Origin of the sequence: Lentibacillus salinarum (genome assembly GCF_042679865.1) — a bacterium.
In the GTDB taxonomy this organism is placed as follows: Bacteria; Bacillota; Bacilli; order Bacillales; family Amphibacillaceae; genus Lentibacillus; species Lentibacillus salinarum.
On the sequence record NZ_JBHTNH010000004.1, the window covers coordinates 1 to 45,817 of the forward strand.

The 45,817-nt window shown below is 43.7% G+C and carries 43 protein-coding genes, 8 tRNA genes, 1 rRNA gene and 3 pseudogenes; 45 read left to right on the plus strand and 10 right to left on the minus strand.

Features of this window, described 5'->3' with window-relative positions:
• The first annotated feature begins 225 nt into the window (after positions 1 to 225).
• The 4 genes and pseudogenes from rrf (at position 226) to ACFQ4A_RS04415 (ending at position 1,630) form a co-directional block, all read left to right on the plus strand.
• Positions 226 to 341 (plus strand): 5S ribosomal RNA (gene rrf / locus ACFQ4A_RS04400).
• Positions 342 to 510: 169 nt separating this feature from the next.
• Positions 511 to 585: transfer RNA gene (locus tag ACFQ4A_RS04405), tRNA-Asn, on the plus strand.
• Positions 586 to 592: 7 nt separating this feature from the next.
• Positions 593 to 665 (plus strand) — tRNA-Thr (locus tag ACFQ4A_RS04410).
• Between the two features lie 562 nt (positions 666 to 1,227).
• A pseudogene (locus tag ACFQ4A_RS04415) lies at positions 1,228 to 1,630 on the plus strand (carboxymuconolactone decarboxylase family protein).
• Positions 1,631 to 1,699: 69 nt separating this feature from the next.
• On the opposite strand, the gene ACFQ4A_RS04420 reads toward ACFQ4A_RS04415, so the two are convergent.
• Positions 1,700 to 3,787 (minus strand): catalase, encoded by a 2,088-nt coding sequence (locus ACFQ4A_RS04420; protein ID WP_382397990.1) that lies wholly within the window; start codon positions 3,785 to 3,787, stop codon positions 1,700 to 1,702.
• Between the two features lie 447 nt (positions 3,788 to 4,234).
• Between ACFQ4A_RS04420 and ACFQ4A_RS04425 the strand changes: the two genes are divergently transcribed.
• From ACFQ4A_RS04425 to ACFQ4A_RS04445, 5 genes and pseudogenes are all read left to right on the plus strand, one after another.
• Positions 4,235 to 4,390, plus strand: a complete 156-nt coding sequence (locus ACFQ4A_RS04425) for a carbon storage regulator (protein WP_382397992.1) — start codon at positions 4,235 to 4,237, stop codon at positions 4,388 to 4,390.
• Between the two features lie 82 nt (positions 4,391 to 4,472).
• Positions 4,473 to 4,679, plus strand: a pseudogene (locus ACFQ4A_RS04430) (flagellin N-terminal helical domain-containing protein); the annotation flags it as partial.
• Between the two features lie 253 nt (positions 4,680 to 4,932).
• Positions 4,933 to 5,679, plus strand: a pseudogene (locus tag ACFQ4A_RS04435) (flagellin N-terminal helical domain-containing protein); the annotation flags it as partial.
• 377 nt (positions 5,680 to 6,056) lie between these two features.
• Entirely contained in the window at positions 6,057 to 6,158 is a 102-nt protein-coding gene (locus ACFQ4A_RS04440) for a flagellin (RefSeq protein ID WP_379553676.1), read from the plus strand.
• A 216-nt stretch (positions 6,159 to 6,374) separates the two neighbouring features.
• Positions 6,375 to 7,967 (plus strand): hypothetical protein, encoded by a 1,593-nt coding sequence (locus ACFQ4A_RS04445; protein WP_382397994.1) that lies wholly within the window; start codon positions 6,375 to 6,377, stop codon positions 7,965 to 7,967.
• Between the two features lie 312 nt (positions 7,968 to 8,279).
• Here the strand turns inward: ACFQ4A_RS04445 and ACFQ4A_RS04450 are convergent, their stop codons facing one another.
• Positions 8,280 to 10,730, minus strand: a complete 2,451-nt coding sequence (locus ACFQ4A_RS04450; protein ID WP_382397996.1) for a YheC/YheD family protein — start codon at positions 10,728 to 10,730, stop codon at positions 8,280 to 8,282.
• Positions 10,731 to 10,912: 182 nt separating this feature from the next.
• On the opposite strand from ACFQ4A_RS04450, the gene ACFQ4A_RS04455 reads away from it, so the two are divergent.
• The 4 genes from ACFQ4A_RS04455 to ACFQ4A_RS04470 all read left to right on the plus strand — a co-directional run bounded on the left by ACFQ4A_RS04455 (position 10,913) and on the right by ACFQ4A_RS04470 (position 13,073).
• The gene (locus ACFQ4A_RS04455) at positions 10,913 to 12,115 is read left to right on the plus strand and encodes an Rpn family recombination-promoting nuclease/putative transposase (protein ID WP_382397998.1); all 1,203 of its coding nucleotides are present in this window, start codon (positions 10,913 to 10,915) and stop codon (positions 12,113 to 12,115) included.
• Between the two features lie 197 nt (positions 12,116 to 12,312).
• The gene (locus ACFQ4A_RS04460) at positions 12,313 to 12,477 is read left to right on the plus strand and encodes a Uma2 family endonuclease (RefSeq protein WP_382398000.1); all 165 of its coding nucleotides are present in this window, start codon (positions 12,313 to 12,315) and stop codon (positions 12,475 to 12,477) included.
• Positions 12,478 to 12,658: 181 nt separating this feature from the next.
• Positions 12,659 to 12,862, plus strand: coding sequence for a Uma2 family endonuclease (locus ACFQ4A_RS04465; protein ID WP_382398002.1), 204 nt, complete (start codon positions 12,659 to 12,661; stop codon positions 12,860 to 12,862).
• Positions 12,863 to 12,905: 43 nt separating this feature from the next.
• Positions 12,906 to 13,073, plus strand: coding sequence for a hypothetical protein (locus ACFQ4A_RS04470; RefSeq protein ID WP_382398004.1), 168 nt, complete (start codon positions 12,906 to 12,908; stop codon positions 13,071 to 13,073).
• Here the strand turns inward: ACFQ4A_RS04470 and ACFQ4A_RS04475 are convergent.
• Positions 13,070 to 13,798, minus strand: coding sequence for a YwaF family protein (locus ACFQ4A_RS04475; RefSeq protein WP_382398006.1), 729 nt, complete (start codon positions 13,796 to 13,798; stop codon positions 13,070 to 13,072). The two genes, ACFQ4A_RS04470 and ACFQ4A_RS04475, sit on opposite strands and share 4 nt — an antisense overlap.
• 183 nt (positions 13,799 to 13,981) lie before the next feature.
• Here ACFQ4A_RS04475 and ACFQ4A_RS04480 point away from each other — a divergent pair.
• The 11 genes from ACFQ4A_RS04480 to rocF all read left to right on the plus strand — a co-directional run bounded on the left by ACFQ4A_RS04480 (position 13,982) and on the right by rocF (position 20,847).
• Positions 13,982 to 14,056 (plus strand) — tRNA-Glu (locus ACFQ4A_RS04480).
• Positions 14,057 to 14,058: 2 nt separating this feature from the next.
• A tRNA-Val gene (locus tag ACFQ4A_RS04485) sits at positions 14,059 to 14,134 on the plus strand.
• A gap of 371 nt (positions 14,135 to 14,505) precedes the next feature.
• A tRNA-Thr gene (locus ACFQ4A_RS04490) sits at positions 14,506 to 14,581 on the plus strand.
• A gap of 48 nt (positions 14,582 to 14,629) precedes the next feature.
• Positions 14,630 to 14,714: transfer RNA gene (locus ACFQ4A_RS04495), tRNA-Tyr, on the plus strand.
• A gap of 13 nt (positions 14,715 to 14,727) precedes the next feature.
• Positions 14,728 to 14,799 (plus strand) — tRNA-Gln (locus ACFQ4A_RS04500).
• Between the two features lie 241 nt (positions 14,800 to 15,040).
• A tRNA-Lys gene (locus ACFQ4A_RS04505) sits at positions 15,041 to 15,113 on the plus strand.
• A 187-nt stretch (positions 15,114 to 15,300) separates the two neighbouring features.
• Entirely contained in the window at positions 15,301 to 16,590 is a 1,290-nt protein-coding gene (locus tag ACFQ4A_RS04510) for a hydroxymethylglutaryl-CoA reductase, degradative (RefSeq protein WP_382398008.1), read from the plus strand.
• Complete coding sequence (mvk, locus tag ACFQ4A_RS04515; RefSeq protein WP_382398010.1) at positions 16,587 to 17,552, plus strand: mevalonate kinase; 966 nt, start codon at positions 16,587 to 16,589, stop codon at positions 17,550 to 17,552. Before ACFQ4A_RS04510 ends, mvk begins: the two co-directional genes overlap by 4 nt.
• A gap of 94 nt (positions 17,553 to 17,646) precedes the next feature.
• Complete coding sequence (mvaD, locus tag ACFQ4A_RS04520; RefSeq protein WP_382398012.1) at positions 17,647 to 18,624, plus strand: diphosphomevalonate decarboxylase; 978 nt, start codon at positions 17,647 to 17,649, stop codon at positions 18,622 to 18,624.
• 12 nt (positions 18,625 to 18,636) lie between these two features.
• A complete protein-coding gene (locus ACFQ4A_RS04525) occupies positions 18,637 to 19,734 on the plus strand; it encodes a phosphomevalonate kinase (RefSeq protein ID WP_382398014.1) in 1,098 nt (365 codons plus the stop codon).
• 210 nt (positions 19,735 to 19,944) lie between these two features.
• Complete coding sequence (gene rocF, locus ACFQ4A_RS04530; RefSeq protein WP_382398016.1) at positions 19,945 to 20,847, plus strand: arginase; 903 nt, start codon at positions 19,945 to 19,947, stop codon at positions 20,845 to 20,847.
• 247 nt (positions 20,848 to 21,094) lie between these two features.
• Here the strand turns inward: rocF and ACFQ4A_RS04535 are convergent, their stop codons facing one another.
• Positions 21,095 to 21,244, minus strand: a complete 150-nt coding sequence (locus tag ACFQ4A_RS04535) for an aspartyl-phosphate phosphatase Spo0E family protein (RefSeq protein ID WP_382398017.1) — start codon at positions 21,242 to 21,244, stop codon at positions 21,095 to 21,097.
• Positions 21,245 to 21,401: 157 nt separating this feature from the next.
• Here ACFQ4A_RS04535 and sigW point away from each other — a divergent pair, with 157 nt between their 5' ends.
• The 9 genes from sigW (at position 21,402) to ACFQ4A_RS04580 (ending at position 30,527) form a co-directional block, all read left to right on the plus strand.
• Complete coding sequence (gene sigW / locus ACFQ4A_RS04540) at positions 21,402 to 21,965, plus strand: RNA polymerase sigma factor SigW (protein ID WP_382398019.1); 564 nt, start codon at positions 21,402 to 21,404, stop codon at positions 21,963 to 21,965.
• Between the two features lie 14 nt (positions 21,966 to 21,979).
• Complete coding sequence (locus ACFQ4A_RS04545) at positions 21,980 to 22,627, plus strand: zf-HC2 domain-containing protein (RefSeq protein ID WP_382398021.1); 648 nt, start codon at positions 21,980 to 21,982, stop codon at positions 22,625 to 22,627.
• Positions 22,628 to 22,779: 152 nt separating this feature from the next.
• The gene (gene cdaA, locus ACFQ4A_RS04550) at positions 22,780 to 23,595 is read left to right on the plus strand and encodes a diadenylate cyclase CdaA (protein WP_382398023.1); all 816 of its coding nucleotides are present in this window, start codon (positions 22,780 to 22,782) and stop codon (positions 23,593 to 23,595) included.
• Positions 23,595 to 24,824 carry a CdaR family protein gene (locus ACFQ4A_RS04555; protein WP_382398025.1) on the plus strand — a complete coding sequence of 410 codons (1,230 nt, stop codon included), beginning with the start codon at positions 23,595 to 23,597 and terminating at the stop codon, positions 24,822 to 24,824. Before cdaA ends, ACFQ4A_RS04555 begins: the two co-directional genes overlap by 1 nt.
• A gap of 174 nt (positions 24,825 to 24,998) precedes the next feature.
• Positions 24,999 to 26,345: a phosphoglucosamine mutase gene (gene glmM / locus ACFQ4A_RS04560; protein WP_382398027.1), complete on the plus strand. Its 1,347-nt coding sequence runs from the start codon at positions 24,999 to 25,001 to the stop codon at positions 26,343 to 26,345.
• A gap of 303 nt (positions 26,346 to 26,648) precedes the next feature.
• Complete coding sequence (locus ACFQ4A_RS04565) at positions 26,649 to 27,344, plus strand: response regulator transcription factor (protein ID WP_382398029.1); 696 nt, start codon at positions 26,649 to 26,651, stop codon at positions 27,342 to 27,344.
• On the plus strand, positions 27,344 to 28,723 hold the full coding sequence (locus tag ACFQ4A_RS04570) for a sensor histidine kinase (protein WP_382398031.1): 1,380 nt from the start codon (positions 27,344 to 27,346) through the stop codon (positions 28,721 to 28,723). Before ACFQ4A_RS04565 ends, ACFQ4A_RS04570 begins: the two co-directional genes overlap by 1 nt.
• Before the next feature lie 74 nt (positions 28,724 to 28,797).
• Positions 28,798 to 29,847 (plus strand): ABC transporter permease, encoded by a 1,050-nt coding sequence (locus ACFQ4A_RS04575; protein WP_382398033.1) that lies wholly within the window; start codon positions 28,798 to 28,800, stop codon positions 29,845 to 29,847.
• 2 nt (positions 29,848 to 29,849) lie between these two features.
• Positions 29,850 to 30,527 carry an ABC transporter ATP-binding protein gene (locus ACFQ4A_RS04580; RefSeq protein ID WP_382398035.1) on the plus strand — a complete coding sequence of 226 codons (678 nt, stop codon included), beginning with the start codon at positions 29,850 to 29,852 and terminating at the stop codon, positions 30,525 to 30,527.
• Between the two features lie 201 nt (positions 30,528 to 30,728).
• Here ACFQ4A_RS04580 and ACFQ4A_RS04585 read toward each other — a convergent pair whose 3' ends face one another.
• A complete protein-coding gene (locus ACFQ4A_RS04585; protein WP_382398037.1) occupies positions 30,729 to 31,289 on the minus strand; it encodes a tetratricopeptide repeat protein in 561 nt (186 codons plus the stop codon).
• Positions 31,290 to 31,439: 150 nt separating this feature from the next.
• Here ACFQ4A_RS04585 and ACFQ4A_RS04590 point away from each other — a divergent pair, with 150 nt between their 5' ends.
• The 3 genes from ACFQ4A_RS04590 (at position 31,440) to ACFQ4A_RS04600 (ending at position 32,114) form a co-directional block, all read left to right on the plus strand.
• The gene (locus tag ACFQ4A_RS04590) at positions 31,440 to 31,676 is read left to right on the plus strand and encodes a ribbon-helix-helix domain-containing protein (RefSeq protein WP_382398039.1); all 237 of its coding nucleotides are present in this window, start codon (positions 31,440 to 31,442) and stop codon (positions 31,674 to 31,676) included.
• Positions 31,677 to 31,694: 18 nt separating this feature from the next.
• A complete protein-coding gene (locus tag ACFQ4A_RS04595; protein WP_382398044.1) occupies positions 31,695 to 31,859 on the plus strand; it encodes a hypothetical protein in 165 nt (54 codons plus the stop codon).
• Between the two features lie 69 nt (positions 31,860 to 31,928).
• Positions 31,929 to 32,114, plus strand: coding sequence for a hypothetical protein (locus ACFQ4A_RS04600; RefSeq protein ID WP_382398046.1), 186 nt, complete (start codon positions 31,929 to 31,931; stop codon positions 32,112 to 32,114).
• Positions 32,115 to 32,183: 69 nt separating this feature from the next.
• Here ACFQ4A_RS04600 and ACFQ4A_RS04605 read toward each other — a convergent pair whose 3' ends face one another.
• Both ACFQ4A_RS04605 and ACFQ4A_RS04610 read right to left on the minus strand, forming a co-directional pair.
• Positions 32,184 to 32,579 carry a type II toxin-antitoxin system death-on-curing family toxin gene (locus ACFQ4A_RS04605; protein ID WP_382398048.1) on the minus strand — a complete coding sequence of 132 codons (396 nt, stop codon included), beginning with the start codon at positions 32,577 to 32,579 and terminating at the stop codon, positions 32,184 to 32,186.
• Positions 32,579 to 32,839 carry an AbrB/MazE/SpoVT family DNA-binding domain-containing protein gene (locus ACFQ4A_RS04610; protein WP_382398050.1) on the minus strand — a complete coding sequence of 87 codons (261 nt, stop codon included), beginning with the start codon at positions 32,837 to 32,839 and terminating at the stop codon, positions 32,579 to 32,581. The genes ACFQ4A_RS04605 and ACFQ4A_RS04610 overlap by 1 nt, the downstream gene beginning before the upstream one ends.
• Positions 32,840 to 33,450: 611 nt before the next feature.
• Between ACFQ4A_RS04610 and glmS the strand changes: the two genes are divergently transcribed.
• Positions 33,451 to 35,253: a glutamine--fructose-6-phosphate transaminase (isomerizing) gene (gene glmS, locus ACFQ4A_RS04615; RefSeq protein WP_382398052.1), complete on the plus strand. Its 1,803-nt coding sequence runs from the start codon at positions 33,451 to 33,453 to the stop codon at positions 35,251 to 35,253.
• A gap of 1,378 nt (positions 35,254 to 36,631) precedes the next feature.
• Positions 36,632 to 38,602 (plus strand): LTA synthase family protein, encoded by a 1,971-nt coding sequence (locus tag ACFQ4A_RS04620; protein ID WP_382398075.1) that lies wholly within the window; start codon positions 36,632 to 36,634, stop codon positions 38,600 to 38,602.
• Between the two features lie 266 nt (positions 38,603 to 38,868).
• Here the strand turns inward: ACFQ4A_RS04620 and ACFQ4A_RS04625 are convergent, their stop codons facing one another.
• Both ACFQ4A_RS04625 and ACFQ4A_RS04630 read right to left on the minus strand, forming a co-directional pair.
• The gene (locus tag ACFQ4A_RS04625; protein WP_382398054.1) at positions 38,869 to 39,225 is read right to left on the minus strand and encodes a DnaJ family domain-containing protein; all 357 of its coding nucleotides are present in this window, start codon (positions 39,223 to 39,225) and stop codon (positions 38,869 to 38,871) included.
• Positions 39,226 to 39,346: 121 nt separating this feature from the next.
• Positions 39,347 to 39,556: a hypothetical protein gene (locus tag ACFQ4A_RS04630; protein WP_382398056.1), complete on the minus strand. Its 210-nt coding sequence runs from the start codon at positions 39,554 to 39,556 to the stop codon at positions 39,347 to 39,349.
• Between the two features lie 104 nt (positions 39,557 to 39,660).
• On the opposite strand from ACFQ4A_RS04630, the gene ACFQ4A_RS04635 reads away from it, so the two are divergent.
• From ACFQ4A_RS04635 to ACFQ4A_RS04650, 4 genes are all read left to right on the plus strand, one after another.
• Positions 39,661 to 39,984, plus strand: a complete 324-nt coding sequence (locus ACFQ4A_RS04635) for a PadR family transcriptional regulator (protein WP_382398058.1) — start codon at positions 39,661 to 39,663, stop codon at positions 39,982 to 39,984.
• Positions 39,981 to 40,856, plus strand: a complete 876-nt coding sequence (locus ACFQ4A_RS04640) for a permease prefix domain 1-containing protein (protein ID WP_382398060.1) — start codon at positions 39,981 to 39,983, stop codon at positions 40,854 to 40,856. The genes ACFQ4A_RS04635 and ACFQ4A_RS04640 overlap by 4 nt, the downstream gene beginning before the upstream one ends.
• Before the next feature lie 3 nt (positions 40,857 to 40,859).
• Entirely contained in the window at positions 40,860 to 41,897 is a 1,038-nt protein-coding gene (locus ACFQ4A_RS04645; protein ID WP_382398062.1) for a TolB family protein, read from the plus strand.
• A gap of 340 nt (positions 41,898 to 42,237) precedes the next feature.
• Positions 42,238 to 42,801 carry an NADPH-dependent FMN reductase gene (locus ACFQ4A_RS04650; RefSeq protein WP_382398064.1) on the plus strand — a complete coding sequence of 188 codons (564 nt, stop codon included), beginning with the start codon at positions 42,238 to 42,240 and terminating at the stop codon, positions 42,799 to 42,801.
• Between the two features lie 81 nt (positions 42,802 to 42,882).
• Here the strand turns inward: ACFQ4A_RS04650 and ACFQ4A_RS04655 are convergent, their stop codons facing one another.
• Complete coding sequence (locus ACFQ4A_RS04655; protein WP_382398066.1) at positions 42,883 to 43,248, minus strand: carboxymuconolactone decarboxylase family protein; 366 nt, start codon at positions 43,246 to 43,248, stop codon at positions 42,883 to 42,885.
• Positions 43,249 to 43,480: 232 nt separating this feature from the next.
• On the opposite strand from ACFQ4A_RS04655, the gene ACFQ4A_RS04660 reads away from it, so the two are divergent.
• From ACFQ4A_RS04660 to ACFQ4A_RS04670, 3 genes are all read left to right on the plus strand, one after another.
• Positions 43,481 to 44,062 carry an NADPH-dependent FMN reductase gene (locus tag ACFQ4A_RS04660; RefSeq protein WP_382398068.1) on the plus strand — a complete coding sequence of 194 codons (582 nt, stop codon included), beginning with the start codon at positions 43,481 to 43,483 and terminating at the stop codon, positions 44,060 to 44,062.
• Between the two features lie 85 nt (positions 44,063 to 44,147).
• Positions 44,148 to 45,548 (plus strand): IS91 family transposase, encoded by a 1,401-nt coding sequence (locus tag ACFQ4A_RS04665; RefSeq protein ID WP_449280304.1) that lies wholly within the window; start codon positions 44,148 to 44,150, stop codon positions 45,546 to 45,548.
• A complete protein-coding gene (locus tag ACFQ4A_RS04670; protein WP_382398072.1) occupies positions 45,523 to 45,774 on the plus strand; it encodes a hypothetical protein in 252 nt (83 codons plus the stop codon). Before ACFQ4A_RS04665 ends, ACFQ4A_RS04670 begins: the two co-directional genes overlap by 26 nt.
• Positions 45,775 to 45,817 lie beyond the last annotated feature (43 nt).

The following is a 45,817-nucleotide window of genomic DNA, read 5'->3' on the forward strand; positions in this document are numbered from 1 at the left end:
TGAGGTGGATAGGTCCGGGGTGGAAGCGTGGCGACACGTGAAGCTGACGGATACTAATCGATCGAGGACTTAACTAAATGATATGGCGTTGAATGAAGCTCTTATTTAGTTTTCAGGGTACAAATTACAAAACCCTTGCATTTTGCGTCAAAAACGCTTATAATAATCCTTGTCCTTAAACATAACAGGCTCTGTGATGAACAGAGCACCATTAGATTTAAACGGTCTGGTAGCAATAGCGGAGAGGACACACCTGTTCCCATGCCGAACACAGCAGTTAAGCTCTCCAGCGCCGATGGTAGTTGGGGTTTAACCCCTGCGAGAGTAGGACGCCGCCAGGCTTTTCCTATACTTTTTTATATAAATTATTCCACAGTAGCTGGCTGCAAGCAACATTGAATATGCTACTATGTGCAGGCCTGCGAGGCGTGCTGCATCACCGAAGCAACTTGCAACAAGACGAGCACAACTATCGTGGTTATAATACCTTGAAAAAACACTTCACATTATTCCACAGTAGCTCAGTGGTAGAGCAATCGGCTGTTAACCGATCGGTCGCAGGTTCGAATCCTGCCTGTGGAGCCATTTTTATGCTTCCATAGCTCAGTCGGTAGAGCGCTTCCATGGTAAGGAAGAGGTCGCCGGTTCGAGTCCGGCTGGAAGCTCTGCATTCAAACGCCTGTCCCCCAAGGGATGAGGCGTTTTTTAGTAACCCCCCTCTACATTTCGCAATTGCATCAGTCCTTGCGAAATGCCTCATGTGTTGGCAATATAATCCCTTATTTGCTTTTCACTCTAAGTTCTAAAACTTTTTCTTTATAATCTCCTCCAAATTCAATAAAAGGGAAAATACAATTCGTCAATTCCGCTTGCCATGGTGATGGCGAAAATTTTCCAGACCAATGTGGAACATCTCTTTATTCTCGAGGAAAAGGATTATAAGGCATGACTATAAAGGGGTTTCAAGACGATGGGTAAAGATTATGCACCGCTGACTTATTTTTATCATTGGTATTTTGTTTTTGCTAATGAGTAGCTTCATGGATGGCTGTCCACTATAAAGGGCGAGCCACAAATTTGACGCGCCTTGTTTAAGCAGTTTATTACATTGGTAAAAATAAAAGTGCCATACTAAAGGTGTAAGCTAAAATAAGTTGGAGGGATCGTGATGGGAGCTCGTTTAGATTATTATAAGATTGCACCGGATCACCGGATGCTGCAAAGATTATGGTGGACTTCGAAAAATATATAAAATCCATTGACCTGGAACCAACTTTGCTGGAACTCGTCAAGACACGAGCATCACAAATAAACGGATGTGCTTTTTGACATGCATACGAAAGATGCACGGGCAAATGGTCAAACGGAACAGCGCTTATACGGATTGAATGCGTGGCGGGAAACGGATTATTATACAGCGAAGGAACGTGCCGCTCTAGCATTAACGGAAGCGGTCACGCAAATTTCAACCAACCATGTATCCGACGAACTATATAATCACGTCAGCACTTATTTTAACGAAACGGATTTTGTTGATCTGGTTTATGCCATCAACACGATTAACAGCTGGAACCGCATTGCCATCACCATGCGTGCCGTGCCGGGAGAATACCAGCCAACAAGTCGATAGTAAGACCGCCCGTCCATTTATATAAAAAACAGGGAAATAAGCGCTCTTATCCCCCTGCACCATTTTTCGTTATGTTCTGTCCCAAAAACGCTGCTGTGCGATGGCAGCGATAAAGTCATTTCCGAAGTCAGGACAATTTGCCGCAAAGACAACGCCGGCTAGGTTGTTATGCGGTGTCGTTTGAATAAACGGCTGCCCGGTTGTTGCGACACCAATTGGCTTGTAGTGTTTATAGGCCATGTTCACGAAATCCATAATATTTTGCGCAAATTTAGCTTCATTGTCTGCCTTTCCACCAACGACATAAAGCGCATCATACAGGACCGGATAGGTTGTTTTAAATGTCTCATTGACTTCAATTGTCGTACCATCCGACCCGGTAACCATCCCCAGCTTCTCACTGATGATATCCATAAACACGCCACATTGCTGCAAGGTGTCCAGCGTATATCTGACCTCCTCACCGTTAAAACCATTATCAATTAAGACACCAACTTTTTGTGTCGCGGCATAATGCGGTGTATTGGCCTGGCTGATGGCCGGGGAGCTCTTTGTGATGGGAACATGGGAGCCTTCTGGACGTTCAACACCAATATTATCAGCAATCACACAGGCCATCTCTCGATCAACATTTGCCCAAAATTCCACATTTTGCTGCCTAACCGATTTACTTTTGACAGAGCCAAGGTGGTAATTAAATGTGTCTATAAGGTCTTCTTTTTCAACATGTGATAAGCTGTTCCAGAAAAGTCTCGCCTGCGAAAAGTAATCATAGAACGATTCACTTGGGCGTTCCCTTGTCTTGTGACCTTCTACTTTCTCGGGATAATGGGCGTATCCACCTTCTTCAGGAGGGGTTTCGGCTGGTGTATTACCGGCCAATGTGTTGTTATGATAGTCTACGGAGTCAACGTCGATGCGATATTTTGAATAGCTGTCCCGATAGTTATAGTTCGTTTCTGAAATAGGTTTGTTAACAGGTATCTCATTAATATTTCCTGTACCAAGACGATGGTAATCGGTATCTCTGTAAGCAAACGCCCTTCCTTGCAAAACAGGGTCATTTGTGAAGTCAATTCCCGGGATGACCGTTGCCGGGTCAAATGATGACTGTTCTTCCTCGGCGAAGAAGTTATCAACTAACCGGTTCAATGTCAATTTACCAATAATTTCAACAGGAACTTCTTCTTCTGGCCACAGCTTCGTATCATCTAAAATATCAAATTCAAATTTAAACTCATCTTCTTCAGCAATTAATTGGACACCCAATTCATACTCAGGATAGGCACCGCATTTGACCGCTTCAATGATATCATGGCGATGGAAGTCCGGGTCGACGCCGCCGATAATATTCGCTTCATCAAGCAGCAACGAATGAACGCCAAGTTTAGGCACCCATTTAAATCGGACATAGGTCGATTGGCCATGTTCATTAATAAACCGGAATGTATTGATTGGCCATCCCGCCATCATGCGCCAGCTTCTTGGCCGTCCCCGCATGGACATCAGCCACATCACCATATGGGCTGATTCCGGATTGCTGATAACATAGTCCCAAAAAGCATCGTGCGCAACAGTCGCTTGCGGTACATCCGTATTTGGGTTCGGCTTAACGGCATGTGTCACATCCATAAATTTCATCGCATCGGCAAGAATGAAGACAGGAAATTGGAGTGCCAGATTATCATAGTTTCCATCCTGTGTATAAAACTTTGTTGCAAAACCGCGTATATCGACGGCTGTATCTTTGGATCCCTTACTTCCGATAAAGTTGGAAAATCGCGTAAACACAGGTGTTTTGGAGCCAGGTCTTTGCAGAAAATCGGCTTTTGTGACATGGCGCATTGATTTATACAACTCAAAGTCTCCATATAACCCGAAACCCCTGGCATGAACGACTTTTTCCGGTATACGTTCCCGGCTGAAGCGAGACTGTTTTCTGTAAAAGTGAAAGTCTTGAAATAATAACGGACCGCGTCTTCCTGCTTTTAAGCTCCACCGATCATTGGATACTTTATACCCGGCATCATCCGTCATTTTCTCGCCTGGGCCAGTGTTTTTTTCATAGTATTGTTCAAGCTGTTCCTGCTTTTCGTCCTTGTGGGGCTTATGATGATGGTACCCTCTTGATGACTTGTTGTTTTCGTGTTCGTCCATGGTATCACCCATCCTTATCGTTAGAAATTTAGCTCCAGTTACATACCTATTCGTCATATGTGGGATTATGCCAATTTTTGCAGGGTGTTGGTAAAATTTTTAACTGGCATGAATATCTGCAAAAAATTTCTGTCCAAACGATTTAAACATTTCATTAACCTGCCGATATAAGAAGTGAGATCATCATGGAGGATGATTAGCCATGGCGTTAACGCTCAGAAGAAAACCGGGAGAAAACGTGTTTATCCCGCATGTAACTGGCAGTAAAACCCTCACTTCAAGACGATGAGGCAAAACCAAAGAGGTTAAGTGAGGGATAAAACTGCCAGTAAATGCCCGACTCTGTTCAACTAACAATCAGTGGGGGATAGATGAACGCAGACTAAAAACACCACGTCATTTGGTAACGTCTGCATGACCCACATCCTGTAGGCAAAATACCACTGATTGAAGTTTCACTTTATCACGGATGAACACGGCAGGAAAATTGAAGTCGAAGTGATCAAAGCTGAGGGAAACGGCAACAATGCCCTCAAGCTTCGCATCACCGCTCCACAGGCATTCAACATTGCCCGTGGCGAGATTTACGGTAATAACTCCTGATATTCAGGGGCTATTATAAAACTAGCATTTCACAAGGACAGGTCTTGCTAGTCAAAACAAAAAACACGGAGGTAGATGGATTATGCAAATTAATCACAACATTGCGGCGTTGAACACAAACCGCCAACTGTCGATGAACAACAGCGCGACAGAAAACTCGTTGGAGAAGCTGTCGTCAGGTCTTCGAATTAACAAAGCTGGAGATGACGCTGCGGGACTGGCCATCTCGGAAAAAATGCGCGGGCAGATTCGCGGTTTGGAACAAGCTCAAAGCAATGCACAAGACGGTAGACTTGAAATGCCGCTCTAGGTAGCAATACTTAGAAGAAAACTCCGTGAATTCGGTGGAACCCCAAACCAGCTTTTTCGGTAGCGGATGGTGGGCAATACCGAGCCAAGCCTAATGAATTGGTTAAAAGTAGTTAGGAAGGTGTAACGATCAGGTGGTGAGGAACCAGACCAATAACCCACCCACGAGCGCGGAGCATCCCAAGCGGATGAAGATATGATCTGAACTTTATGGAAACATAAAGAGGTAATGGATTAAATACCATTACGATAACATATTGATTTCTTTAATCCAGACTGCAGAAGGTGCTATGAACGAATCACATGCAATTCTTCAACGTATGCGTGAACTGGCTGTTCAAAGTTCTAACGATACGAATACAGATGATGATCGGGCAGAATTGCAGAAAGAAGTTGATCAGTTAGCTAACGCACTAAATGATATTTCTGAGGATACTGAATTTAATACCCAGGAATTGCTTAACGGTGAATTTGAAGCTACTTTTCATGTTGGTGCAAATGAGGGTCAAGATTTAAGTGTTACTATTGGTGATATGAGTTCTGAGGCATTAGCAGTTAATGGTACATTGACCGAAGAATCTGCACCGGAAGATTTTAAAATTGACGGTGAAGAATTTACTGGTGAGGCTCTGTTAAAAGGTGACACAGTTGTAGCAGTGGAAGCAGATAATGATAGTTTCTACGCTATTGATGATGTTAAATGGGATGCCGAAGCAGGTACTGATGGAGAGTTTGTTGCTACAGGAGGGGCTTCTGAAATAACAGTAGAAGATGGTGAAGCAGTTTACGGTGGAATTGATATTTCTTCACAAACAGAAGCCGATAGTGCCATTGAAACAATTCAAACTGCGATTGATGATGTATCAGCTGAACGTTCTAAACTCGGTGCTGTTCAAAACCGTTTGGATCACACTATCAATAACTTAGGAACATCTTCAGAAAACTTAACTGCTGCGGAATCACGTATCCGTGACGTTGATTATGACTTAGCTGCTGCTTAAGCAGTGACAGTCACAGTCGTCCTAACTGGTAACGGTTAGTGAGTACGACCGGGTGAATTGCTGGAAACCCCTTAGAGCTTTCTTCTCCACAACGTAGCTGGAAACGGCAAGCGTGAAGGATTGAAAAGAAGAACGATTGGGCAATCGAGCAGCCAAGCGCCTGTGGCGAAAGCCTGGCGAAGGTTCAACGACTAGAATAAACCACCTAACGCACAAGCTATGGTGATGAAATTCGTAGGTGAAGGAGGAGCCGCTAAAACCTCTGAATCCGAAGTGCCCGGCCCCTACCAAGATGTGAGGGTGAAGATATAGTCTAGTCATTTATGAAAGTAAATGGACGTACGATGGCGTCAGAAATGATGGAGTTCACGAAGAACAACATCCTTTCACAAGCGGCACAAAGCATGTTAGCACAAGCAAATCAGCAGCCTCAGGGAGTATTGCAGTTGCTGCAATAAATTGAAACTTGCAGAAGAGACTCTAATAATTTAGAGTCTCTTTAATTTTTGAGGATACTCCAATAATATCACTATCAAATTTCGAGGAAGCTTTCTTCTTTATATAAGAGTTTACTTCTCTATGACAAAACGTATTCAGCTAAAAAACCAGCAACATTTGAACTTAATTGTAGAATATATGTTCCTATTCTGTTATAATTAAAAAGGGTGGTTTTAATGGATAAACTGGATAGATTAAGAAAAATGTCTCCAGCTGAATTAGAAAATCAAGAAGTCATACCTATATACAAAGAAGTGATTGATGGCAGGCGAAAAGTATTGCCAAGGGGAACATGGAAAGAGGATCAAAATGTAATCGTTCTTATACGTTATACTCTTGAGATTATACTTGAACTTAAACAAGAACAAATCCCAAAAATCACAAAAAGTATAATTGCAAAGTATAAACTATGGGGATCTTTAAATCGTTTTAAATCCATTCGCAAACTAATCAATTTTGTCTATCCAGGAAAATTTACAGAATTTGATTTTATTAGAGTGCCAAAAAGTTATTGGAGTAATTTGGAAAATATCAAAAAACAACTGGATCATTGTTTGTATGAAGAATCTATTTGCACAGCAGCCATCCCTAAAGTGGTTACACACCAGTGGCTTGTTGAAAGGGGATTTTCTGCTCCATTAAAACAATTTGACCATTCTCCTTTCAAATTAGTAGATGCTGTTTACCCAGGGAAGTTTAAAGAGGTGAATTTCAAAAGTGTCCCCCAACGTTTCTGGAATGACGAAAATAAAATACGCCAGAGATTCAATGAAATGCTTAAGGCAGAAGGCATTGGGTTTTATGATGCTCCCTTGAGCGTTACTCAAAACATGTTAATAAAACATAAGTTGGGCACTGCTCTAAAAAGACATAACGGTTCTCCATCAAAATTCATTTTGTCTCTATTTCCTGAATGCTTCTCTACTAAAGATTTTCGTCCCCCAAATGGTTCTTGGAAAGATCATGATTTTGTTAAAATTACTATAGAAGATTTAATCAAAAATAATAATATACCTCGAAATGAATTACCAAAATATTTTACAAGAAAGTTTTTCAAACAGCATGGACTTGATGGATTACTACAAGAGTTTAACGGCTCCCCAATAGAATTAGTTAATTTATTATATCCAAATCAATATAGTATAACAGAATTTCAAAGAGTACCAAATAAATATTGGGAAAATAAAGAGCATCGAATTGAAGCTTTACGGTCATTTTGTTCAAAAAATAATATTGAGCGGAAAGATATTCCTAAACTAAACAGAACATATTTTCATAAAAGGTTTCCTAGATTTATAAGTATAGTTGATCGTCATTATGAAAGTAAATTTTATTTGTGGATTATGGAGTCATTTCCAGAGTGCGCGTTCCAAGCTATAGAATTTGACTTGCTTATTGGTAATGACGGCCAACTATGTGATTCGAAAGAGGAATTAGAGATTCACAACTTTCTTTTAGATTACTTAAAAGAAGCAATTATTGTTAGAGAGGGAAGGCGTTTTCTAAATAGTTTAGATGAAGAAACTTATGTTCCTGATTGGATTATTTATCAAGATAATAACAGATATATTGTAGAATACTTTGGTCTATATGAAAGCACTAGGTATGACGGTTATACTGAGAAGACGAAAAGAAAGATACAATATTATAATAGTTTGAGTGGTTATTCTTTTGTACCAATCATGCCATCAGATTTTAGAGGATGCGGATTTAAAAAAATACAAGAAATTATATTCACACATGGATTGAAAACTCCAGAGCTATTATAGTTCTGAATCCCAAAATGGTTGGATTGAATATTGTAGTTACGTCTTTAGATCGTTATGTAAACTCACTTTCCAGCACCTTTATACCACGAAAATTTTTACGCACAAAGGATGGGAAGCTGCTATTAGATCCAAACAAAAAATTTGATAAGGAATGGTCCGAGAATGATGAAGCATACGATCTCTTCTAACTTGGAATTCGGGGAAGTGTGTGTAAAGCTTTAGTCTATTTCAACAACCCTATTTTCACTTAAATCGCCAACCCTGTCATTTATCGAAAAAACCACCGGACACAACTGCCGATGGTTAATCCGTTCATATCTGACCCTGAGCTAAATAACCCGCATAAGCCATTATATATTCCACTCCATTGAGATCATTCGTTCCATGCATGTTAAAGTTCACATCAAATAGGTACAGCGTCATCGTTTCATCAAAAATGAAATGAAATGTCACGTTATTAAACTGTTCCTGATAAAATTTTTCAAGAGAGGCTATAACCTTGAATGATAGGCTATCCATTTGTTCTGGAACGTTTTCTGCTTCACTTTCCTTACGATTATGTCCCGTCAAGGTGTTATCACTTTTATCAGGTTCCATAACAGGTTGTCGACTGACAACTGTCCAATCCCCACTCCCATCTTTCATCATGTGCACTCTAAGCAATATGTTAGTGTCTGTCACCGCCCCAAAATGCTTTAGAACGATATAGCTACCTTTCTTAATCAACTCTCTTAAGTACTCGGTAAGGTTTATGTCATTGTAATGCGCTTCTGTTTCTCCGACCGTTACCAAGTAATTATCAATAGCCAATTTTGATATAATATGAGCCTTACTAGCAGATGCACCACGATCGGGTTTCAGCACGACGTCGCCATACTGGTTTATAAAATGGAAAACATCTTTGGGACGTTCTATCTTTTTATAAGGAACGATAAGATTTTGCAAATCCCTATCAGCTGCCAAGTGATTAAAAACACTTAGCCGGCTGATTGAATTCGGTGCTAGTTCGTTGGTAAACGGTATGTCTTCCAGCTCTTCATAGACAGAATGATACCGTTTCGTACCTCGCATTCTAAGCTGGTCATATATCACATCCGGGTATTCCACAACTTTAGGCACCCATTCCGCATTTTTATAGACATGTCCCCTGATGAGCACCTCATCAAAATCCAAATCTTTCGGCGTAAAATAGAAAAAGTCCAAGCCTTTTTCGCGGGCGGCATTGGCACATGATACAGCCAAATCGTCCGGTTCACCGTTCCGTATCAGCATACCGACCCTATAACGTTCACTCGGTTCGGCCCATGGCAAATCAGTGGTTCGTGCATCAAATTGTCCTTTAATCAGTTTTCGCTCAGCCAATTCATTCGTATGGACGATACCATTTTTGGCAAGATAAGTGGCATAAGCAACCGTATTGGCTGCCCGCTCCTTCTCGTGGAATAAGGTTTGTGGACCATTGTTCACCTCGTGCAGCCAGAACTGGCCATTGTCATCAATGGTTATGTCAATTCCCAATTCATCCAAGGCCAGCCCGTGAATGTTATCAAGATGCCGTGTTAATCCCATGGCAATGTCGAGCGTTTTTTGCTCATATTCCTTACCCTCATGATCAAACTCTCTTTCAAGGAACGACCCAAGCGCCTCGATTCTGCCTTCATTGGCGATGTTACTCAGGTTACTTTTTTTGTTGCCAACACGCGGGTAAATTTTTGTCAGCTGCCATTCGCCCTTACCATTTTTCTGCATGTGCGCACGAAAATGAAATGGCTCGTCCTTTTTCGTGCGTGAATGAATATATCGCTGAACCAAATAGCTGTTTTTCTTTCTTAAAATGACGTTATCAAGCCACTCATTAAATGTTTCCTGGCCCATGATTTGTTCCTTTTTATGATCCAATAATGCATAGCGATTACCCCTTTTTTCGACAAAAAAGATATTCTCGCCCCGGCGTCCCATAATCGGCTTGAGCACGACAATTTTGTTATCCAGCATAAAATCGTGAATGATACGTTCATTTTTACAAACCTTGAATGGAACTAGCAAATGCGCATATTTCCTGTATTTGACGAGTTTTTTTGGCAAATGAAACTTATTGCCGACATAGAAACTGGTGAAGGGTAGTTCGCGCCGCAGTCTCCGCTCGGTACGGGATTGTTGTATACGGGAACTTGGACTAATATTATTGATGACATCCGGAAAAGGAGCAGCGACTTTTTGCCATTCATGGTCTTTAAAAACGTCAGCATTGATCTGTTTGTTGTCAAAATCCACATCATCTGACGAAAAGAAGATCAGTCCGACACCCTGACGATCTGCTTCTTCCACATAAGCATTAATCCGTTCTTCCGAATAAGCAGCACGGGGGTTAGCCCGGCTTGAGTAGACACCAATTGTGATCGGCTGTGTCACCTGTTCACTAGGAATGTCAGCCTCAAATGTCTGTCTTAACGCTCTCAACTGCGGCATAAGAGAAAACTGAATGACTTCTGAGACTTTTAACAAATTCCCTTGTTCCATCTGCTTAGCTATCAGATGAATGCTGCGTTCAATGCTTTCCTTATTTGTTTGGATTTCCACTGAATGTGTTGTCGTTAATGTGTTTGCGATTGCGCTAAATCCATCAACGATGGTACTGAATATATAAATGCTCTGATTAAGGTTTTTCTGTTTAACTAAACCAGTAAAATGGCTGGCGGCCTCTATTAGTGTATCGATGATATTTAACGTTTGTGGAAGTTGCTTTTCTTTTAATGTAGCCATCACGCATGCTCCTTAAAAAATACTTGAGAATATCTATTTATTATATCGGCTAAGCGGGCGCAAAATTGAATAGGCAATCCTTGTTATGATTTGTCTGATTTGTCTGTCACCTGATATTCTGCTATACTGACCTTAGATAAACGCCTCAGTAAGTCCCCACATATCATAAAGGATGTGCTGACATGTCACGAAACACGCTTGTTAAGGAACATACCCCGAATTATCTTACACGAAGAACCGTAATGGAAGACCCTCAGAACTACCAGAAAAAAGCTAAGAGGAAATCAGGTAACATTCTAAAGCGGATACCGCTCGAACGATTAATGGATCTTAAGGTTGATTATGCTTTCAAGCAGCTATTTGGTAATGAAAAGAACAAAGACATCACCGTCGTATTTTTAAATGCCATTCTGCAAAGAACCGGGCGAAATCAAATAAAGGAAATTTCATTTACAAATACGGAATCAGGCGGTGAACATGCAGAAGATAAGCAGTCCAGGCTGGATTTGCTGGTGACTACGAACGCGGATGAACAAATTAATGTAGAAATGCAATTCACCAATCAATATAATATGATTAAACGTTCCATTTACTACTGGGCGGGGGTATATCGAGGCCCGTTTAAAAAGAAAATGACATACAGTGAACTAAGACCGGTTATTGCCATTAATATCCTCAATTTTAATTTATTCCCGCAAACAGAGCGTTTCCACACGACGTACCACTTGTATGAGGATGAGGAAAAATTCAAGTTGACGAATGTGATGGAATTCCACTTTGTTGAGATGTCCAAGTTAATCAAGGACTGGAAAGACGACAAACTGGATCCATGGAACGATGTGCTGGCTAGGTGGCTAATGTTACTTGGGATGGTGGATCACAGGAACGATGAAGTGTATGAAGACATTTACCGGGAACTGGAGGTGATAGCCATGAAGGATGAGTCATTACGCAGCGCGTTCGAAGGCTGGGAAGAATTAAGTATGACGGAGGAACAATATCTGGCTTATGAATCGCGTTTAAAACGGATAAGAGATGAGGAAGCTGCCGAACGCGAAAGGGAACTTCAAATACAAGAAGCGAAACAACGTGTACAAGAAGCGAAACAACGTGTACAAGAAGCGAAACAACGCGTACAAGAGGCGGAAAAGCAAGTACAAGAGGCAGAAAAACAAGCGCAAGAGGCGGGAAAACAAGCACAAAAGGCCGAAAAGGAAGGCAGAAGGCAAGGCAAACAAGAAGGTATACAGTCAGGAGAGAAAAATGCCAAAGAGGCAATTGCCCGCCGCCTTTTGGCAAAAGGTATGGAAATTGAAGTCGTTATAGAAACGACTGGCCTTCCAAAGGATACAGTTATTGAAATTCAGCGTGTGATGCAAGAATAGGCTTTATGATTGGATTGTTCAAACGGGTTTCCATTAAGTTGCCGGACTTAGTGGAAACTTTTTTAAACAACAACCTTTTGCGCAGCAATGAAAACTAACCATCATTAACTTGCTGTATCATTCAAAATTGCCTTAAAAGAAGTGCGATATCGACATGACACGAAAAAAAACATCCCAATCGAGTGAACGAGCTACCAATGACTTATGATCATTATGCTGATCTTCCAGATGATGGTCAGCGTTACGAGCTGGCTAACGGTGTATTGCAGACTATGTCACCATCTCCGCATCCATTACATCAATTGTTGAGTCAGTATTTATCTAAGCTGCTGATTCAAAGTTGCCAAAACGATAATATATAACCTTTACTGCTCCGATAGATGTTATACTGTCTGAGCATGAAGTAAGGCTGCCTGATCTTGTTATGGTTCATAAAATAAGACTTAAGATTGTAACAGATAAAGGGATTGAAGGCAGCCCTGATTTAGCAATCGAGGTATTTCGCCATCATCTATTAAGCGCGATCGCAAGGAAAAAATGAAAATGTATGCTAAATACGGCATAGCTGAATATTGGCTGGTTGACTCGGTACAGGAAGCACTTGAACAGTATACATTAGATGTGGATCACTATGACTTGAAGGAAATTTACCGGGAAGATGAAACCGAAACATCACCTCGTATGCAGTGCATCTCCTTTTCAATGAATGATATATTTTCGGATATACCCGATCTGCCGAATGCCTGAGTTCGCTAATAAAAACAGTCTATAACGAGAGGAAGGAATCATCTTGAATACATTCCCACTTTTAATCCTGCTCGCCATTATTGTCACGATTATGGAAATTTTCGTGGCGGTGTATTTAATTAAAAGACATGATATGAGTGTGTGGCGGTCACTCTATACATCATTGCCGGTTGTCGTGATTGTCTGGGTTGTCGCTTTTATGTATACTTAGCGATCAAATTTTTGACGTGTGACCAGCCTGTATATCACATATTGCACAAAGAAAACGGCAAAGGCCAATAAAATTAGTCTCACATAATACCAGGTGCCGGTCCCTAGCAAATCAAGCGGTGTGCTGGCGGTTGGTGTATGCGACAAGTATAAATAATTAGAACCCAACAGCGGATTGACCAAAAACCCGATGAGGACAGCATAGATCAGCAAATAGCCATATGTTTTCAGGAATGACTTGAATGTAATCGTGACGTGACTGGAAACGACTAAAAATATACTAGTCCATGAAATCGTCATGTGGTGGATAAAAAATTTCAAATAACGATAATGTGGAAAATCAAACGGTAATTCGGGCGTAACCAAAGCCAAAAACGATGGGATGAGTCCGATAAAAAATGTGATTTGGATTAATCGCTTGTTATGATTAATAAGAGCGATGGCGACGGTGATGCCAGCTATGCCACAGAGGTGAAGAAATAGATGCTCACGTAAACTCCAAATCCCATTTAAAGCGGTGTATGTCTGATAACTGACCTCGGATAAAATTAGGATGGTGAACAAGCTCCAGCGAATCATGTTGTAGGCGGCAGGATTGTTCAGGATTTTTTTGGCCAGCGACAAAAAAACCGCGACCCCGGCAAAATAAATCAATAAGGCGATAATATGACTCGCGCCGAACGCGTTGAAAGGTTCACCGTTTGCTTCCAGGAAAATAGTCCCCATCATGATCCTCTCCTGCACACGGATTTGAAGGTTACTTTTTGGTAAATTAAATTATAAAGGGAAAAGCTGAATTTGAAAATAAAAATTTTCCTTTACCCTCTTTACAAAGAAGGACAACCTGTATATAATAAAATCTGTCGGTTTTGGCTATACATACTTCAAAGCATGGCACACGCGCATTATGGCCCGTTGGTCAAGTGGTTAAGACACCGCCCTTTCACGGCGGTAACACGGGTTCGAATCCCGTACGGGTCACCAGCGGAGGATTAGCTCAGCCGGGAGAGCACTTGCCTTACAAGCAAGGGGTCGCAGGTTCGAACCCTGCATCCTCCACCATTTACTATGCCCGGTATAGATAAAATGAAATCGCGCAAGAATATTGACCAGGAGACGCCGGTCTAGCCCAATTGGCAGAGCAAGCCGCCAACATCACCGAGTAAGCTACCAAGTGCAGGCCTGCGAGGAGTGCAACATCACCGAATCAACTTGCAACACGACGAGCACACAAAATGATAACACACATAAGATTAAGACCACTATATTATCAAATGCCGGTCTAGCTCAATTGGCAGAGCAAGCCGCTAACATCACCGAGTAGGCTACCATGTGCAGGCCTGCGAGGAGTGCAACTTCATCGAATTCACTTGCAACACGACGAGCACACAAGATGATAGCACACAAGGAATTAAGAGAAGTTTCTAAAATATGCCGGTCTAGCTCAATTGGCAGAGCAACTGACTTGTAATCAGTAGGTTGGGGGTTCAATTCCTCTGGCCGGCACCATTAAATTTTTCATGTATAAAATAATACGTTGTTAGTAACAATAAGTACGGAGGGGTAGCGAAGTGGCTAAACGCGGCGGACTGTAAATCCGCTCCCTCAGGGTTCGGGAGTTCGAATCTCTCCCCCTCCACCATATTCCTGATTATTGGGCTATAGCCAAGCGGTAAGGCATCGGGTTTTGATCCCGTGATTCGCTGGTTCGAATCCAGCTAGCCCAGTCTTTTTTTATGTCTATTTTCAAAAAGGTGGTTTTATGTGTCGTCGCTTGCGAGGAGTGCCTGCTTCACCGAAACAGCATGCAACACGACGAGCACGACGCCGACATCATCGAATATGCGACTATGTGCAGACCTGCGAGGAGTGCAACTTCACCGAATTAACATGCAACACGACGAGCACCCCAAAGCACTTATAAGAGTGAATCACTAAAGTAAATGATATACTTTTTATAAAATCCACGAGCCATTAGCTCAGTTGGCAGAGCATCTGACTTTTAATCAGAGGGTCGGAGGTTCGAATCCTCCATGGCTCATCAGAACATAATACGTTAGCATAATTACATAACAGACGAAACGAGAGATAAACAAGGTTGTTATGGTGTTAACAGCCTTGTTTATTTGCATTTTTTCCTGTTTTTTTACATAATAGAAACAGTAAAATTGATAATCAATTAGTATGTCTTTCACATATTCATAATGCGTATAAAAGGATGAGACGGCATGGAAACTTCCAGAATTCCCGGCTTTTATAACATGACAGTTGAAGAGCGCCGCCAATTGCTGACCTCGATGGATCTGTTTACCGAAGACGATACGGCTTATTTATTTTCCAAACAGCCGTTAGCCATCGACACAGCTGATAATATGATTGAAAATGTGATTGGGACTTTCCCGCTGCCGTTGGGGTTGGGATTGAATTTCCTCATAAACGGGAAAGACTACGTTATACCAATGGCTATAGAAGAACCATCCGTCGTGGCTTCGGCCAGCCATATTGCGAAAATTGTCAGAGATGCTGGTGGGTTTACGACCGAAGCAACCGGCCGGGTGATGACCGGACAAATTCAGGTTGTCGGTTGCCCGGATTTCCATGCTGCCAAAGAAGCCGTTTTACGGAAAAAAGATAGGTTGCTTGAAGCAGCTGATAATGCTTACCCCAGTCTACTGAACAGGGGTGGCGGAGCAGAGGATCTGGATGTTCGAATACTAAATGAAGAGGCGGATTCCAAATATGGTCAGATGCTGATCGTCCACCTTTACGTTGATACACGTGATGCGATGGGTGCCAACATGATTAACACGATGGCTGAATCATTGGCGCCTGTTATTGAAGATTTGACTGACGGAAAGGTTTATTTGCGCATTCTTTCCAATTATCCGGAACGCTGTCTTGCGCGGGCACGGTGTGTGATTCCACCGAATAGGCTGCAGACAGGGGAATTTTCCGGTGAATACGTGCGTGATGGGGTCATCCATGCTTATGAATTCGCCGCATCCGATCCGTACCGTGCTGTCACGCATAATAAAGGCATCATGAATGGCATCGATCCAATCGTCATTGCGACCGGGAATGACTGGCGTGCGGTGGAAGCAGGGGCTCACGCACATGCGGCCCGTGATGGCATGTACACATCGATGACAGCCTGGTCTAGGGACGAGCACGGCAATCTGGTCGGTGAGTTGGAATTGCCGATGTCAATCGGGACGGTTGGCGGTTCAATCAGAGTACACCCGATTGCGAAACTTGCCCACAAACTTCTGAATGTTGACTCAGCAGAAGAACTTGCCCAGGTGATTGTAGCTGTCGGACTTGCGCAGAACCTTGGCGCATTAAAAGCCTTAGCAACGGATGGAATCCAGAAGGGACATATGGCATTACATTCTCGTTCTGTTGCCATTGCAGCAGGAGCTACAGGGGAGATGATTGATATGATTTCACAGCGCCTGATTGATGAAAACGAAATTCGTGTCGGAAAAGCTAAAGAATTGGTGGAAGAATATAAAAAATGAGTGTAGAAAAAGCGACAACTTCCGTACAAACAGCTATCGGTGTAGCTCATAGCAAATTAATTCTGATTGGCGAACATGCCGTTGTCCATGGACAGCCGGCCATTTCACTCCCATTTCCGCTAGTGGGTGTGGAGGCCATTGCGGAATATGTCCCGGGTTCGGTCAAGATTGACAGCACATTTTACCATGGCCCGATTGAGTCCGTACCTGAATCATTAAGTGGCCTCACCACATGTGTTGAGGCGACACTGGATCATCTTGACTTGCCGCATCAGGATTTGCTGATCCGGATAAAGTCATCTATCCCGCCCGGAAAAGGACTGGGGTCAAGTGCGTCGGTGGCGGTTGCAGTTATTCGTTCATTGTTTGCCTATGCTGAAGAGGACTATCTGATAGAAGATATATTACATCTGGCAGACATATCGGAAAGACATGCACACGGTGAGCCAAGCGGTATTGATACACTGACCATTACGTCCGAACTGCCAATTTGGTATCAGAAAGAAGAGCCGACCGACTTGATTGAGCCGCAGGGCGATTTTCACTTTATCGTGGCCGATTCCGGTAGAATGGGCGATACCCGGCTGGCAGTGGAATCGGTGACAAAACTGGTTAAATCAGCACCACGCCGGATTCAGGCTAAACTGGAACGGATCGGGGAAATAACCCACCGGGCGAGAACGGCCCTGGAAACAGCGAGCAAGCACTTGCTCGGTCAGCTGTTAAACGAAGCCCAAAAAGAATTGGAAGCCCTTGGTGTCAGTGATGCCGGTTTGAACAGGCTGATCTATTTTGCCCGGCAGGAAGGTGCACTGGGTGCCAAATTGACAGGAGCCGGCAATGGCGGATGTGTCATCGCACTCGCTCAAAATGAAATGCACTCCAAACAGCTGTGCGAAAAACTGAAAAAATTTGGAGCACATGCTGTCTGGTCATTCGCATTGAAAAAGAATACCGACTAATCCATAGGTGTGCCAAAGGTAAAATGATCACTTTAAGATGTCATTTTACCTCGTTTTTGTGACAAACTTTTGCCAGCACTGAAGGGGATATGACATGAAAGCGACAGCTAAAGCCCATACAAACATTGCCCTTATCAAATATTGGGGAAAGCGCGATGAATCATTGATCCTGCCGATGAACAACAGTTTATCGCTGACATTGGACGGTTTTTATACGACAACGACCGCCGAATTCCGGGAAGACCTGACAGCAGACCGGTTTCATTTGAATGACCGGCTGGTTGACGGAACAGAATACCAGCGGGTGACCGCATTTCTTGATCGGATTCGCAGAGCGGCAGGCAGACCGGATGTGTTTGCCGACATCCATTCAACCAATCATGTCCCGACAGCGGCCGGATTTGCATCCTCGGCGTCCGGGTTTGCTGCGCTAGCCGCTGCGGCAGCCAAGGCGATTGGTTTGCAGGTTACCGACCCAGAGCTTTCCATGCTGACGAGGCAGGGCTCCGGTTCCGCCTGCCGGTCGATTTATGGCGGGTTTGTCGAATGGGAAAAGGGCACAAAAGCTGATGGTTCGGATTCATATGCGGTTCCGATCGCTCCGAAAGATCATTGGGACCTCCGGGTGGCTGCTGTTGTGTTGTCATCGTCTGAAAAGAAAATTTTAAGCCGGGAAGGGATGAAACGAACGGTGGAAACGTCCCCCTTCTACCCTGCCTGGGTCGACAATATTCCAGATGACCTGGCTGCCATCAAGCAAGGCATCAGCCAGAAAGACTTTGAAAAGGTGGGCGAGATTGCTGAAGCGAATTGTCTCAGAATGCATGCGACAACTTTAGCTGCAAGCCCCCCGTTCAGCTATTGGCACAGTACGACGATGGCGATTATGCAAGCTGTACAGGATTTAAGGGTGTCCGGTGTACCGGCCTTTTTTACGATTGATGCCGGGCCGAATGTCAAGGTGCTGTATTTGCCTGAACAGGAGAAGATCATCCGGAACACGCTCCAGGAGATCCCTGGCGTTCATGATGTCACGGTCAGTAGGCCTGGAGAAGGCGTATCCTACATTTAGGGGTTGAATAGGTTGCCAGATTCATCGTTGACAGTACAAGTCCCTGGTAAACTGATGGTTGCCGGCGAGTTTGCTGTTCTGGAAAAATATCAGAAATTGGTTGTCATGGCGGTCAATCGCTTCGTTTATGCCACCATCCGTGATAGCAGGGTAAATCGCTTGACCCTGGAGTCGTTTGACCTGCATGATATGGTCTGGGCTTATGAATCCAACAACGTTCATGTTAAAACGGATGATGCACGTGTCCGGTTTGTGGCGGAAGCGATGACCACTGTTTATACCTATTTACAGGAGCATGACATCACGCCGGATCCCTTTCATCTCGTCATCCGCAGTGAATTGGATGATGCATCAGGCAAAAAATATGGTTTAGGATCGAGTGCAGCGGTCGTGACGTCCGTTGTCGCGGCTATGCTAGAGCGTTTTTGGCCGGAAAAATCGTCCGATACGTTGATTTTCAAACTAGCAGCCATTTCCCATGTGAAAACACAGGGAAGCGGCTCCGGTGCTGATGTGGCTGCTTCCTCCTATGGCGGCTGGCTGGAGTATGCATCCTTTCAGGCAGACTGGCTGTGGGATGCTTATCAGCAGTTCACGCGGATCACGGAGCTGGTCAATGCTGACTGGCCGTATTTTTTCGTTCAGCCCGTTACACTTCCGGACACTATCCATTTGTGTATCGGCTGGACCGGCTCACCGGCTTCAACAACTAAGCTGGTCGATAAAATTTCAGCATTGAATGCGACAGATCCCGCCTTATATCAGCAGTTTTTGACGGATAGTGCTGCAGCGGTCCATACGTTTTTGGAGGGTATCCGCTATGCTGATGGTTCGCTTATTTTTGACGGGACACGACAAAACCGGCGTGCATTAGCTAAAGTGGGGCAAGATGCCGGGGTAGACGTGGAAACCCCGCTTCTGACAACATTATGCGACCTCGCTGAAGCACATGGCGGGGCCGGAAAATCGTCCGGTGCAGGCGGCGGTGACTGTGGCATTGCCTTTATGCCATCTAAGGAACAAGCTGACCAGTTGATGAAAGCATGGCAGGAAGCCGGCATTCAACCGCTGGCTATCGAACCAAATGCTGCCGGTGCAACGATTCTTTAAGCAGGTTATGCCTGAGGGGTGGCCTGCTTTTTTATAATATAAAAAAATATAAAATTTTGATGACGTTTTCAATACTGAAGTCGGCTAATTCATCGATTCCTTCCAATCTGATTTCTATTGATGTATATCTATACATTTTTTTGTTGAGTTGAGTCATCCGTTGCACTTCCGCTACAATATAAGTAAGCGCTTAAAAGGGAGGGTGACACGATGCAGAATAACATGTCCATTATTGGCGTGCCGATGGATTTGGGTCAAAACCGGCGCGGGGTTGATATGGGGCCAAGCGCCATTCGCTACGCAGGTGTCGTGGAAAGACTCGAAAATCTGGCCTATCACATCGCGGATCTGGGGGATGTGCCTGTTTCCCGGCCGGACAGTAAAGACAACGTGCAAGAGGGCAATTTACGCAACTTAAAACAAGTCGCTGACAGCAATCAACAATTGGCGAAAATGGTCACTCAGGAAATACACAAAAACCGTTTTCCACTGGTGCTGGGTGGTGATCATAGTATCGCGATCGGCAGCATGGCCGGTATCGCCAAACATTATGACAACCCCGGTGTCATCTGGTACGACGCACATGGTGACTTGAATTCCGGCGACACGTCACCGTCCGGGAATATACATGGCATGCCACTTGCCGTCAGTCTGGGCATTGGTCATGAAAAACTGACCAATATTCTGGACTACACCCCAAAAGTTAAAGCGGAAAATATTGTGATTATCGGAGCGCGTTCCCTCGATCCGGGCGAAAAGGAACTGATCCGGGAACAAGGCATCACGGTATACTCCATGCATGAAATTGATCGCTTGGGCATGTCTCAGGTGATGGCCAAGGCAATTGATTATCTGAAACAACGAACAGACGGTGTTCATTTGAGTCTGGATTTGGATGGCCTGGATCCTGACGAGGCGCCAGGCGTGGGCACACCAGTCATCGGTGGTCTATCTTACCGTGAAAGTCATCTGGCAATGGAGATGCTGTCTGAGGCGGATATTCTGACATCAGCGGAGTTTGTTGAGGTGAATCCAATCCTGGATGATCAAAACAAAACAGCAACACTCGCTGTCGGATTGATCGGTTCATTATTTGGTGAAAAATTGAAGTAAACTTAGCGGCCATCTGGTCATGTGCCACACAAACGTATAAGACATCGATGCTGTCTGGGTGTCTTTTGTTTAAGAAAGGATCAAATTTTGGCCGACATGTTCAATTCCGAAATTGGCTAACTCGCCGATTTCTTCCAATCCGACTTCTGACCTCTGGCATCTAAAAAGACGCGTCAATGTTTTTTCTAAAAAAAGACGTATTCCCCCCACGTCTTTTACAGCAGTTTCTATTTATTTCTATGACGCCTCAAGAATTTAGATAGACGTATATCAATTCGTCCAAACGCTGGCTGGACTCGATGACTGCTGAGGCTGTCAACTCCTGTTCGCTACTCAGCTCCAGCATCTTATGACGGTAGTTTTCAATTTTTTGTAATAATAATGAATGTTCCTCCACAAAAAGTCCTCCGATTCTAGTATAATTGTAAATATGAAATACCCATTTAAATGGCTTGATAAACGTATTGAACGATTCGCTATATATCATTTTTTTTGAAACCTTTCCCGGTGTTAATTCGTATGGTTAATACCGCATGGTAAGCGGGGGTACTAAAATGGATTGGATGATCAGGGAGAAAGTTAAACAGGTTAAACGCGGGGATCAATCTGCATTCGCAGATGTGGTGACCTTTTATCAGCACAAAATATATCAGCATTGTTATCGGATGCTTGGCAATCGTCATGAGGCTGAAGATATCGGGCAGGAAACGTTTATCCGTGCCTATGTGAACATCCATTCCTTTGATGATAATCGGAAGTTCTCGACTTGGCTCTATCGGATTGCCACCAACCTGGTGATTGACCGGATTCGCAAACGGAAGCCGGACTACTATCTTGATGCGGAGATAAAAGGAACGGATGGCTTAACGATGTACTCTCAGTTGGCGGCCGATAATCGGCTCCCCGAAGAGGAAGTGGAAGGATGGGAGCTGCAGGATTATATTACCGAAAAGATTGCCGGACTACCGCCGAAGTACAGAAGCGTCATCATGTTACGATATTTAGAGGAGTTTTCACTAAAGGAAATCAGTGAGATTTTGGATATTCCGCTTGGTACGGTGAAGACACGAATTCATCGGGGACGCGAAGCTTTACGGAAAAAGCTTCGTCATGTGTAAAGGGGTGTGATCACATGGATTGCAGCACAGAAGCCATACAGCTAATGCATCAATATTTGGATGGTGACCTGGTAAAACAGGAGGAAGATAAACTGCGTGTTCACCTTGAGGAATGTGAAGCATGCCAAAAACATTTTCATGAACTGAAGCGTACGATTACACTCGTTCAAAGTACCGGGCAGATCGCTGCCCCTGATGACTTCGCGGACCATGTGATGAAGCGTTTGCCGGCTGAAAAGAAAAGCGTCAAATCGATGCGCTGGTTCAAGGCACATCCAATTCTGACATCAGCGGCGATTTTCTTTGTTTTCATATTCAGCGGGCTGGTTTCCGCCTGGCATCAGAGTGATGAACTGGTTGTTTCCAAACAGGAAAATCTGGAGATCCATGGTGATACGGTTATTGTGCCGGAGGGTGTGACGGTATCGGGTGATTTAGTCGTCAAAAATGGCAATTTGCGGATCGATGGAACGGTAGATGGCGATGTGCAGCTCGTTAATGGTGAATTAATCGGTGATGATAAGGCTGAGGGATCAGAGCTGATGGCTTCAGCCGGTGAAGTGAACGGTGAACTACATGAGGTCGACCGCGTGTTTGAGTGGCTCTGGTTTCATCTGAAGGACCTGGCCGGAAATATCTTCTTACTTGACGAATCCGGCTAACAGATATGGTCGCCGGCAGCAAAAACCCGGGCATATCGCTTTCGGGTTTTTGTCATTTAATAATAGGTGATGCTTTAAATAATAATATGCTATAATGGGAACGGTATTACGTATTAACGGTAGAGTCCATAAGCGCGGAAGGAAGTGTGAGCATGCTTGATGGGGGATTTGACCTTTTGGAATTATTGCGAATCGGCGTAGATATTGCTCTCGTCTGGTATGTTTTATATAAATTAATAATGCTCATCAGGGGTACGAAGGCTATCCAGCTGTTAAAAGGAATCGTTGTCGTGCTGCTGGTTTGGGCCGTCAGCATTTTGTTGGAATTACATACGATTCAGTATTTGACCAACCAGGTTATTAACTGGGGATTTGTGGTCATTATCATCTTATTCCAGCCTGAGCTGCGACGGGCGCTGGAACAGCTAGGACGCGGGAACCTGTTTTCAAGAGGGGCACGGTCTGAGGAAGAAATACTGGAACAAAAGATCGAAGCGATTACCCATTCATGTCAATACATGGCCAAACGTCGTATCGGTGCATTGATTTCCATTGAGCGTGAGACAGGCATCGGTGATTATGCCGAGACAGGCATCCCCATCAACGGGAAGCTGACCCATCAGCTGCTGACCAACATCTTTACGCCGAATACCCCGCTGCATGATGGGGCAGTCATTATCAAGGGTGAAGAAATTTTTGCAGCAGCTTGCTATCTGCCATTATCTGAAAGTCCGTTTATCTCCAAGGAACTGGGGACAAGGCATCGGGCAGCAATGGGGATAAGCGAAGTGACCGACGCGATTACCATCATCGTATCCGAAGAGACAGGAAGTATATCCGCTACGAAAAACGGCGAATTAAAACGTAACCTCGATCAGGAGGGATTGCGCGTTTATTTGCGTGAGACATTATCGCTGCCCATGAGAGCCTCTGAATCCAAGTCACGCCATCAGAGGGGGAGGAAATAATGGATAATTGGTTTAAAAGTCCATGGTTTGTCCGTGCTATTTCGTTGGCTTTTGCCGTTGCGCTGTATGTGTTTGTCCAGGTGGAAATTGATCAATACCAGAATGATTCGCGGCTTTTGCCGAATACGAGCGCTGATGCGCAGACGGTTGATGATGTGCCGGTTAACATTCGTATCGATGAAGAAAATTATGTCGTCAGTGGCGTACCAGAAGTTGCCAATGTGACACTTGAAGGACAAATAGGGACATTGACAGCGACAGCCCAGCAGCGGAACTTTGATGTCTATGTCGATCTGGAAAATCTAGAAGCAGGGACACATACGGTTGATATCCAGCATACCGGTATCCCGGATGACCTCAAAGTTTACATTGAACCGAAAACCATCGACGTAACGATTGAGGAACGCGCCTCAAAGGAATTCGGGGTTGCCGTTGACTATATTAATACCGACGAGCTCCCGGAAGGATTTGAAATCGGCGCATCACAGACAGAGCCTGGACAAGTCACGATTACCAGTTCAAAAGACATCATTGAGCAAATTGCCATTGTCAAGGTGTTTGTTGATGTGACCGATGTCACGGAATCCATCGACAGCCGTGAAGCGCCGGTCAATGTCTATGACGCCAGAGGCAATGAGCTGAACGTCCGGATTGAACCGGAAAACGTGAATGTATCGGTCGATATTGATAATCCAAGCAAAGACGTGCCGGTCAGTGTTCAGACAGCGGGCGAGTTGCCGAATGGCTATGAACTGTCCGCCATTGATGCCAATGTGGATGAAGTGGAAATTTTTGCAACCAATGAGATTCTGCAAGGTATTGAGGAGGTTTCGACAGAGGAAATTGATTTAGCTGATATCACGGAATCAGGGACACTTGATGTTGAACTCGCTTTGCCGGACGGGGCCAAACTGGCTGATGCGGAGACCGTTGAAGTGGCGTTTGAATTGGAACAAACGAGGACAATTGAGAACGTGCCGATTAACGTTGAGAACCTTGATGAAAACCAGACGATCACATTTGTCGAACCTGAAAACGAGGAAATGACTATAACCGCGACAGGAAGTCAAGGCACAATAGATGAGCTTGCAGCTGATGAATTCAATGTTTCGATTGATGCCGGGGGACTGGAAGATGGTGAGCATGATATTCCGGTTACCATTGAAGCCCCTGATGATATTGATGTGAGTGAAGCGATCGACGAGGCAGTTGTTGAGATTTCATCATGATGGTATGGAAGAAAAGGCACTATAAGGATATAAGGATGCCGTATAAGATAGAATGTTACCAGCTGATTCGGGAACAATGCGCTTATACATGTGGGCTTATCATAACGGATGAAAAACGCGTATTTTGCACAACCTCCATTAGTTGTTAAACGGATATAAAGGAGAGGTATCAAAATGGGAAAATATTTTGGAACAGATGGTGTCAGAGGGATTGCCAACACAGAACTGACAGCAGAGTTAGCATACAAATTAGGCCGGTTTGGCGGTTATGCTTTAACAAAAGGCACTGACAAGCCCAAAATCCTGATTGGACGAGACACACGCGTTTCAGGGTATATGCTGGAGGGAGCGCTCATAGCCGGACTGCTTTCAATTGGTGCCGAAGTGATGCGGCTGGGGGTTATCTCGACGCCGGGCGTTGCCTATTTGACAAGGGCGACGAAGGCAGAGGCAGCTGTCATGATCTCAGCGTCCCATAACCCTGTCGAGGATAACGGCATTAAGTTTTTCGGACCGGATGGCTTTAAACTGTCGGATGATGAGGAGAATAACATCGAACGACTGATGGAAGTTGATGATGAGCTGCCACGTCCAGTCGGTGCCGATATTGGCGTTGTCAATGACTATTTTGAGGGCGGACAAAAATATCTCTCCTTCCTGAAAGACTCCATTGATAATGACTTTGAGGACCTTAAAATTGCCCTGGACTGCGCACACGGCTCAACATCAAGTCTGGCGACACATCTGTTTGCGGACCTGGAGGCGGATATTGTTTCCATTGGTTCCTCCCCTGACGGCCTGAATATCAATGACGGCGTTGGCTCGACACAGCCGGAAGCACTGCAGGCGTTTGTAACGGAAAAAGAGGCTGATCTGGGCCTTGCTTTTGACGGTGACGGGGATCGTCTGATTGCCGTTGATGAGAAAGGGAATATCGTTGACGGCGACCAGATCATGTATATTTGCGGTAAATATATGAACCAAAAGGGTGTTTTACGGCAAAGTACAGTTGTTTCCACTGTCATGAGCAATCTCGGCTTTTATAAGGCGTTGGAAGAGAATGGCATGCGCAGTGATAAGACATCCGTTGGTGACCGTTACGTTATAGAGGAAATGCGCAAAGGTGGCTATAACCTGGGCGGTGAGCAATCCGGCCACATCATTTTCCTTGATCATAATACAACCGGTGATGGCATGCTGACAGCACTTCAGCTGGTGAATGTCGTGAAGGAAACCGGAAGGCCATTATCCGAGCTTGCCGGCGAAATGGACATTTATCCACAAGTACTGAAAAACGTGAAAGTCGTCGATAAGCATAAAGCCATGACGAATACGGAAATTTTGGAAGGCATCGACTGCGTCGAGCAGGAAATGGCCGGAGAAGGCCGTGTGCTCGTACGTCCGTCCGGTACTGAACCGCTCGTCCGGGTCATGGTGGAAGCACCAACGAAAGCGGATTGCGAAAGATATGCCGATCAGGTGGCTCAAGTTATTGACGACCTCCTCGGGATGCAGGGATAAAGTGAAACTTCATTCAGCGGGCGCTTTTCCCGCTGATATTAGGGAACAAAGGCTAAGTTCGCAACGTCCTCGAAAAAGAAAAGCACTTTTTCTTCGTGCGATGTATCGCTGTCGACGTTTTCCTTGTCGTGTTGCAACGCCTTTGTGACCTGCATCCTGCAGGCCCGAGCAGAATCGGACATTTACGGGCAGTTAAACCCCGTTCTCTCAGGGGTTTTACTGTCCGTTACATGCGGGAAAAAACACAGGCTGAACTGTCCTCCGTAATGGGGGCAGTTTTTTATAGAAAGAAGCGTGTTCACTATGGTTACCATTTTAATTGTTGACGACGACCCGCCAATTCGTGAACTGCTAAGATTTTATTTGCAGAAAGACGGGTACAAGACACTCGAGGCTGCTGATGGCCAAGAGGCTTTGGAACTGCTGGCGTCTCATCCCATAGAACTGGCGATTGTCGATATCATGATGCCGCATGTGGACGGTTATCAGCTTTGCACAGAAGTCCGGCGTGATTATGACATTCCGGTCATGATGGTCACAGCAAAAGGCGACATCACGGATAAAGCGAAAGGCTTCAGTGCCGGAACGGATGATTATATTGTCAAACCCTTCGAACCGAAAGAGGTTTTGTACCGGATTAGAGCGCTGCTGCGACGATTCAGCATGGCAAGTAAGGACATCATTCAGCTTGGCGATACGGTTATTAACCGAAAAAGTTACGAAGTCAGCACGAATGGTAAAACGGTTATCCTTCCACTAAAGGAGTTTGAACTGCTGGCTCAGCTGGCAAGTTTTCCTGATAGGATTTTCACCCGTGACGAACTGATTGAACTTGTTTGGGGCAATAATTTTGTCGGTTATGACCGTACGGTTGATGTCCACATTAAGCGGCTTCGTGAGCGATTTTCCGAAAGCAGCGATGATTTCCGGATACAGACCGTCCGAGGTAAAGGCTATAAACTGGAGGCCTCGAAACAGCGGCATGGAGGGACTGACTAATGCGAACACTTTATATGCGGATTATTGTCATTACCATGCTGATTATGATTTTAAGCGCGATCATAGCCTTTTTGGGAACCAACGTTTATTACCAGTATTATTTGAAGCCAAAAAATGATGAAAAAGTCACCAGCGTTGCCCATAATATTGTGACCATCTATGAAAACAATAATTCGCAGACTATCAGCGACTATCTGCAGGACATGGCAGCGTTAGGTTACACGTTCTATTTGGCTGACAATTCAGGCAATGCGCAGTTGTTTGGCGAACCATTCGACTCAACAGACATAGAGCCTGCAACAGTCGATCATGTTCTGGATGGCGATACTTATCACGGGATTGCAGAATACCCATGGAAGCCCTTTGTAACCGGTTTTTTTGACAATAAACTGCAGAATACGATTGGTGTCCCGGTTAATGCCAATGGTAAGCAATATGCGTTGTTTGTCCGGCAGAATACGGTGCAGCAATTTGGCGAAATGCGTCTATTTTTGGCTGTTATGCTGGGACTTCTGATCGTTTTCAGCTTTTTGCTGGTACTCACCAGCACACGCTTTATTGTTAAGCCGATCGACAAATTGACTGCGGCAACCAGGAAGATTTCTGCCGGAAATTATCATATTAAACTGAATGTCGGCCGCCGTGATGAAATTGGCAGGCTCGCCCGTGACTTCCAGCAGATGAGTGATAACCTGGCCCAGACGGAAGAGAAGAGGCAGGAATTTGTCTCGAATGTATCACATGAGATCCAGTCACCACTGTCGTCAATCCAGGGTTTTTCCCAGGCATTGCGAGAAGAAGAGATGACAGAAGATGAGCGCCGACGATATTTGTCGATTATTGAAAATGAAAGCAGACGACTGTCACAGCTCAGCCGCCAGCTTCTGACACTTTCGTCCCTTGACGATGATATGCAAGCGAATGAGATGACAGACATCAATCTGCAGCAGCAGCTGAGAGATGTCGTTGCAGCTTCTGAATGGCTTTGGCGTGACAAGGAAATCGCTGTCGAACTGGAGACAGTGCCTGAAAAAGTCTATGGCCATCCCAAGCTGCTGCATCAGGTCTGGACGAATTTATTGACGAATGCTATCAGGTATTCAACATCCAGTGGCACAGTGAAAATTCATGGTAAAACTGATAAAAACAGGGTCATCGTCACGGTGCAAGATAACGGGATCGGAATCAGAGAAGTCGATATCCCCCATTTGTTCGAACGTTTTTATAAGACGGATAAAGCACGGACCAGAACCGACAAGAGCACAGGCCTCGGATTATCAATCGTTAAAAAGATAATTGAACTGCATGACGGCAGCATTACAGTGGAAAGCACACCTGGTGAAGGGTCCAAATTTCATGTGATGCTCCCGAACGTGTAACCAATCGTTCATTCCCAGTTCATATTCAACCGTTAAACTAAGCATTGAATGGATGAAGGGAGTGAACGATTTCTATGTTTTTGGCGATAAGAGAATTGCTTCATGCCAAGCTCCGTTATAGTTTAATTGGTCTAATCATGATTTTAATAGCCGTGCTGATATTTATCATTTCCGGGCTCGCTAAAGGATTGTCCGCTGATAACGCATCGGCTATTCAACATCTTAATGCTGATAATCTAATGATAGAGTCAGGGGTGGAACAAGAGCTGACCAAATCATTTTTGCCTGAGTCGACTGTGGAAGAAGCAGCCCAAACAAAAGGGGTGAAGGACACGTCTCCATTGGTGATACGAATGTCATCCGCCTCAGTCGAAGGAACGGATCAAAACAGTGACGTCGCTTTATTTGGTACGGACTTACAGGGAACGTTAGTACCGGACGTGATACAAGGCGAAAGACCTGCTAATCCTGACGAGGTCATGGCCGATGACTCCTTAAAAAAAGATGGCATTGAGGTTGGAGACACAATTACATTCAGTGGTCATGATGCGGCATATACGGTATCAGGTTTTGTCGAAAACCAGCGATTCAGTCATGCTCCCGTTATTTATATGGATATGGCGGGGGACAAAATCAACGCTGTTGCGATTCAGACAGACGGCGAGATCGATGACAATTTTGCAGGCCATTTTGATGTCTTGTCGAAAAGTGACGTTCTGCAGGGAATCCCCAGTTATTCGCAGGAGCAGGCATCGCTTAACATGATGATTGTATTCCTGTTTGTAATTGCCGCTTTTGTCCTAGCTGTGTTTTTCTACGTTATCACCATGCAAAAGACGTCGCAGTTGGGTGTCCTGAGAGCATTAGGATCGCAAACAGCCTATATCATCAGCAGTCTCCTTGTTCAGGTGATTCTTATTTCAATTGTTTGTATTGCCATCGCTATTGGTGTGACGTATGGCATCAATCTGGTGCTGCCCGAGGACATGCCATTTGTCATGAGTACCGGAAATATGATTCAGGCATCCGCATTATTGCTGGCGGTGTCAGTGATTGGATCGCTGGTATCACTGTACCAGGTTGTCAAAGTCGATCCAGTCGAAGCAATCGAAGGAGGCGACTAATCATGACGTTGACGATGAAACGTGTATCAAAAATATTTAAAGACGGTCCAAATGAGTTTAAAGCACTTAACGATGTGTCACTTGAGGTGAACAGTGGTGAGTTCGTTGCAGTCATCGGTCCATCAGGCTCAGGAAAAAGCACATTTTTGTCAACAGCGGGTGCCCTGTTGTCGCCGACCGGTGGATCCATTGAAATAGACGGCCAACATGTTGCTGATCTCCCAGACAAACAGAAAACAAGGCTGCGTCTGGAGAAAATAGGATTCGTGTTTCAAACAGCCAACCTTATTCCTTATTTGAACGTAACCGATCAATTGCATGTCATAAATGTGATGGCGAAAAACAAGAAGCGCAAGGGCTATGAAGCGGATTTGCTGCAGCACTTTGGACTGGAACATCGCACAGGTAATTTTCCGAATGAACTGTCCGGCGGTGAACGCCAGCGGGTGGCCATTGCGCGCGCCTTAGTCAATGAACCCGACCTGATTTTGGCAGATGAGCCGACAGCTAGTCTCGATTCCCAGCGAGGCCGGGAAGTGGTTGAGCTGATTGCTGCAGAAATTCATGAGCGTGGCAAGGCTGGTATCATGGTGACTCATGATGAGCGCGTGCTTGATGTGTGTGACCGTGTGTTAATGATAAAAGACGGCCAGTTGGTGGAAACGGAAACGATTCGTTAAAAAAATAATTGCCCCCCTCTCTGCACGCGTTATAAATGGCGTTTATAATTCAATAATTCAAATAACAGGCCATATACAGCTACGCTAACCTCCATCTTACTACTATAATCGAACTGAGAATAAAAAAAGGGGTGTCCCCAAATAAATTTTTTCAGGATGCCCCTTTTCCGCTTTTCGTTTCGATTATAGAAGTAGGATGCACTATTTAGCCAGTTTTTTCTCGCATGCCTCGATCGCAGTTTCGGTAGAATGAATCAGCTCACTGTTGCGATGGTCTTTTCTGAGTTCCAGCGCTTTTTGAAAGTAATCCAGTGCTTCACGGTACTTTTCCTGATCAAACAGGTTTTTGCCTTGATGCTGATAAGCAAAATCCTTGTATTGCGTGTAGTCGGGATCATTTTCGGCTGCTTCCACCAGTTCATAGAACATCTGATTTGATGTGTCAAAGTCGTTATGCCATTGATATGTATTGGCCAGACGCAGCTGATTGACAAACACGCTCTGCTTTCTATCCAGTTCACGGAAACTGTCAATGGCCATGTTAAGATGCTGCTTGCTTTCTTCCAGCTCACCGACAATGCGCAAATAGGTTCCGAGCAGTCCATGCAATTTGCCTTTTTCATGTTTGTCCAGTGCTGTATCATTCAGCTGCTTTTGCAGATACATCATACCGTAAAGCATGTCCATTTTATTTAAAGGTATTTCCCGGAGATTCGGGCCAAATTTAAACGTCATATCATGGGGGATATCTGAAATGTTCATAAGAGTACTCCTTATTTTTTTAAAGTGTTGATTAAAATCATTATAACCTTTCAAGCCCTTGAAAATAAAGGAATTGGAAAAAATATATACCATCAGTTCAATTTATATACATCACTATTTTCGCATGTAATGTATATGGGGTGATTCGCCATGGAAGATGAAAAAAAGGTCAGAAAACAAATTTATCTTAATCCTGAGCAGAATAGGCAAGTGAAACAAATATCCGCACGAAATAGCATGACGGAAGCGGAAATTATTAGAGAAGCTGTTGATCACTATCTGGCAAATAACCAAATGAAGCAAAAAGATCCGTTGTTGGAACTGGTTGGAATGGTAAAGAAAGGTGAAAAAATGGATCCACGAAGCATGATCAGGATATTTATTTAGCTGAAAAAGGAGATACACATGAAGAGAAGTAAATTATTTATCGACACTGGGGCATGGATTGCTCTTATCGTGAAGACTGATCAGTTCCAAAACATGGCACGCTCTTATTTGGAAAGTCTGGATTTATCCATTAAACGTCTTTCTTCCAGTTACGTCATCGCGGAAACTTATACATGGCTGTGATATCGCGAGGGATTCAATGCTGCAGACAATTTTCTTGATGTCATTAATCAATCCAAAGCAAGCGGTATGTTGGATATCATTGTTGGTGAAAGAGATACACTTGAAATATCAGAACAGTTGCTGAGAGACTTTTCAGATCAGTGTTTATCCTATGTTGATGCAGTTAGTATAGCAATTATGAAAAAGGAACGCATTAGCAAAGTATTTGGGTTTGATCATCATTTTTACGTAATGGGTTTTGAGGTGGTTCCCTGACGAATGTCATATCATGCGGGATATCTGAAATGTTTACTTACATTTTTATCTTAATTATACTACAAAACGTTAATCTGTTGTGTGTTCCCGAATCATATGAACGATGGCATCAAAATCATACTTATGCAACACAGTATCGACAACAAAATCCTCAGCCTCTTTGGGGTCCATTAGAAATCTAAGTCCATTGTACTTTAGAAACTGTACCATAGAGGTAAATGCTGTTCGCTTGTTCGCACTGTGAAAGGCATGATTAAGTGCCAGGGATTGAAACAGGGCTGCTGCTTTTTCGAAAATTGAAGGATAGGCATCCTCGCAGAATGCGGATTGCTTAGGTCTGTTTATGGCCGAATCCAACAGGCTGGCATCTTTAACCCCAGCTGTTTCATCTTTACTGTATCGGTTGATCAGATAAATATTAATGCTTATGACTTCTTTTGCAGTAAGGTATCGTATGCCAGCCATTATCTGTCTTTTAACCCTTTTAGCGTTTTGTCATAATAATCGGCCGTACTTTCCAATACCTTAAAAAAGTCTTCACTGACGCCTTGGGGCAGCTCAATTTTTGGTTGTTTTTTTGTAATGCGGATTTCATGATCAATAACCTCAATTGATAATGTATCACCTTTTTCAGCACCTATCTTTTTTAAAGCATCCGTCATGTTTGCGCCAAGGCTGTTACCCGTTTTTATTACTTTTCGTTCCATATCTTTTACCATCTCCATAAGTTTTCCTCCTTTAAAGTATATGCATTTTGCTAAAATATATGCATTCACTCGTAAATATGCATTTACATTATAACACAGGTTACTGATAAAAGGAACAAAAATTAAGTATTAGCATATACATAACAATACCACCCTTCTCACAAAGTGATTGACCAAGAAGTCTTGTCCCGGTAAAATGTAGAAAGCCCTGTTTTAAAAAGGATGGGTTGATTCAAAGACAGAAAGGAGAGCAGCGAAAAGAAGTACGAAAAGCGCCTGGACTATTTTCCGGACGGTTATGAAAATAGTTGACGAGGTGGGGGTTATCGAAATTGATCGGCGGGTACCTCCCGGCTGCACATCTCGGTCGTAATACTTTTTCCGAAAACAGTGAGGCGACTTGCTGCACAGAAGATTAAGTGAAGATGCACATAACAATCACGAGAAAGGGGCAACAAGATGCCCCTAGCAGAGGTCAGTGGTCAGAGGCCGGAAGTCAGCATGAAATCGGCTAATTCGCCGATTTCCACAAATCTGACCTCTGACATCTGGCATCCGGAAAGACGAGGCGGATGCCTGAGTTTTTCCTATAGGTCGCTTGTTGCCCCTTGATCAAGGAGGAAACAGCGATGTGTGGAATAGTAGGCTATATTGGCTATCATGATACAAAAGATATTTTATTGAACGGACTGGAAAAACTGGAGTACCGTGGTTATGATTCGGCAGGGATTGCGCTGCTGCGTGATGAAGATATTGCATTGTTTAAAGTGAAAGGACGGATCGCCGCATTGCGCCAGCGTGTTGATGAGACTGCTGTGTCGACAATGGGTATTGGTCATACACGCTGGGCAACACATGGGGAACCGAGTGCTGATAATGCACATCCGCACCAAAGTGCATCCGGTCGTTTTGCGCTTGTTCATAATGGGGTCATCGAAAATTATCAGGATTTGAAAAGGGATTACCTGGATGGTGTCGATTTTGGTAGCGAAACGGATACGGAAGTTATTGTTCAGCTTATGGCGAAAAACATCGAAAACTATCAGGACACAGCCGAGGCGTTCCGTCAGACGGTAAGCCTCTTGCAAGGGTCGTATGCGATCGCTTTAATCGATAAAGAAGAACATGACACGATTTATGTAGCCAAAAATAAAAGCCCATTACTCGTTGGCCTGGGTGACGGCTTTAACGTTATCGCCAGCGATGCCATGGCAACATTGAAAGAGACGGATCAGTACCTGGAGATTTACGATCGGGAAGTTGTTCTGGTCAACCGTCATTTTGTTGAGGTTCAGAAATTGGATGGTACTGTTGTCAATCGGCAACCATTTACAGCACAAATCGATGTCAGTGATATGGAAAAAGGGACTTATCCGCATTTTATGCTGAAAGAAATCGATGAACAGCCTTTTGTGATGCGCCGGATCATCCAGGAATACCAGGATACGGATAACAACCTGAAATTGGATGACGCTATCCGCAACGCAATGACAGCGTGTGACCGCATCTATATTATTGCGGCTGGCACCAGCTACCATGCCGGCCTTGTCGGTAAACAGTTCCTGGAAAAGATGGCCGGCATACCGGTGGAAGTCCATGTGGCCAGTGAATTTTCCTATAACATGCCGCTATTGTCGGAGAAACCGCTATTTGTGTTCATTTCCCAAAGCGGTGAAACAGCCGACAGCCGTTCCGTTTTAGTTAAAATCAAAGAAATGGGATACCCGGCCTTGACGATTACGAATGTACCGGGATCCACCCTTTCTCGTGAAGCAGATTTCACACTAAATCTGTATGCAGGCCCAGAAATTGCCGTTGCGTCGACGAAAGCCTATACGGCACAGATTGCTGTCTTGGCCATTCTGGCGGTCGATACAGCACGGGCAAAAGATCTGGAATTGGCCTTTGATCCGTTGCAGGAGTTGGCCATTGTTGCAAATGCCATGGAAGCCCTGACTGATCAGAAGGAAACTATTGAAGAACTTGTCCGCAACAATCTAGGCACAACCCGCAATGCCTTCTTCATCGGTCGCGGCAGTGACTATTTTGTTTGCCTGGAGGGGGCATTAAAGTTGAAAGAAATCTCCTACATTCAGGCAGAAGGCTTTGCCGGCGGTGAACTGAAACATGGCACGATTGCGTTGATTGAAGAAGGCACACCAGTCATTGCACTGGCAACACAGGAAAACGTCAACTATTCCATTCGTAGTAACGTACAGGAAGTTGTTGCACGCGGCGCGAATGACCTGATCTTCAGCATGAAAGGACTGGAGCAGGATACAGATGCTTTTGTCGTTCCACATGTGCATGAACTCTTGACGCCGCTTGTCAGTGTTGTGCCGATGCAATTACTTGCCTACTATGCAGCATTAAATCGTGACTGTGATGTTGATAAACCGCGGAATTTGGCAAAGAGTGTGACGGTGGAATAACGGATTTGGCATTTAAATATAGTTGTTGATTTAAAATAAAGTCGCGACGTTTGCAAAAAGATGTACAGAAATTTGCTACACTTGTGTTTTAAACTAAAGTGCATTTGTAGAAAGATAATGAACAAAAACATCCAGTATATTTAGATTTAGCGAAGAGCCCATTGTAAGGGTTCTTCTTTTTTGGATTTTAAGGAAAAATAGCACATGTCGATGTATCAAATTATGATATATTCATTAAAAGAGGATGAAGATGAGGGTATTGTGACTTTTTTCATCTTCTGGATGGTCACATGTTGCCTCAGAAGCGGATATTCATTTATTTCGGGCACATCCTGGTGCAAAACCGATTTATACGGACCGTGACACAACAGTTGAAAAGTATTGGAATTCAAGTCGGTTCATGAAAAAATTAGCAATTCCGTTTGTTTTACTAACAGCACTCGTGAGGGTTGCAGCAATGATAAGCTCTGGTACCTTAAACTCGTTACTTATTGTAGCAGCTGTTATTCTCAGTGTAATTGCCATCCCAACAGCTTGGACTGTAATCGCAACATACATGGAAGGTAGAAGGAAGAAGAAGAGGATTAGTCAATCTAGTGAAAACGATACCATTCCTTCTCTTATTAATTGCTGTTATTATTTTGTTACTTGTCGGTGGTACAGGCACTACAGTTAACATCTTAACATCTCTGATGATTGGAGCGATCGCACTTCCAACTGCTATTTAGGTCATCATGTCCCTTTATCATAAAATCGGGGAGAAAAGAGAATAGAATAGGAGTTGTGAAGATTAAGCTTTAGACGTTGTTATTGAGCTAAAGAGTCTTTAGTGAAATAAGAAAAGATCAAACTTCATTTTAAAGCTACAAGCATTAAATGCCAAATCAAACATGTTCATCATAAAAAATATAGTCAGGCTGATGTTGTGGACCTATCATAATATCAGCCTTTTCTAGGTTATGGACGTAAGATGATAGGTCTGTTCCAGACAGGCCTTACTGTCACCTCCTTGACAGTTCATCCAGGTGTCATATTTGTGACGACAACGGCATATTGATCCATCGGCCTTATTTGGATCGTTAGTCCTATTTCTTTAACCCGTTCCAGTTCAAACGGTTATCGTATACAATAGGGTTTGGATTCCGACATAGCGGGGAATGGAGATTTAGTGTTATTTACCATAAAATTAGGTCTTAACAAATTCACAAAACGGGTGTACAATAGTGTTTGATTTAAAATGGGACCATCCTTAAAATGGCTATCATTGCTTAATGACAGGCGGAATGGCATAGCAAAAAAGCCGCTATGAAGACGTTAAGCAATTTAAAAATTGGGGTGACTAAAAGTGGAAAAGCTTAAAAAATTGAAATCCGCCAAAATGGGATTCTTCGCGCTGGCTTTAATCCTGTTTTGGATGAAGACGTATATCATATATATAACAGAATTTAATTTAGGCGTCAGTAATTTACTGCAGCACTTTTTGCTGTTTATCAACCCGTTGAGTTCGGGGCTGATATTTCTAGGCTTCGCGCTATTTTTTAAAGGCAAGCGATTCGGCATCTGGTTGCTGATTATTGACACATTGTTAACCCTGTTTATGTATGCCAATGTTGTTTTTTATCGTTTCTATGATGATTTTATCACAATCCAGACATTGATGCAGACGGACAATGCCGGCAGTATCGGCAAAAGCTTTCTGGGACTGGCTGCATGGCATGATATCCTTTATGCTTTGGATCTCATCGTCCTGGCTATATTGTTTACCAAACGGAAAGTACATTGGTCCCCGGCACGCCTGAGCTTCAAAAAGCCTTTTGCGGTGCTGGCTTCCGGTGTCATTGTGTTTGCGGTCAATTTAGGTTTGGCGGAGATAGATCGTCCGCAACTGCTGGAGCGGGTCTTTGACAATAATTATATTGTGAAATATCTCGGTGCGCCTAACTTTGCTGTGTTCAATACGGTTCAATCCGTTAAGGCTAGTGCTAAACGCTCGATGGCCTCAAGTGAGGATATAACAGAAGTGGAAAACTACACCGACATGAAGTATGCTGAGCCGAATGCCGAGTATTTTGGGAAAGCAGAAGGTAAGAACATTATCAAGATTCACCTAGAGTCGTTTCAGTCATTTCTGATTGATTTTGAATTGAACGGGGAAGAAGTGACACCTTTCCTGAATTCACTCGTTCATGATCAGAGCCAGGATTTCACGTATTTTGATAATTTCTTCCATCAGACGGAACAAGGCAAGACAGCTGACGCGGAACTCCTGCTGGATAATTCCCTGTACGGATTACCGCAGGGCGCTGCATTTGTCACAAAGGGCACGAACACGTATCAGGCGTTGCCGGCCATTCTGGATCAGGAGCAGGACTACACAAGTGCGGTGTTGCACGGGGATGACAAGTCATTCTGGAATCGGAACCAGATTTACAAACGCTTTGGCGTCGATAAGTTTTATGATTCCAGCTACTATGATATGAGTGACGAAAAAGTCATCAACTACGGCTTGAAGGATAAGCCATTCTTTGAGCAATCCATGCCGATGCTTGAGGATTTGGAAGATCAGGATGAGCCGTTTTACGCCCACATGATGACGTTGACGCACCACTATCCGTTTATTTTGGATGAAGGTGAGGAATCAATTGAGGGCGCCGAAACCGGTGATGGAACGGTAGACCGTTATTTCCAGACCGCCCGTTACCTGGATGAGTCACTTAAGCAGTTTTTCGGAGACCTGAAGGAAAAAGGATTGTATGAGGATTCGGTCATTATGATTTACGGTGACCACTATGGTATCTCGGAAAATCACAACCGGGCCATGAGTGAAATCCTTGATGAGGAAATCACACCATTGAAAAATGCCAATTTACAGCGGGTACCGTATATGATCCGTGTTCCGGGTGTTGAAGGCCAGGGTATCAATCATGAATTTTCCAGTCAGGCAGATGTTATGCCGACAATGCTGCATCTATTGGGGATTGATGCCAAAGATTATATCCAATTCGGCACGGACATTTTTTCCGATGAGCATAAGGATTTTGTGCCATTCCGGAATGGCAGCTTCATGACAAAGGACTACAGCTATGTGCAGGATGTCTTTTATGATAACGAGTCGGGAGAAGTCATCGAAGAACCAACTGACGACATGAAAGAATTGCGGGACCAGGTCCACTATGAACTGAGTCTGAATGATGAAGTGCTGAATGGTGATCTGCTGCGATTCTATGAACCTAGTGACGACTGGGAGCCCGTTGATCCTCATGACTATCAGTACGGAAAGTCCTCCGATGATGATGACGAAGAGAACAATGACGACGACGATGCAAATAATGAGGATAATTTGTCGTAACAATAAAACCCCGCTTTCCTAATGAGGAGGCGGGGTTTTTATATTGGTGACATAGGGAGCAGTCCAGTCAACGGCTGTTATTTTGTGAATGTCACGCTAACGTCCCCGATGCCTGTGTATATCGCCTGGTATGTCCATAGCGACGATTCTATGGTGAGACACTCGTTTCCTGATTGCTGCTCAATGGCCAGAAGCGTTGGAAGGTTGACAGAAGATAAAGGAAGAATTGGTGACTTGTACTCATAACGGCCATTTCCCGATTCTCTTTAAGACAACTTTTTAAATATTTTTTTGCGGTAAAATGGAAATCTCGGATTACGATGCAGCTTACGATTTTTGACAAGATCATCGAATTGTTTGCTCTTCTTGGCCTCATCTTTGTATTCCTCACCGGTTGCATATGTCATTAAATCATTGGACGCCACATCTTTGCCGTTTTGTTGGTCAGTGTCTTCTTCTGGAACAAAGCCGGCATTCTTTAAAAGCTTGTATGCCTGATTCAGTTCCGGTGACAGCCCTGGTAGTTCATCCCGTACGTTCAGTTTTTTCCCTTTTCCAGGCAGATTGTCAAAATCACCGTTCTCGATCGCTTCTTTGATTTTATCCTCGACGATCAGGTACATAAGAACACCCCCTTTAGGGTCCTTCTCTCATTATAACAAAAAAATGGTCATTTTTACTTGATGCTCCGTGGAAAACTTTTAAAAAGCCGCATTTCAGTAAGAAATACAGCCTTCATGCCTTTTACGAATTATGATTGATCTGTTCGATTTCCTTTTCAGCCATCACTTGATTGGCAGCTTCCAATTCTTTATGCTCATCAACCGAATCGCCGGCATAGTTATCTTCTTCTTTAAATGGATGATTGGCATCAAGCCCATCCGTCACGCTTAATTCACCATTCATATTTGCCTGTGTTCGCTTTTTAAATGTCTTTTTGCCTTGTTTGGTCATGTGGATCACCTCATGCTATAGCATTTGACACCACTCGGTTATTATTCTTACCCTTGTAATACGATGTACATCGTATTACAATAACAAAAAGAGGTGATATCTAAATGGACCGTGAAATCATGAAAGGCAGTATTGACATTTTATTGCTCAATTTGCTTAATGGAAACGATATGTATGGCTATGAAATGGTCAAAGTGCTGAAAGATAAAAGTGAGCAGCTATATAACATGGGGGAAGGGACGCTTTATCCAGCGCTTAAACGGATGGAGAAAAAGGGATGGCTCCACTCGTATTGGCACGAAACAGATTATGGACGGCGCAAGTATTATCGGATCACTGATGACGGCCAAGCTGAATTGGCACGAAAACTGGATGAATGGAACAGTGTCCATCATCTCATTACCAAAACATCAGGGGATTTGTCATGACAAAAATTGAAAAACAAGTCGAAAAGATTTTGGAACAAATGCAAAGTCCTGATGGTGAACGCGAAGAAATACGGTCGGAACTTCTCGGTCATTTGGAAGAAGCCAAGCGTCAGTACATCGGAGAGGGCTTGACGGAAAAACGGGCTGAAGAGCGGGCGATGGCTGAATTTGGCGCCCCGAGTATGATAGGCCATCAGCTGCAGGAATCGATGTATCCGTTTCAGCGTGGACTATTATATGTGATTGGTATCGGGACGATTTTATTTGGCGTTATCTTTTATTTGAATTTAACATTTTTTCTTAACGAACCGACCCCCGTCTGGCTAGCTGTTCAACTTTTATCAGGTAGCGCGGTAACACTAGCTGCGATCAATATTTCATTTGTTGGGCGTTATTTTTATGTGCTCAATTTAGTGTTGCTTGTTAATGTTATCTGGAATGGGATAAGCTTTACATTAGCGTGGGGCATGTCAGCATGGCAGGCGATCTTTTTCGGAATTTATTTGGTCATTCTAATTGCTTTTGGGGCTATCGCAGTCATTCGGAATTCCTATTATTCGAGCGACCAGACTGAAGGCAAACAGCAAAAGCGCGGACTGGTCCTGTTCAGTTATGTGGTGAATTTGCTGTTTGGTGTGGCTGTTGCTGGTGTGAGTCTATTCTTCTTATGGGGATTACTTGCCTTTTCTGAGGCTCGAATAGAGTTTCTTTTAACGCTGGCGCCTATTATTATTTGGCTGATCACGTATAAATTTCAAATGACGTTTATTGCGAAGAAACCCGTTGTATCACTCGTGACAGGTCTCGGTTTTTCTGTGATGTCGTTTTTATTACCCTATATCATGCTTCTTTTGTTCATGGGGAGGTTTTAGGATATGTCATTAAAAATGAAAAATGTCAGCTTTATCACGGGGATGGTTCTACTATTTATAACCTTGTGGGGAGTAGGAACATTTGCTGATGCGCCGAATGGTTTTTCCGGCTTTGGCCAATCAATTGACATTTCCCCGGATGACCGTGAACTCGTCTTTTCGTATTATCATGACGATGATGCGGCATTGTATACGGTCCCTGTCAGTGGGGGTAAGGCTGAAAGTTTGGCAAAACCGGATGAAGGCAAGTCATACCTCCACCCAACTTTCTCTCCGGATGGCGAGAAAATTGCTTTTGTCGAGCAATGGGAGGAAGAAGGAGATGACGAAGAACGGCGCTACAGTCAGTTGCGTATGGTTGGCCGCTCCGATCAGTCGGTGGAGACCCTAATGAATACACGCGACTATGTCACAGAGGCGGTATTTTCCCCTGATGGTGAGTCACTGTACTTTTTGAAAGCTGATGTGTATCAAAATTATTCGCCAATTGCTTCCGAGCGGCCGCATGAGGTTGATGTTTTCCGTATGGATCTAGAGACGAAAGAGACCGAACAGATAACGTCCAAAAACGCGTATAGCATGTCATCACTCGATGTGGCACAGGACGGCAATCGGCTCTTGTACAGAACATACGATGATCAAGATCAGCTCGTGTTGCGCGGGCTTGATGATGGCCGTGAGGAAACCATTGTGCCTGTCGGTGATTTCGCTTCGAATGCACCCGTGATTTCGTCACCGACATTCTCACCGGATGGAGCGTATATCGTGTTTTCCGATGTTGCGACAAAAGATGAAAATGGCACATTCATTTACGAGGGCTTCCGAATGGATTTGGACTCAAAGCAGGCCGAACAGCTGACGTCCTTTCATGAACACGTCACAAGTCCCGTCTTTTTTCATAACCAGGAAATGTTGATGGTTACCGTTGATAAAAATTTTTCCGGGTCTGACCCTGATTATAGCTATTGGCAAATCAGTACAGATGGGGAAGGACGGAACCGGGTGGTTATCGAGATGCCAGAAGAAAGTGAAACATCGTAAAAAAGTGACCGATCCATCATCCGGGATATCGAATTTCCTAGAATTCAATCCCGTAAATGAATGCCTCCAGTTCAATTAGCTGTATTATTCAGGCTTTTTGTGTAAAATATCATTATAGAGGTTGTTCAAAAAGTCCGGTAAAAATGACACGTCGAATTTCTTCGTTGGCTTGTTTCTCCGCTGCTCATGTATCTAAAGGCATACACTCTGCTGCTCGAAACGGCACCGCCTCGAACTTCTCGGTCCTTTTTATCCTCCTTTTTGAACACGCACTTATAGGAATTGAAACATGTGATCATTTAAATCGCTTATAGGTGGTAGTTTTGAGGGGGCAATAATAGTGAAAATCATTGGCATCGCCGGGTCTGTTGTCGGCTCAAAAACACGGGTTGCCGTCGAACAGATTTTAAATAAACTAAATGACAATCAGGAAATTGAAACGGAATTAATTGACTTGAGTGATTATGAGCTTGTTTTCAGTGACGGCCGGGATTACAGGGATTACACCGGTGATACGAAAGCCATCCTGGAAAAAATTATGTCAGCGGATGCTTATATTATCGGGACGCCGATTTTTCAGGCATCTATTCCGGGCGCATTGAAAAACCTGTTTGATCTGCTGCCCAACGAGGCATTCAGAGATAAGGTTGTTGGCATTGCGGCAACGGCAGGGTCTTCCAAACATTACTTAGTGCCGGAACATCAGCTAAAGCCTGTCTTGTCCTATATGAAAGCAGTCATTTTGCCGAAATATGTATTTGTGGAAGAAAAACATTATTACCAGAAAGAAATCGTCGATGATGATGCCATATTCAGGCTGAACCAGCTTGCGGATGATCTGGTGCACGGGGTTAACGTGTTCAGCGAGATCCAAAAGGCGAAAGACTCGGCATTTCCGTTTTAAAAAATATCCTGTACCAATGAGACGCAGAATGATGACTCAAAGTAACAGTGGATTCAATTACTCTGAGTCATCCTTTTTTATCTACTGTTTTAGCTCGTTAAGTTCGTCAATACTCTCCTGGACAAGTGTAACAGCTTGGCTCATGCTTGCTCCGCCTCCGAAAGCTGCACTTACACCAACCGACTCAAAAATTTCTTCCTCTGAACAACCTTGATCCAGACATCCCTTTGTATGATAAATGATACAATATTCGTCTTGTGAATAGAGGCTTATTCCTAATGCAATCAACTGTTTGTCTTTCTTGGATAACGCACCTTCTTTAAAACATTCCTGTGTAAAGGCATTATAATGTTCAGCCAGTTCTGGCATTTTGTCGGTAAAAGAACCCAATCCATGTTTATAATGAAGAAGGGCGGCTTCTGTTGAATTTCTGGCTTCACTTTCCATGCATTATTCAGCTCCTTTGCAATTTTTTCAATCAAGGTTAGTATGTGCCAGCCAGTACAGTTTATGTTTAGGATAAGTAGAGTAAATTATTACTTTTAATAAGCCAATTATGTTTTATAAGCAAATAGATTGATTATGGCTATTGTTTGATGATAATATAACCTTGCTTTAAAGTAATGAATTCAGTTAAATTGAATTCAAAACAACCAGGGATGACAGGAGGAAGATAAACGTGTTAAAGATAGGTATTATTTCAGGAAGTGTACGCGAAGGACGCAATGCTGAAGCTGTTACCAATTGGATTCATGATTTTGCAGTCAAACGCGATGATGACGTTACATACGAAGTCGTTGATCTGGCAGAATATCCTCTGCCGCTGCTGGGTGCATCTTTACCTAAGGTACAGCAGCAGGAAGCGGAAGCAACCATTAAAGCCTGGTCAGAAAAAATGGCGTCATTTGACGGCTATATAATCGTGGCGCCGGAATATAATCATGCGGTAGGCGGCGCACTTAAGAATGCACTGGATCATTTGAAGCCGGAAGTTGCCAATAAAGCAGCCGGGCTTGTGGGCTACGGCAGTCTTGGTGGTACACGAGCTCACGAAAACCTGCGCCTGATCTTTGGAGAACTTCAAGTTGCAGATGTCCAGACGGCTGTTACATTTTCACTGATGACTGACTTTGAAAACTTCAGCGTGTTTAAGCCTGCCGATTATCATGCAGATAACACAAATAAAATGCTCGATCAGGTGATTGCCTGGAGTGGGGCACTGAAACACGTGCGGGAAGATGTTGAAGCCGTCACAAATTAATCAAGCGGGGGATGTATTGTGTATACATCTCCCGTTTTTTTATTGCTTAGGAAACTATAAAATTTGGTCCTTGTGGATAACTATTATGGTAAAATGGCATCAACAAATATGGGAGAGGTCAAAGTTGAGAAAAGGTTCAGGCGTTATTAAACAAATTCTAAAAGATCATTTTGCTGGTTTTTGGGAATTTCATTCTGATCGTTTTCCTAAAGCCTATCGCAGTCATATAAAGGAAACGGTGGAGAAAACGGTGCGTTGCGGGACTAGTGATTTAGGTTTCGCTCGTTATGAATNTTTTGCTGGTTTTTGGGAATTTCATTCTGATCGTTTTCCTAAAGCCTATCGCAGTCATATAAAGGAAACGGTGGAGAAAACGGTGCGTTGCGGGACTAGTGATTTAGGTTTCGCTCGTTATGAATGTTTAGGGTGTGAAGGAGATTCTTCCCCGAAATTTGTTTATTTCACGTGTAAAAGTAGGCTTTGTCACCGTTGTGGAAAGAAGTACACAGATGATTGGTCGGACAAGCAGCAGGATATGATTTTTGATGTTACGCATCGTCACATGGTATTTACCATTCCAGAAGAGTTAAGAAAAGTTTTCTACTATGACCGAAAAAAACTCAATGAGCTAAGTAAACAAGTTGCTGAAGTTTTCCAATTTCATAACTATCAAAAAAGCAAAAAGAGAGGGTTCCGTTCAGGTATTATTACAGTTATTCACACATTTGGCAGGGATCTAAAGTTCAACCCCCATATCCATGCATTAGTGACTGAAGGTGCGCTGGATAATCAAAATGAATGGGTCAACAATGGGTATATTCCATATGATTACCTAAGAAAATCATGGCAGAAGGTTGTGTTGGATTTACTGAAAAAGTGGTTCCCTTCAAATCAGACCGTTACTGAACTCATCAATGATTTGTATAAAAGATATCCAAAAGGTTTTTATGTGAATGCAGAGAAGAAAATAACGAATGCCAAAGGGGTTGCCAAATACATTGGCAGGTATTTAGCTCGTCCTGCGATTGCGGAATACCGCATTGAAGATTATGACGGAGAAAAAGTTCACTACTGGTATGAAGACCATAGAACCGGAAAACGAATTGATAAAAGGATTCCTGTATATCGATTCATCTTTGAAATCTTACAGCACATACCCCCTAAACACTTTCGTATGGTGGGACGTTTTGGATTGTACAGTAGAAGATCGCATCGTAAAGCCCAACAGATTTTAAGTTTATATTCATTTATGAGAACCAAACAAATATCTTTTCTTCTAGAGAAGAAGCGAAAAAAGAAAACGTACCGCCAACGGATGATAGAAGCATTTGAAAAAGATCCATTGGCATGTCCCTGTTGCCATAGAGAGATGGAACTCGTAGGTATATGGCATGCTGACTATGGATGGATCTATCATTACATGGAAGAAATCGAAATGGCTAGAAGGAGGAGATACGGAATTGGCAAACCAAAGAAAACAGGATAAATCCTGGGCAGAAATAGATAAGTGGTTGGAAGAGGACCCTTTTGGATTGGATGAAGAAGTAGAAATCATTCTTTTCAAATGTTTAGACTGTAATGGAACCGATGAAGTACCGGAGTATATCATCGGTGAATTTAGTCTGGATAAAAAGAGAGGGGAAGAAGTGGAACTTCATTGCCCTCACTGCAATGGTACTATGATTAGAGCGAGAAACATCCCAAGTGATTAATCCTCACTTGGGACGTGATTTAGTCGCGTCAGCGATTTTGTTC

Excerpts from the sequence above, each read along its gene's own strand:
- ACFQ4A_RS04625 (WP_382398054.1), bottom strand. The coding sequence starts at position 39,225 with ATGTACCTGATCGTCGAGGATAAAATCAAAGAAGCGATCGAGAACGGT.
- ACFQ4A_RS04555 (WP_382398025.1), top strand. The coding sequence starts at position 23,595 with ATGGATAATTGGTTTAAAAGTCCATGGTTTGTCCGTGCTATTTCGTTG.
- ACFQ4A_RS04590 (WP_382398039.1), top strand. The coding sequence starts at position 31,440 with ATGGAAGATGAAAAAAAGGTCAGAAAACAAATTTATCTTAATCCTGAG.
- mvaD (WP_382398012.1), top strand. The coding sequence starts at position 17,647 with ATGAAAGCGACAGCTAAAGCCCATACAAACATTGCCCTTATCAAATAT.
- ACFQ4A_RS04440 (WP_379553676.1), top strand. The coding sequence starts at position 6,057 with ATGATGGAGTTCACGAAGAACAACATCCTTTCACAAGCGGCACAAAGC.
- ACFQ4A_RS04595 (WP_382398044.1), top strand. The coding sequence starts at position 31,695 with ATGAAGAGAAGTAAATTATTTATCGACACTGGGGCATGGATTGCTCTT.
- cdaA (WP_382398023.1), top strand. The coding sequence starts at position 22,780 with ATGCTTGATGGGGGATTTGACCTTTTGGAATTATTGCGAATCGGCGTA.
- ACFQ4A_RS04610 (WP_382398050.1), bottom strand. The coding sequence starts at position 32,839 with ATGGAGATGGTAAAAGATATGGAACGAAAAGTAATAAAAACGGGTAAC.
- ACFQ4A_RS04605 (WP_382398048.1), bottom strand. The coding sequence starts at position 32,579 with ATGGCTGGCATACGATACCTTACTGCAAAAGAAGTCATAAGCATTAAT.
- ACFQ4A_RS04570 (WP_382398031.1), top strand. The coding sequence starts at position 27,344 with ATGCGAACACTTTATATGCGGATTATTGTCATTACCATGCTGATTATG.
- ACFQ4A_RS04645 (WP_382398062.1), top strand. The coding sequence starts at position 40,860 with ATGTCATTAAAAATGAAAAATGTCAGCTTTATCACGGGGATGGTTCTA.
- ACFQ4A_RS04455 (WP_382397998.1), top strand. The coding sequence starts at position 10,913 with ATGTCACGAAACACGCTTGTTAAGGAACATACCCCGAATTATCTTACA.
- ACFQ4A_RS04580 (WP_382398035.1), top strand. The coding sequence starts at position 29,850 with ATGACGTTGACGATGAAACGTGTATCAAAAATATTTAAAGACGGTCCA.
- ACFQ4A_RS04655 (WP_382398066.1), bottom strand. The coding sequence starts at position 43,248 with ATGGAAAGTGAAGCCAGAAATTCAACAGAAGCCGCCCTTCTTCATTAT.
- sigW (WP_382398019.1), top strand. The coding sequence starts at position 21,402 with ATGGATTGGATGATCAGGGAGAAAGTTAAACAGGTTAAACGCGGGGAT.
- ACFQ4A_RS04445 (WP_382397994.1), top strand. The coding sequence starts at position 6,375 with ATGGATAAACTGGATAGATTAAGAAAAATGTCTCCAGCTGAATTAGAA.
- ACFQ4A_RS04465 (WP_382398002.1), top strand. The coding sequence starts at position 12,659 with ATGTATGCTAAATACGGCATAGCTGAATATTGGCTGGTTGACTCGGTA.
- ACFQ4A_RS04630 (WP_382398056.1), bottom strand. The coding sequence starts at position 39,556 with ATGACCAAACAAGGCAAAAAGACATTTAAAAAGCGAACACAGGCAAAT.
- glmS (WP_382398052.1), top strand. The coding sequence starts at position 33,451 with ATGTGTGGAATAGTAGGCTATATTGGCTATCATGATACAAAAGATATT.
- ACFQ4A_RS04510 (WP_382398008.1), top strand. The coding sequence starts at position 15,301 with ATGGAAACTTCCAGAATTCCCGGCTTTTATAACATGACAGTTGAAGAG.
- ACFQ4A_RS04640 (WP_382398060.1), top strand. The coding sequence starts at position 39,981 with ATGACAAAAATTGAAAAACAAGTCGAAAAGATTTTGGAACAAATGCAA.
- glmM (WP_382398027.1), top strand. The coding sequence starts at position 24,999 with ATGGGAAAATATTTTGGAACAGATGGTGTCAGAGGGATTGCCAACACA.
- ACFQ4A_RS04565 (WP_382398029.1), top strand. The coding sequence starts at position 26,649 with ATGGTTACCATTTTAATTGTTGACGACGACCCGCCAATTCGTGAACTG.
- ACFQ4A_RS04620 (WP_382398075.1), top strand. The coding sequence starts at position 36,632 with ATGGGATTCTTCGCGCTGGCTTTAATCCTGTTTTGGATGAAGACGTAT.
- ACFQ4A_RS04420 (WP_382397990.1), bottom strand. The coding sequence starts at position 3,787 with ATGGACGAACACGAAAACAACAAGTCATCAAGAGGGTACCATCATCAT.
- ACFQ4A_RS04575 (WP_382398033.1), top strand. The coding sequence starts at position 28,798 with ATGTTTTTGGCGATAAGAGAATTGCTTCATGCCAAGCTCCGTTATAGT.
- mvk (WP_382398010.1), top strand. The coding sequence starts at position 16,587 with ATGAGTGTAGAAAAAGCGACAACTTCCGTACAAACAGCTATCGGTGTA.
- ACFQ4A_RS04635 (WP_382398058.1), top strand. The coding sequence starts at position 39,661 with ATGGACCGTGAAATCATGAAAGGCAGTATTGACATTTTATTGCTCAAT.
- rocF (WP_382398016.1), top strand. The coding sequence starts at position 19,945 with ATGCAGAATAACATGTCCATTATTGGCGTGCCGATGGATTTGGGTCAA.
- ACFQ4A_RS04545 (WP_382398021.1), top strand. The coding sequence starts at position 21,980 with ATGGATTGCAGCACAGAAGCCATACAGCTAATGCATCAATATTTGGAT.
- ACFQ4A_RS04450 (WP_382397996.1), bottom strand. The coding sequence starts at position 10,730 with ATGGCTACATTAAAAGAAAAGCAACTTCCACAAACGTTAAATATCATC.
- ACFQ4A_RS04475 (WP_382398006.1), bottom strand. The coding sequence starts at position 13,798 with ATGGGGACTATTTTCCTGGAAGCAAACGGTGAACCTTTCAACGCGTTC.
- ACFQ4A_RS04585 (WP_382398037.1), bottom strand. The coding sequence starts at position 31,289 with ATGAACATTTCAGATATCCCCCATGATATGACGTTTAAATTTGGCCCG.
- ACFQ4A_RS04460 (WP_382398000.1), top strand. The coding sequence starts at position 12,313 with ATGACTTATGATCATTATGCTGATCTTCCAGATGATGGTCAGCGTTAC.